This is a genomic window from Planococcus halotolerans, from assembly GCF_003289955.1.
Classification (GTDB): domain Bacteria; phylum Bacillota; class Bacilli; order Bacillales_A; family Planococcaceae; genus Planococcus; species Planococcus halotolerans.
This window is the reverse complement of sequence record NZ_QLZR01000001.1, coordinates 1-57,671: the sequence shown is the minus strand read 5'-3', so window position 1 is coordinate 57,671 and position 57,671 is coordinate 1. Positions and strand designations below refer to the sequence as shown.

The following is a 57,671-nucleotide window of genomic DNA, read 5'->3' as shown; positions in this document are numbered from 1 at the left end:
CCTGCGGAAGAACAAGGCAACGGTTCGCTGTCGATGATCGAGCGGGGAGCGGCGGAAGGCGTCAGCCATCTGTTCGGCGTCCATCTTCGTCCGGCTGAAGAGTTGCCGCTCGGTAAAGTTTCGCCGGCTCTGCATCACGGCGCTGGAATTTTTCTGCGAGGGAAAATCACTGGGGACGATGCACATGGGGCCCGTCCGCACCAAGGCAGAAATGCGATGGACGTTATTGCGGCAATCCACCAGTTTGTGAAATCGGTTTATTTCTCGCCGTTCGAATCCTATTCGGCGAAGCTGACGAATGTCCAGATGGGTGGGGAAAGTTTAAACATCATTCCGGGCAGCGCGACATTTGCTCTGGATGTCCGTTCACAGTCGAACGACTTGATGGATGAACTGCGGAAACGCATCGATGAAGGTTTTGCATCTATAGCTAAACTTTATAATGTCGGCATCGATTGGGAATGGACTGATTATACGCCGGCTGCGGAAGTTTCGGACGAAGCGATGGAAATTGCGCGGACCGCTATCCAAAATGTGGTTGGTGACGATAACACAGCCGAACCGCTGCATACGCCAGGCGCAGATGATTTTCATTTCTACACAATCCGCAAGCCGGAACTGAAAGCGGCCATGATTGGCGTCGGCGCAGATTTGACGCCGGGGCTTCATCATCCGGATATGACGTTTAACCCCGATGCACTCGACATTGGCGCGCGTGTATTGGCGGAAACGCTGAAAAATGCCTAAAAACATTTCCCGGGAAATAGTTGCTGCAATTAATGCTTATGACACTAACGCAGTTAATTTCAATATGATAAAGTGGACAGTGCAGAAGGAAAGCCCTCTTGAAAAAGAGGGTTTTATTAATTTAACCGAAAAAAAGTTTGAATTTTTCATGATTTCCTTTTGCGGCAATGAACACGCGGTCCAGGTTTTCTGAATTGCGGTTAAGGGTATAGAAAATAAGTTTGTTTCAACTTAGAGGAGGATTTTTAGAATGGATGCAATTTTAGACGCGTTGACGTGGATTGTTGACGAGGGTAATAATTTATTATGGACATACATATTGATCGCTTTATTGATGGGATTAGGTATCTATTTCACAATACGCACCAAATTCGTACAGGTTCGTCTTTTCGGCGAAATGTTCCGTGTTATCAGTGAAAAGAAAGACGGCGAAAAAGGGGTTTCGGCTTTCCAGGCCTTCACCATTTCAACGGCTTCACGTGTAGGCACAGGAAACATTACCGGTGTAGCCCTGGCAGTTGCCATCGGTGGACCCGGAGCGGTGTTCTGGATGTGGATGGTCGCGCTAATCGGTATGGCGACAGCATTTATTGAAAGTACATTGGCACAGGTTTATAAAGTGCGGGACGGCGAGCAATTCCGCGGCGGACCGGCTTATTATATGGAGAAAGCGCTGGGCAACCGGAAACTCGGAATTGTATTTGCGGTCCTGTTGACGCTGGCTTTCGGCTTTATCTTCAACTCGGTACAGTCGAATACCATCGCGCAATCATTCGGTGATGTCTTCAATATCCCGGATTGGACGGTTGGTCTTGGTTTGGTAATATTGGCGGCTATCGTTATTTTCGGCGGCGTCAAACGGATCGCACAAGTTACACAGGTAGTCGTGCCGTTTATGGCGATCCTTTACCTGATTGTTGCAATCTATATTGTCATCACGAATATCACGGAAATTCCTGCAGTCTTCATGCTGATCATCGAGAATGCATTTGGTCTTGAAGAAGCAGTCGGCGGCGGTATTGGTGCTGCCATCATGCAAGGTGTGCGCCGCGGGCTGTTCTCGAACGAAGCTGGTATGGGTTCTGTTCCAAACGCAGCTGCATCAGCGAACGTGTCGCATCCTGCAAAACAAGGGCTTGTTCAGAGCCTCGGAGTATTCTTTGATACAATTATCATCTGTTCGGCAACAGCTTTCATCATCATTCTTGCCGGCCTTTACAGCACAGGCGAACAAGAAGGAATTCTGCTGACGCAGGCATCTCTTGGTGTTCATGTCGGTGATTGGGCTCCTTACTTCCTGGCGATTGCGATTCTGTTCTTTGCATTCAGCTCGATTATCGGTAATTACTATTACGGAGAAACGAATATCGAATTCATCAATGCTCACAAAGGCTGGTTGACAGCTTACCGTGTCGGCGTATTGGCAATGGTAATGTTCGGTGCGTTGGCGCAGGTCAGCCTGGTTTGGAATATGGCCGATCTGTTCATGGGCCTCATGGCTGTACTTAACCTCGTTGTTATAGCACTATTAGGCAGCACAGCATTTAAAGTGCTGGATGACTACACTAAACAGCGAAAAGCAGGAAAAAATCCCGAATTTTACGCAAAAGATATTCCAGGATTGAAAAACACGGAATGTTGGGGAGAAGACCGGGATTGAATTATAATAATATATAGTAAAAGCCCTTCAGACCAGTCTCTGAAGGGCTTTTTTACTGCAATAAAATCCGGATTAAATTAAGCTGATTTAGCTGCTAAACGTTAATAAATACCCTTCTTTTCCAATAATAAACATAGAAATAGCACTTGTTACATAACTGTAATACAACTGTAACCTACTTATGATGTTTATTCTGTTAGTATCTAATTATGCCACAAAGGTATTTCAAAAAAAGAAATTTGATTCGGTGTCTGATCAGCATCCAGAATCCACTAACTTATAGAGGTGACGATTTGAAGAAACGTATAATGCTTATGATGATTGCTGTACTATTAATTTCAGCAGCACCAATGATGACTAGTGAAGCCGACGCAGCCAGTGGAGCAACACCAGACCAAATTGCAGAATATGCTCTTAAATTTAAAGGCGTTCCATACCAATGGGGCGGGACAACACCTTCAGGATTCGATTGCTCAGGATATATCAGATACGTATACGGTAACTTCGGCATTAGCTTGCCAAGAACATCAGCAGAACAATTTGGCGTAGGAACAGCAGTTTCCAAGAGCAACCTTAAAAAAGGCGACTTAGTATTTTTCGCAAATACATATAAGCCGGGAATCTCACATACAGGAATCTACATCGGAAATGGCAATGTCATTTCAGCTGAAAGCCAAGGAATCTCGATCTCAAACATTAACACTAACCCATATTGGGCTCCTAAATATGCAGGCGCTAAGCGTTTGTCAAGCGTCAAAGAAGCAGTAGCAACAGTATCAGCACCAAAACCGGCGCCAGCTCCGGCACCAGCGCCAGCACCAAAACCTGATCTTCCAAAAGGCCAGTACTATGATGTTTCTAAAACATTCTGGGCTTATGCACCAATCACAGAATTGAGCACGAAAAACATCATCACTGGTTATGCACACAGCGAATTCAAACCGAACAACTCTGTAACAAGAGCAGAAGCGGCAATAATGATCGCTAAATCACTTGGAATCGCACCAGTCGCTGGAACATCATTTAAGGATGTTTCTACTGGACACTGGGCAGCAAGTTACATTAACGCGGTACACAAACAAGGCATCATCGGTGGACGCGGAGACGGCTACTATGCACCTGACGCTAAAATCACACGGGCTGAAATCAGTGCGTTACTTACAAGAGCTTATGCAATGAAAGCTTCTAACTCTTCAGTGTCATTCACTGACATCAATGGCCACTGGGCTGAATCTTCAATCCTCAAAGTTGCATCAAGCAACTTGGCAAAAGGCTACGATGATGGATCATTCAAACCAAACGCTAATGCTACAAGAGCTGAATTTGCTCAATTCATCTATAACTCAATCAACCAATAAAATAGCGAACCGCCTGTCCCTAATGGGGCAGGCGGTTTTTTTGTTGTGTGAGGTGAGTGTGATGAGTGTGTTGACGTATAACTGTGATTTAGTGTCGTATAGACTGTGTTTGTTGTCGTATGGCGAAGATTTGGTGACGTATAGATTCTACTTGTTATCGTATAACGGGTTTTACTTAACGTGCCGACTTTTCCACCGGCTCTCATCAAAAGAAAAGTGCATGTGAATGGAAAGCAGTCCGCCGCAAGCAGCGGACTGCCCAGTGGGCGGCGGTTGCCGCCCGATCTTGGGTATAAGTGAAGTGGGTTGACTCGCTTGGGTGGGAGCTATGTTGTCGTATAACTGTGATTTAGTGTCGTATAGACTGTGTTTGTTGTCGTATATCGAAGATATGGTGACGTATAGCGGGTTTTACTTAACAAGCCGGATTTTCCTCCGGCTCTCATCAAAAGAAAAGTGCATGTGAATGGAAAGCAGTCCGCCGCTGGCGGACTGCCCAGTGGGCGGCGGTTGCCGCCCGATCTTGGGTATAAGTGGGTTGACTCGCTTGGGTGGGAGCTATGTTGTCGTATAACTGTGATTTAGTGTCGTATAGACTCTGTTTGGTGTCGTATAACGAAGATATGGTGACGTATAGCGGATTTTACTTAACAAGCCGGATTTTCCACCGGCTCTCATCAAAAGAAAAGTGCATGTGAATGGAAAGCAGTCCGCCGCAAGCAGCGGACTGCCCAGTGGGCGGCGGTTGCCGCCCGATCTTGGGTAATAGTGGGTTTGACTCGCTTGGGCGGTGGTTATGTTGTCGTATAGCAGTGATTTAGTGACGTATAGACTCTGTATGGTGACGTATAGCGGATTTTACTTAACAAGCCGGCTTTTCCTCCGGCTCTCATCAAAAGAAAAGTGCATGTGAATGGAAAGCAGTCCGCTGCTGGCGGACTGCCCAGTGGGCGGCGGTTGCCGCCCAATCTTGGGTAATAGTGGGTTTGACTCGCTTGGGCGGTGGTTATGCTGTCGTATAGCTGGGATTTGGTGACGTATAGATTCTATTTGTTGTCGTATAAACTAGATTTGCTATCGTATAACGCCATCTACTTAACGCGCCCACACTCATCACATTCCTTATCCACATCCCTCTCCGCAAAAAAGAGAGCCGCGCAACCGCGCGGCTCTCTATCTAAGTTTCATATTTTATTGCAATTTCAATGACTTACTCAGCATCACAGCGTTTTCAGCTCTTGTAATGGAAGCTTCGGGTCGGAATATGTCACTGCTGTACCCTAGGACAATGCCGTTTTCATAAGCTGCCTGAATTGCTTCTGCATAGTATTTTGTTTGATTAACATCTGAAAATGAGTGAGCTCCTGATGAAGTGAGGCCAAATATTTTCTTTAATATTACAGCCATATCACCTCGTTTAATAGGGGCAGAAGGCTGAAAGCTGCCATCTGGCATGCCGGAAATGTAACCGAGTTCATAGGCTTTATTTATATAGCCAGCTGCATAAGAACTGGTACTGACGTCATGAAAATAATGGCGGGCGGCATTATTTTCCCACCCTTGAGCGCGTCCGATCATTGTTATGGCGTCGGCTCGCGTAATGGTTGCGCTAGGACGATATGTGCCATCGGGAAAACCGGCGACAATTCCTTGGTCGAAGATGAATTGTATTGATTCGCTATACCAAAAATTTGCAATCAAATCAGGGTAAAGAGCCGCTTGTTTTTGAAGGGATTGCACAAGTCCGTTGCCGTATAGCTGATCTTTTCCTGTTGCTCCAAGGTCAATCGTTGAACGTTTGACAGTTTCCCGCAGTTGACCGTTTGTTAAATGTGGGTAAGCTTCTTTATATTGTGCAAAGACTGCGGCGACGAATGGCGTAGAAACTGAAGTACCTTCGCTGTTTTGATATTCAGCAGGATTTATTAAAGCATCTTTGGAGAACGTACTGTAAATCCATTCTCCCGGAGCTACAAGCTCTACAGAGGGACCTGTATAGGAAAAACCGGATAGCCTATTATTTGTATTTGTTGAGCCAACCGCGATGACCGATTTATAGCGTGCAGGATATAAGACATCATCTTCAGTTTGAACATAATTCCCCTGTGTATCTACTATTTCATTATTACCGGCCGCTGCCACTACAATAATGCCTAAATCATTCGCTTTTTTTAGCATTGCCTGTAATTCAGATTTATGGGCATCGGTCGTTAGACTAAGATTGATAATGTCCATTTTATGGTCTATGGCCCACTGAATGCCATCCAACACATCTTCCAATGTTCCGGCGCCGTTGCTGGATAAAACTTTAACTGAATAGATTTCGGCATCAGGGGCAGCGCCAACAACGCCAATTGAATTATTTAAAGCTGCTATAACGCCTGCGACATGAGTTCCATGCCCATTTCTATCTATAAAGGCTGAAGAGTTGTCGATCATGGAGGCGCCGCCAACGACACTTAAGTCTGGATGCTTTGAATTGATGCCCGAATCAATGACAGCAATTTTAACGCCTTTGCCTGTATAGCCAGCTTTCAATGCGCTGGGCGCTTTGATTTGCTGATAGCCCCAAGAAGGCTGCTGAGCAGCAGCCTTAAATATCTGCTCATCTGAAATAGCTTTTACAGATATATCCGTGTCGGCTTTTGTGATTGTGGTTGAAGGAATAGTTGCAATGACAGATGATATGGCGTCCAGTTCGCTATGTATTTCTGCGCCCATGTCCTCAAGTACCTGATAATCAATGCCGTCTTCAAATGAGATGATCACTTTTTCAAGATCATTGTCGGAAGTTGCTGCGAGTGATGGTGTAAAGCATATGGATGTTAGCAATACCAATAAAATAAAAGTGACCATTACTTTCTTCAATTAATTTCCTCCTAAACTTTGTTTGTACGTACAGTATATAGTAATTCCCAAAAAAACGGACTTTAAAAGTCCGTTTTTTGAAAAAATAATATTTATTTATCAAACATTAAACTGATTGAAGTTTCTTTTTATCGTTCTTTCCACTCGTAATAGTCTTCGATACCTTCAGCGATCGCTGAAGCTGCACGTTCTTTATATGTCCAAGTCGCCAATTTTGCTGCATCTCCGGAGTTGGTAAGGAAACCTAATTCAACAAGAGCGGCTGGAAGCGGGTTGGCTGCAATAACGCGGTAATCGTATTCTTTTACGCCTCTGTTCGTATGTTCCATCGCTTTGTACAAACGGTTTTGGATGAAAGTTGCAAGTTGCTTGCTGTCGTTTGCAACGGAAGCGGAATAGAATGTTTCAGAACCGCTTACCCCTGCTGAAGCAGCGTTGGCGTGAATGCTGACGAATGCATCAGCGCCATTTTTAACGCCATAAGCAGCGCGGTAATCCAGGCTGTAGAATACGTCGGTTCTGCGAACCATCAAGACATTGATGCCTTTTGCTTTCAACATTCTTTCGACGCGAAGTGATACATCAAGGTTTACATCTTTTTCACGTAGGCCGTTTGCTACTGCACCCGGGTCGCTGCCGCCGTGGCCGGCATCAATCACCATTACTCTGGAAGGCTGTGCTGTAGCTTTTGCCAAGTAAGAAAGGCTGAAGTAGCCTGTAAGGCTTCCGGATTTACCGTAAACCCAGTTGCCGCTGTAGCCGTAAACTTGAACTTCATTGTTCGTATGAATCTTTCCCAAAATATTATAGCTGGTAGAAGGACCTGAGCGCACATTTAAATTATCAGTAGTTGAATATAATTTATCGATTGTTGCATTCTGGAATAAAACTCGGAACTTAGGTTCCAAAGCTCGTGCAAGAAACATTGCAAATTCTTGTCGGATCAAAGTTTTATCCGGTGTGTAGTATCCTCCACCTGTTCCCGCAGTAATTCCTGCAGTTGCAAGTTTATTTGTCGCACTATAAAGGCTGGTTGGATCGTTATCTACCTTAATATCTTTAAAGAAGACTGCACTTGTTTGCGTAAAATTAAATGCACGGCTTATCATGTGAGCCATTTCTCCGCGTGTCATTGGTTGTTTTGGCCTGAAGCTGCCGTCCGGATAACCGGAAATGAATCCTTTTTCTACAGCTGATTGAATATATCCTGAACTGTAACTTGAGGGACTGACATCTGGGAATTTGGTTGTTCTCTTAGTTCCGTTTAATTTTAATGAACGGCCAATCATGGTGGCTGCCTGTTCACGGGTTACGGAATAATCAGGTCCAAATTGAGTGGTGGAAATGCCGCTAATCAGATTTCTTTCATAAAGATATGTTATTTGCGCATCGTTTGCAGGTACATCCTTAAATGGTGTTGCGGCTGATGCGGGGCTTACCCCTATACTGGAAATCACTAAAACGGCAGCGACTAGAAATAACGTGACCTTGCTAAAAAAACTATTCATTTGTTTTTCATTTTCCCCTTCCGGTTCTTATATTTTTTCTCTCTATGATGACAATAGCATGTTTTTATGCTATTTTATGTATTTTTTCGTAAAATAAGCAATAAGACTAGTTTAAAAGTCAAATTTAAAAAACGAAGTCTGGTACGCAAGACTATTTAATCTGAAAATGTTCTGTTTCACTAGATTCTCTAAGATCAGTTTAAATTCCTTCTATATTAGAGGAAAAAAATTTCGTTTCTAACAAAGAAATTGATATTTTATCATCTTTTAGTGACTTTTAGATGTTATACTCTTTTTTAGGCATTGGTCATATCTATATGAATAATTGGTTATATTTAGATATAAAGAAGTATAGTTTGCCGCAGTAAAATGATATAAAGTGTAAACAGGCTATTAAGGGAACACTTGATATGCCGATTACTAGTTTCATACAAAAAAAGGGGGATTCATCAGAGAATGAAGAAAACAGTAATTTTTTTAATGGCAATGCTTCTGGTACTTTCGTCGCTGACGCCGCTGCAAACTAGTGCGGCAGATGATTTAACGGGTCACACATATGAAAAAGAGATAAGAGAATTGATGCAATTAGGGATTATTACCGGTTATGACGACGGTACCGTAAAACCGGAACGTGAAGTGACACGCGCCGAGTTTGCGAGAATGGTAGTAAAATCGTTCGAACTTGAAACGCAATTGGAAGCTGCGGAATTCACAAGCGCAGCAGCAGAAACGATCGATTTCAAAGATGTACAGGCAGGAGCATGGTTTACGCCGTCCATAATGGATGCTGTAAAAGCCGGCATTACAGTAGGTTACCCGGACAACACTTTCCGGCCGAATGAATTGATCAGCCGTGAACAAATGGCGAGTATGGTATCCCGGGCATTGACGGCAAAAGGTGTCTTAACGGATACAGAAACGATTCCGGCATTATCATTTGGAGATAGTGAATCCATTTCGGACTATTCCAAAAAAGATGTAAGAATCCTGACGCACCTTGGCATCATGCGAGGGAATACGGATAATACTTTCGCACCGAAACAAGAGTCGAAGAGATGGATGGTGGCGCTCGTAATGATCAAAGCCAGAGAAGTCGTTTTCCCGCCAAAGCCTTTGGAGTTCCAGGCTTCTTCCATTGATGCAGACAGCACAACTGTATTGAAGCATTTCGACACATTCGCTGAAGCGAAAGCATATGTGCAGAATAACGCGGATGCCGACGTTGTTGAGCGCTCGAAGCAGATTGTCTGGATGCAGAACGGACTGGCGGTTACAAACGCATATACCGAAGTTTATCCGACAGCTGATTTGAAATGGGGAACCGGAACTCGTGCTTCCCAGTTCAAACCTTATACGACCACAAATACGGAAATGAAATTCCTGGATTCCACAGCTGCATCCATTAAAGTGGAATTGGCCGGCAAAGTCGGTTATGTAAAACCGAGTGTAGTAAGATTGATTCCAACGCAAATGCTTGGAGGCCAATCTTATTATGAAAAGAATCAGTACGGCAGCCTGGTCCATAAAATCTATAACCATTCAACTGGTAATTACGCTTCATCGGGAGCAATCGGCAAAGCACCGGCTGCATTCCAGACTGGAGTGAGATATTACAGTTTTGACGGTGCAGTATTCACAGATAAAGCCGGCAAAGTGGTGACAGAAGCACATCAATATTTCAGCAAACTTCCGTTATCTACAAAAACAAGTTACACAGCGGAAGAACTGGATAAATTCCTGACTGACAACTTCCCTTATTACGGCAAAACAGTTGCCGGCAAACTATGGAATGTCAGCCCGCTTGCGGGAAGTGGCGCTTACTTCAAGCAAATCGAAGAAACATATAAAGTGAATGCTCTTTATCTGTTGGCGCATGCAATACACGAAAGCGGCTGGGGAACCAGCAAAATTGCCCAGGATAAAAACAACCTGTTCGGTTACGGCGCAGTGGATGGCAATGCATACGACGCTGCATATTCATATGCCACATTTAAAGAGTCGATTCAGGATGCTGCTGTCAGAATCAATAAAAACTATCATCAGGTAGGGGGAGCCTATTACAACGGCTCAATCCTTGGGAACAAAGCACTTGGCATGAACGTCCGTTACGCTTCCGACCCATTATGGGGCGAGAAAATCGGCGGACATATGTATCGCATCGATGTATATCTTGGCAAAAGAGATATGTACAATGAAAATCTTGGATTCGCCAGCTTCAATGATTCAGAATCCGGATTGAACTTCCGCTCTGGCGCAGGCGTAGAAAATACCGCTTTATACGCATTGCCGGAAGCAGGCATTCCGGTTGTCATCACTGGAGAAGCAAAAGATTCCAAAGGGGTAATCTGGTATAAAGTTCTGCCGGAACAAAAGCAATACACAGATGCATACGTGCACAGCGCATACATCAAACCATTGCCGTTGGCAGAATAATCAATCGAATAGGTCAGGCTGGGTGCTGTTTTAGGGTCTTTTCTCCTTAACACAGCACCCTTTTTTTATGTTATATTAAATGAGATATTTTGCCTCAAAACAAGGAGAATACATATGACCCCACAATTTGTAAAAATATTGGACGTGCCTTTCATCAACACGACCAGAGCAGCATTCATTCAGACCTTACAGAACAGAATAGAAAAGAAGGAAAAAACTTTTGTCGTAACGGCCAATCCTGAAATTGTCATGGCTACGCTTGATGATGAAGATTATAAAAGAACACTTGAAAAAGCGGACTTTATTACAGCCGACGGCATCGGCATCGTCAAAGCGGCACAGCTCGTCGGAGAGCCACTGCCGGAGCGTGTCAGTGGCTTCGATATGATGATGGATTTGCTGGAAGCCGCCAATCAGAAACAGTATCGCGTTTTTTTCCTGGGAGCGGCGGACCATGTGCTGCAGCAAACACTGGAGAAAGTGAAATCCGATTATCCGGGCATCCAAATTGCCGGAGCGCAGAACGGCTTTTTTGACTGGAATGATTCTGTGCTACCGCAAATGATCAAGGATTCCAAACCGGATCTTGTGTTTGTGGCGCTCGGTTTCCCGAGACAGGAAAACTGGATCGGCGGCCATATCGGCCAATTCAATCAAGGCGTCTTCATCGGCATCGGCGGCAGCTTTGACGTGTTCTCCGGAAACGTCAAACGGGCGCCGGAAGCGTGGCAGAAACTCAATTTGGAATGGTTCTACCGGCTTGTCAAACAGCCATCGCGCTGGAAACGCATGCTTGTGTTGCCGAAATTCGCTCTGACAGTCATTCAGAAGAAAGCTTTGAACAAACGATGAAAAGCACTTTACTGAAAAGCACCATCATTTTATCGGCAGCCGCATTGCTGTCGAAGATTCTGGGCAGCCTCTTCCGCATCCCGCTGCAGAACATAGCGGGGGACGAGGTGCTCGGAATTTTTACTTTAGTCTACCCGGTCTATATGGTCGCTTTGATCCTGTCAGTCGCGGGCATTCCGATTGCAATTTCGAAATTGATCGCCGAATCGAGAACGCGCGGCGATGAGCAGGAAGTCAAAGATATTTTCATGACTTCCGGGATTCTCGCGGCTGCGTTCGGCCTCGGCAGTTTCTTGCTGCTGTATCTGTTTTCTTACCAGATTGCTGAAATCCTGGGTGGGAGCTCTACGCGTCCCGCGCTGATCATCGTTTCCGCAACTCTCTTGATCGCTCCATATATGGCGGTTTACCGCGGTTATTTCCAGGGCCATGAAAATATGACTCCGACTGCTGTATCGCAGGTAATCGAACAATTCATACGGGTCGGCCTGATTCTTCTGATCGCTGCCTATCTGGTCCAGAATTTTTATTCGGACAGTGAAGTAGCGGGCGGAATCATGATCGGCTCCATCTTCGGAGCACTGGCTTCATTGATCTATCTCCGTATTCTGTACACGCGTTCGGAAGTGCGCGTGAAAAAATCTCTTCCATATAACTTCAGCCATTTTAAAAAGACCGCGGGTCGGATTCTTACTATATCCATACCGATTGCTTTTGGTGCCATAACCATGGCATTATTGAATCTCGTGGATTCCATTACGATCCCAAGTGCTTTAAAGGCTTATGAAAATACATCGGATAATGTCAATTATCTCTATGGAATCTATGGGCGCGGCTTGGCAATCGTGCAAATCGTTACGGTTTTCGCAAGCTCCGTCATTCTGCCGCTGATTCCGAATATCTCGGCGAAACTGGCGCAGAACGACAGTCTCGGAACGCAGAAAGTCATCGAAAAGACATTTTTCCTGACCTATCTTCTGACTGTTCCTGCGGCGATAGGACTCTTTGCACTGACTTACCCGATCAACCTCGGCCTGTTCACGGACCTGGCCGGCAGCAGTGTGCTTGCAATCATTTCACTAAGCTCGCTGTTCACATCGCTGACGATCCTCAGCACCGGAGTTTTGCAGGGGATCAATAAAGCGCGGCTTGCCGCTTGGATCATCGTTGCGGGAGTAGGAGTGAAACTGGTCCTCAATATCGTATTGGTGAAAGGGTTCGGTCTGGACGGAGCGGCGATTTCGACAGCTCTTGTGTATTTACTGCTGTTTGTGACCAATCTTTACTTTATCCAGAAACATGCGAAATTCGTTTCATTCAATAAAAGAACGGTCGTTATCATATGTGCTTCATTGATGATGGGAGCAGTAATAGGAATTCCGACGCTGTTTATTGATTTTGAATTGGCGTCACGCGGATTTGCGCTGCTTTACCTGACTGCCGCAATTGCAATTGGCGCTGCAGTGTATGCCGTATTGTTGTTTGCCGGAAAAGCGGTCGACAAAGAATTATTGAGCGGATTGCCTTTAGTAAATAAAATTTTTAAATAATACAGTTATGTTAATTTTTCGCAAATCAAAGATTTACATAGGCTTTTGTCTATATAATAGAAGGAAGTTAATTGAGATTTTGATTTATACCCAACTAGATATCCCAATAGCGTCGCCACTGGAAGAAAGAATTCAAAGTAATTGTAAGGGTGTGTAGGCAAGTGCAGAAAGTGTTAATCGGAATAATCCTGGCCGCGATGATTTTAACGATTCCTTCTATATATAACCGTGTGCAGGTAGAGGAATCGAACAAGACAGTCGAAACAATCGTGCCTTATAAATATATAATGGACTGGACAATACAGGATCCGGAATTGGACGAGGAACGTATTCTCAGTCAGTTGCAGGAATCTGGCATAGATACCATCAGTTTGACACCTGATACACTCAGAACTCTTCAACAAAAAGGCAATGTAACAATACTCGACGTTGCTACGATGAATGAATTGCTGATTTTCAATAAAATGGAACCTTTAATGCATCCTTTCGATAAAGAAGGTGTATTCATCTATTCCAACCAAAATTCCTCTTTTAATGATTTAACAAGAAATGTTTTTGAAGATACCCGGCAAATTACGGTCGGAGAAGTTGACTATACGTATGTTCCGGGAAAAACAGGAGATATTTTCGGTACTCCTTTTGGTTATGACCAGGATGTTATCGACGCTGTGTTGGGCACTGGTATGGAAATAGTGCTCAGAATTGGGGATTCACCTAATACCGAAGACACAGAAAGACTGGCAAATGAATTAATCGAATTAAAGCAGCCCGGGATTGAAAAAGTTTTATTCAGTGGCCAGCAATTGCCATTTTATACGGAACCAGGAAAACTGAAGGAGTTCAGCACACGCCTTGCTGAAGCCGGTTATTCGATATTCAGCATAGAATTCACAGATATGAAAGGCTTCCAGACTGCAGCTTATACAATGGATATGGATGTTATCCGACTGCACAGCCAAATATTGTCGAAAGACAATGTCTTTGACATTGCTGATAAATTTACTCGGGGAGCAAAAGAGCGTAATATTCGGGCATTCTTTGTCAATGCTCCGATATCAGAATATGAAGAAGCCCATGCCGCATTTAGGGATTTGAATAATGAAATCAATACACAGTTGCCGGCATCATTTGAGCGTGGACCTTCCAAATTATTTGCAGCATTTACAATTCCGCTTTGGCAGATTGCAGTCGGCCTGATTGGATCGATAGCATTTCTTGCCTGGGCCGCGCAAACAATTTTTGGGAACCGAAAATTAACGATTGCTGCAATCATCGGTTTGTCATTAGTAGCAATAGCTTATCTCGTCACTGAAATGACGCTGATTTTAAAATTCATGGCTCTGGGACTTGCGGTAACAACACCTGTGTTTGCTGTATTGCTCAAAAAGAATACGGAATCGAAATATTATTTGTTCGCAGCTTATTTCAAGGCGGTCGGCATTACGCTCATCGGCATCTGGCTGATTGTGGTTCTGCTCAACGGCAGCCCGTTTATCTTGGGCCTCGATATGTTCAGAGGCGTAACACTGGTTTACGTTCTGCCAATCACGTTCATGGTGCTGTATGCGTTGTGGGGCAACCTAAAACATCTATTGAAATCGCATGTCATTTACTGGCAGGTAGTATTAATCGTAGCCATTACTGGAGTAGGTATGTTTTATCTGGGCCGCACCGGCAATGACGGCATCCCGATCCCTTACGAACTCGAATTCCGCGTGTTCCTGGAAGACCTTCTGTATGTCCGTCCGCGTACAAAAGAATTTTTGATTGGCTTGCCGCTGTTTGTGCTCGCGCTTCATATTGCGAAAACGCATAAAGCGATCAGCTATTTCTTATTGATTCCGGCAGTCATCGGTTTCCTTTCGATGGTCAATACATTTACACATTTCCATATTCCATTGTCCATTTCCCTATTGCGGACAGGATACAGTGTCGTCTTCGGTTTATTAATCGGACTGGTTCTGGTATTCTTGTACAAGTGGATAGGCAAGAAAATAATTGAAAAGCTTAATCGGAGGTGGCAGGGATGAGAATCGTTTTATCCGGCTATTATGGTTTTGATAACGTAGGAGACGAGGCAATCCTGTTTGCCATCATTCAGTCATTAAAAGAATATCAACCAGGAGTGGAACTCACGGTTCTGTCTAACGATCCTGAAAAGACGGCATCAACCTATCAAGTAGATGCAGTCAACCGCTGGAATATCAATGAGGTCAGAAAAGCATTGCAAAAATCAGACGGTCTGATCAGCGGCGGCGGCAGCCTGCTGCAGGATGAAACGGGCATGAAAAGCATCTCCTATTATTCAGGTGTCATGAAAATTGCTCAATTCCTGAAAAAGCCCGTATTCATATACGCGCAGGGAATGGGCCCCGTCAGCAGCGGATTCAATCGAAGCATAATGAAACACATAGTGCAGCGGGCCGAGATAATAACGGTGCGCGACAAGCAGTCCAAAAAATTGCTGGAATCAATCGGAGTTTCGAAACCAATTCAATTGGTGCCGGATCCGGTCATGGGAATCGATGCAAGCAGTTTTAGCAGCGGCTTGTCTAAAGCGGCTGATTCCGGAAAGCGCGTTATTTCCGTTTCCATCAGAGACTGGAAAGAAGATTTGTCTTATATGGAAAAGGCAGCAAAAGGTCTTGACCAATTAGCTGCCAATGGCCATGACATTCTAATGGTGCCAATGCACGGCAAGTCCGATTATGAAACATCTGAAAAAGTTGCATCAATGATGGAACATAAAGTGGACATCTTTCCTTACGACTCTTCAATAGAACAAAAAATGGCTGCAGTGGCAGAATCCGATGTCCTGCTGGGCATGCGTCTTCATGCATTGATATTTGCAAGTGTCGGCTATACGCCGTTCGTGGCTTTATCGTATGATCCGAAAATCGATTCTTTTGCGGAAATCGTCAATCAGCAAGTGATCGGCAATGTCGGTTCGGACGACTGGAGCGCAGAGGATATTGCAGTTTCAATCGAATCAATTCTTGCAGACTACCCGAATGAAATCAAAAAACTTGAAGCGAATGTCATCCCGCTGCAGAAAAAAGCGAATGACACTGCAAAACAGGTAATTGATTTCATCCTCACGGATGCGGCGTTTGAAAAGAATCACGAATACGTAACTCCATCTCAAAAAAAATAAAAATAAACAAAAACCGGCAGACGATTTTCCGTCTGCCGGTTTTTTTGAGCTTGAATTGAAGAACAAATATTGCGCGACGGTTTCCTGCAATGGATATTCATTGCGTTTCAAAAAATTATTGAGCTTGTGTTTTTCCATAGCCGAATATTTTATTGCCTTTGCCGAATACAATCCAGCTGTGCGGGACGAATTCGAAGAACAGGCGGACAATTATCCAGCTGGCGAAGAATGTAATAATCATTGTCGCGAGCTGCCACATATGGAAGATCAATGGGTCTCCGCCTGGCAGCAATTGTCTAAGTATGAGCAGGAACAATGGATGAATAAGATAGAACCCGAAAGAAACGGTGCCGATTTCTGTCAGGAATTTTTTGGTTTCGGGCAATTTCCACAGACGCATCAGATGTACGAAAATGAACAGCGACGCCGCGGCTGTGAATGCGTGGGTGCTCCAGGCGAATTCATACAGCATGCTGGAAAAACTGGCTTGTCCGGTCAAGGTTAAATAATTGATGCGCACATAGAAGAATATCATGGACAGGTAGGCCAGGAAAATCACAGTGAGACCTGGCCAGCTTTTGCGCCAATTCAGAATCCATCCGGCAATTTTGTCATAGTAGACACCCAGAAACGCACCAAAGAAATAGAACATGAAATAAGACAGTGAAATGGATCCTTTATTGATGATCTGGAAAATTTCAGAATTGGCTGTCACCCATGTCCATTGAATCACGATACCGATCGGAATGGCAAATCTCCGTATAAACGCGAATCGCTTGAACAGATACAGGATCAACGGAAACATAAGATACAACTGCACACTGACAAATACGAAATAAAGATGTGGATAAGCATTGCCGGTTAATAAATCTTTCAGGAAATTCACCAATGCTTCAGATGGAACGAAAGGTACGCCGACCGCTGTGTTTAGATAACTGCGGATGCCAAAGTAGAATACAGAAAAGACAAAATAAGGCACAAGAATAAACAGCAGACGCTTTTTATAGAATTTCCTGAATAAATCGATTGTTAATTCGCGGTGGTAGTAAGTATAAAAAAGAATGAAACTGCTCAGAAAAATGAAAGTCGGAGTGCCCAATTTTCCAGCGTAATTGAAAAACGTGTAAATGAGGAATGCTGGAGATGAATGATCGGTAAAGCCGACTCCGGTTGATGTGGAATGGACGGCAAGCACGGCAAAAATTGCAATGGCGCGTGCAAACTGAATTTCTTCTAAATGTCTATTATTGACTTGCAATGAACTTCACCTGGCTTTCTACTATATTTATTCACAAATACCCGGTTCGTTAAACTCTAACATAGTAAAAATTACAAAACACGTAAAATGGGCAATCGGATTTTAGCAGAGCAAGGCCTTGCGGTCAGGCCGGCATGGATAAAAGGGCTCACAAAGTACTTTAGTTTGTAAAAACTTTGTTAATTTGTTAATTTTCCGAACAATATATTGTTCAAATATTCCATACATGCTAAACTAAAAACGTATGATTGCGCTTTCACAAATGGGAATTGAGAACCACTACACAATATAAGATTACATAATTTATTCCCAGAAACTGAAAAGGCAATCTAACCAAAAAACAAAGGATGGTGCCGAATGAAGGGTAATAAGATGTTTAAAGCCTCAATTGCCGCTGCAATGACAGTGAGCATGGTAGGTTTACAAGCGCCGCTGGCTGCAGAAGCAGCTGAAGGGGACTTCGATTTAACGATCATGCACACGAATGACACGCATGCGAACTTGGAAAATGCTCCAAAACGTGCGACTCTCGTGAAACAGATCCGCGCTGAAAAACCGAATAGCCTATTGCTGGATGCTGGTGACGTTTTCTCAGGAAGTCTTTACTTCAACTTATTTGAAGGTATGGCTGACTTGGAACTTATGAATTATATGGGTTACGACGCTATGACTTTCGGAAACCATGAGTTTGACCTTGGAAGCAGTGAGTTTGGACATCAGGCACTGGCTGATTTCGTTCAAACTGCTGCATTCCCATTCGTATCTTCAAACGTTGACTTTTCTGGTGATCCATTGTTTGATGGTTTGCAGAACAACGTCTACACAGCTGACTTCGGAGACGGCGAAATCTATGACGGCATCATTAAAGATGTTAACGGCGAAAAAGTTGGTATTTTCGGTTTGACGACTGAAGAAACAGCATCGATTTCAAGCCCGGATGCAATTGAATTCTCTAACTACATTACTGCTGCAAAAGAAGCGGTTGCTGCTTTTGAAGCTGAAGGCGTAAACAAAATCGTTGCGTTGACACATATCGGCTACAACGATTCTGCACAATTCGATAACGATCTTTTGTTGGCTGAAAATGTTGCCGGCATTGACGTAATTGTTGGTGGACATACGCATACAGCATTAACTGAAGGCCAAGTTATCGATAACGAAGGCGAGCCGGTTGTTATCGTACAAACAGGCCAATACAACAGCAACCTGGGTCAAATCGATGTAACTTTTAACTCTGAAGGTATCATCACTTCAACTGAAGGCGAAACGCATCCTGTAACATTGCATAAAGTTTCTGACGCAGCAGTTGACGCTGACGCAGCAGCTTTGCTTGCACCTTATAAAGCGGAAGTGGATCAGTTCAAAAACGTATCCACTGGCGCATACACAGAAGTATTCCTTAATGGTGGACGCAACGAAGGCGGAGTCCGCTCTTCAGAAACAAACCTTGGAAACATCATCACTGACGGTATGCTGCACACTGCAAAACAAATCGATCCTGAAACTGTAATCGCGCTTCAAAACGGCGGTGGTATCCGTGCGTCAATCGACGTAGGTGACATCACTTTCGGTGAAGTATTGACGGTTATGCCTTTCGGCAACTCATTGGCAATCATGGACTTGACAGGTGCCGAGCTGAAAAGAGCTTTGGAACACAGTGTCAAAGAATTCCCTGCAGAAAGCGGCGGTTTCCTGCACGTGGCTGGCATGGAATTCTCGTTTGATCCATCACAGCCAGTCGGCAGCCGTGTCACTTCAGCAAATGTAATTTCTGAAGACGGTGTCCGCACGAAGATCGAAAACACTGAAAGCTATAAAGTTGCTACAAACACATTCACTGCAGCTGGCGGCGACGGCTATGAGGTATTCGCAGAAGCGTATGCTGATGGACGTGTAAGTGAGCCAGGATTCATCGACTACGAAATGTTCGTTGACTATATCTCTGAATTGGAAGTCATTTCACCGATGCTTGAAAACCGCATCAATCCGACAGTTCCATTCAAAGATATCAGCATGAAAGATTGGGAATTTCCTTATGTGAAAGATTTGTATTACCGCGGAATCATGAGCGGAACACAGTTGGATACATTCTCACCTGATCAGAACCTGACTCGCTGGCAGGCGGTTACAATTCTGACGCGTATTCTGGGATTGAATGAAGTGGATGCACCACAATCACCGTTCACTGACATTTCCGACTTGCCGCAAAAACGCCAAAATGAAATTAATGCAGCTTATGCAGCTGGGTTGATCCAGGGTACAGATGCTGCGGGAACCAAATTCAACCCGAAAGCCAATATCTCACGCGCACATTTTGCATTGTTGTTGAACCGGGTATTCGAAAACATCAATGGCGATTTCGAATATGATGAAAATGCTCCATACACAGATACAGCTAAATTGACTGCTGCAGAGCAGGAAGCTGTTACAATGCTTTACTACCACAGCATTGCAGTTGGCTACAATGGAAAATTCATGCCTAGCCAAAACGCTACACGCGCTGAAGCGGCTAAAATGTTCTCGATGTTCATGCCTTACACAGCTCAATAAGGTGACAGTCACACAAACAATTCAGACACAATTTAAAGCGAGGCGCCGTGGAACACGGGGCCTCGCTTTTTTTTGTGTGCTGGAATAGTGTGTGGGTGACTGTCACCCAAAAAATTATTTTGAAGCCAATTTTGGCTCTATATACTCCAAATCACGTTGAAAAATCATTTTTGGCCTCTATAGAGTACATAAATATCCGTTATCGAATTGTGTGTGCAATTGACTCTATTTCCCGAAAAATATAAGGTCAGAAAAAAGGGCAGGAGTTGGTTAAAGTGGCAAGAAAAAGGCGAGTTTGGAACCCAAGCTTATTTGAACATGCGACAACCAGAGGCAATAACCGGAAGACAATCTTTCACGAACCTTCTGATTATCGCGCATTCTTTCGCGTTCTGGACTATACCTATGAACAGTATCCTTTTACGATCATCAGTTATTGCATAATGACCAACCACTATCATTTGTTGATCCGGTCTCCTGAAGTTCCACTCGGAAAAGTGATGGGACTGATCAATAAAAGGTACGGCGATTACTACCGGGCAAAATACGGGGTTACCGGCTATTTATATGAAGGAAGGTATTATGCAGAAAAAGTGGATGGACCAGCCGGTATTCTTGCCGTCAGCCGCTATATACACCGAAATCCCATTGCGGCTTCAAAGCCATTGGCAGATAAAATGGCAACTTATCCTTACAGTTCTTACTATTATTATGTGAGTGGCGTTAAGCCTGCATATCGCTATTTGGAATTGAATCATATCCTTCCATTATTGACGCACCCCTATGACCCAACGCCGGAATCTTACAGTAAATACTGCGAAGAAACACTTTCAGAGTGAATTGTGAGGGAGTTGTGTGGGTGACTGTCACCCAGAATATTCACCCAGAATATTCACACTTGAAAAGCGCCGAATATTCAATAAAATATTAAGAATACGTTTGCAATATTGATAATTTATGGTAAATTTAATAGTGTTGTGCAATTAGGAATAATTGCACAATTAACAACCAATAAAAGGGGGAAAAACATTGAAGAAGTTTAAAACGGCGTTAGTTACGATGTTAGTCGTAATGATGACGCTCAGCTCTGCTGTCTTCGGTTTAACCGGCGTATCTGCGGCGACGACCAAGTCCTTATCGGACCTTCCGACTTTAAATGCTGAAAAACCAGCTGTAAAAGTTCCGGAAAAGTTCGTGAATCCGGAAGACCCATCTAAAACAGTCCGTGTGATTGTGGAACTTGAAAAAGCGCCAACAATTGAAACGGCGACTCAACAAGGAGTTCTTTACAAAGATCTTCCTGAGTCACAAAAAGCAAGTCTGGAAGCGGCTGTAGAAACTGATCAGGCGACTGTCCAGTCGGCTGTGAAAATGGCTGCACCAAGTGTTACATATCTTGAAAACTTCACGACTGTTTTCAACGGTTTCTCTGCTAATGTAGCAGCTGGACAAGTTGAAGAAATCGCGAATACTGCAGGCGTTAAGAAAGTATACGAAGCGACTGAATACACGCGTCCTTCTGTACAGCCTGAAATGAAATACTCTAAAGCATTGGTTCAAGCTCAACAGGCTTGGGGCGATTATGGATACAAAGGTGAAGGAATGGTTGTCGGTGTTATCGACACAGGAATCGATCCTTCGCATAAAGACATGGTTTTGACTGATGACTCTACTGGAGACATCACGAAAGATGAATTGCAGGCTTTGCTTGCTGATGGTTCTATCGAAAACGGTGAATATTTCACTGCAAAAGTTCCTTTCGGCTGGAACTATATGGACGATAACAACCAAATTCTTGACCTTGGACCAGATGCTTCTATGCACGGTATGCACGTTGCCGGCACAGTAGGCGCAAATGGTGACGAAGAAGCTGAAAACCCAGGCCTTAAAGGTGTAGCTCCTGAAACACAATTACTGGCTTTGAAAGTATTCGGCAACGATCCACAATTCGCTTCAACTTACGGCGATATCTACGTTAAAGCAATTGATGATTCCATCAAACTTGGCGCAGATGTCATCAACATGTCTCTGGGATCCACTGCTGGTTATGTTGATTCAACTAACCCTGAGCAAATGGCAGTTGCACGCTCAACTGAAAACGGAATCCTTGTAGCAATCTCTGCCGGTAACTCAGATATGTTCGGATCTGGTACTTGGTATCCGTACGCTGAGAACCAGGATTACGGTTTGACTGGTTCACCAAGTGTTTCTAAAGAATCATTCGGTGTAGCATCATTCGAAAACTCTGTTGTTACTGGCTTCGGCTTTGATTACCATGTAAATGGTGTAGAAGCTGGACAAGCAATGTACCTTCTTGCAAATGACGCTGATCCAATCGAATTGCCAAACGCTTCATATGAAGTTGAATTTGCAGGCTTCGGTCACGCAGCTGATTTTGAAGGAAAAGATTTCACTGGTAAATTCGCGCTTATTTCACGCGGCGAAATTGCTTTTGTTACCAAAGGTCTGAACGCACAAGCGGCTGGCGCTGCTGGTGTTATTGTTTACAACAACACAACAGGCACGATCAATATGGCTTCTGATGCTGCCATCAAAATTCCATACATGTCTACATTGCAGGCTGATGGATTGGCGATGAAAGCTGAAATCGATGCAGGCAACACAGTTACTGTATCTTTCGAAGGCGATAACGTTGAAACACCAAGCCCGACAGCTGGTGAAATGAGTAATTTCACTTCATGGGGTCCAACTCCGAACCTTGATTTCAAACCAGAAATCACGGCTCCGGGCGGAAACATCTTCTCCACTTTGAACAATGATGAGTACGGCCTAATGAGCGGAACGTCTATGGCGGCTCCACACGTATCGGGTGGTACGACACTAGTTTACCAACGAGTTGACGCAGAATTCGGATTGACGGGCGCTGACCGCGTTCAGTTTGCGAAAAACTTGATGATGAACACAGCTAACCCTGTTGAACTTGCTGATGGAGAATTCGTATCTCCACGCCGCCAAGGTGCTGGTTTGATGCAATTGCACGATGCCCTTTCAACTGACGTTGTAGTAACAAATGAAGCGACTGGCGAAGCGAAAGTTGCTTTGAAAGAAATCAAAAACGATCAATACACATTCACTTTGACAGCAGAGAACTTCTCTGATGAAGCGGCTGAATATGCTGTTGACGTAAATGTACAAGTTGATACTCCAGTTAACGCTGGCAATTACTTTGTAACAATCCCGAATAATCCTGCTTACGGTTCAACTGTAATCACGGAAGATGCTTCAATTGCAGCTCCAGAAACTGTAACAGTTCCTGCTAACGGTTCTGTTGAAATCCCGGTTACTGTTGATATCTCTGCTGTCAGCGCTGAACTTGATGCATTCTACAAAAACGGATTCTTTGTTGACGGTTTTGTCACTTTGACTGACGTAAATGAAGAAGTCACTGGCAACACTTCTCTAGTAGTTCCTTACTTCGGCTTTAACGGCGAGTGGGACGATGCAAGAATCTTTGATTACTTTGCATGGGACGAAGTTATGACTTATTACGGCATGACACTTCTTGCTGATGGCGATGGCAACATCCTTAACGGCGGAACGCACCTAGGCGAAGACGTATATGACCCAGAGAAATTCGCATTCTCACCAAATGGTGACGGATCGGTTGACTCTGTAATCCCTGTTTATTCATTGATCCGTAACGCGAAGGAATTCGAAGTGAATATCCTGAACGAAGCGGGCACAGTAATCCGCACGATCCGTACAGCTGAAAACTTGACGAAGCATTACTCAGGTACATCTTCTTACACGTACAACCCTGATTTTGCTTGGGATGGTAAAGCCCGCGGTAAAGTGGTTGCAGATGGCGACTATCAAATCCAGCTTCGCGCTGTAATTGATTACCCGGATGCTGAATGGCAATCAATCGAATTCCCTATCACAGTGGATACGGTTGCTCCTGAAGCAGAAGCGACTTACAACGCTGCTACGAAAACTGTAGAAGTTTCATCGTTCACTGACAACACTGGCGCTGACCGCTGGGAAGTTTACTTGAACGGCGAAGAAATCACTGAAGATGCAACAACAGAAGACGAAGACGAGTCACTTGCTCCTTCGACTACTCAATTTGCAGTAACTGCAGATGTTAAGAAAACTGATAAATTGGTTGCTAAGTTCTACGACGTAGCAGGCAACGCAACAGAAGTTGAATTACAAGTTACAGCTGAAGAATCAACACATCCAGTAATCTTCATCGAAACTCCTGAAGTTATGGAATACCTTGATTCGAATGAAGTAACGGTTGCTGGTACAGTTGAAGACGATTCAAACGTCGTTTCTGTAACAGTTAACGGTGTAGAAGTTGACACATTTGATGGCGTGAACTTCGAACACACAGTAACATTGGAAGACGGCGTCCACAATCTTAAAGTTAAAGCCGTAGACGAGTTTAACAATGAAATGGAAATCCGCCGTCAGGTTCTGGTTGACACAACTGCTCCAACAGTAGAAGTTGTAGACGCTCCTGAAAGGGTAGATTTGGCAACAGAAGAAGCGGAAGTAACAGTAAACGTACAAGATAACTTCGACGAAATCGCAGTTTATGTTGACGGTTCTGAAGTATTCCGCAAAGCAATCACTGAGCCATACGGTATGTATGCGTTCAACAAAGACATCACATTCAATGTACCTGTTCTTGATGAAGGCCAAAATGACTATGTAGTATCAGTAGTTGATGTAGCTGGAAACGAAGCAGAAGTTGGATTCTCGATCTTCAAAGGCGATGTAGAAGTTGTAACATTTGCTGATATCCAAGAACACTGGGCTCAAGAACAAATTGAAGCTCTTGCAACACTTGGAATCATCCAAGGTAAAACAGCTGACTTGTTCGCACCTGAAGCTGACATTACTCGCGCTGAGTATGCAACGCTTCTGGTTCGTACACTTGACCTTCCGGTTGAGGACTTCGAAGGAACATTCAATGATGTATCAGCTAAACATTGGGCTGCGAAATACATCGAAGCGGCTGCCCGTGCTGGTATTGTAATAGGCAATCCGGATGGCACGTTCAGCCCGAACGCTGACATCTCACGCCAGGATACTGCAGTTATGATGATCCGAACTGTGAAATATGAAGATCCTTCACTTCTTGAAGGCCTTGATCTTTCGCACGAATATGCAGATCAAAGCAAAGTTTCAAATTACGCTAAAGAAGCAGTTTCACAAGCTTATGCACTTGGCTTGATGACAGGACGCAATAACAATGTCTTTGCTCCGAAAGATGACATCAAGCGTGGAGAGACTGCGTCAGTCCTTTACCGTGCTCTTGTATTGATGTACGGGCAACTGGAATAGAATAAAATGAAGAAAGCCGGGAGCGGATGCTCTCGGCTTTTTTCTTTATGTAATAATTAATAATCGACGTCTTCTGAAATCATTTCGCTCTAGCCGGAAGCTTTCCGCGGGGAGCGGCCTAAGCCTCCTCATCCGCTTCGCTCCTTGTGGGGTCTCAGGACACGCTTTAGATCCCGCAGGAAAGACATTGGCCGTAGCATGCGAGGTCATGTCTTTGCGACGAAGCAGCGCAGCGATGCAGGAGCACATCTTTGCACTTCACCGGCTGTCGCTACATTTTAGCTTGCTATAGATAGAAGGCATGCTGTTCTTGATTAGTACTTAAGGCTTCTTAAATTACAGAAAACATTCTAAGATATGGAGCAAAACAGCGAAGACTCCCAGGCGACCAAGTGAAGTGCTGAGATCCACTCGGGCGAAGTGTAACGAGCACGAGTTAGCTCAGCGCAAGCAGCCAGGAAAGCGAAGCTGTTTTGCGGAATATCGGTTTTAGCATATCTAAAATATCTGTCAAAGGTAAGACGCGTAATATTTCTGCAATCTTAATGAAACTATACATAGGGTTCATCCGTCTATATAATGAGTGATGCAATGAATCAAAAAAAGTGAGCTGATTTTATTGAACAGACGAGTAGATATGAGAAATAGCAATACACCCAAGAAAAAGAATTGGCTGATTACGCTTGTCACCATTCTGTTTTTGGCAGCAGTCGGAGCGGGCGTCTATTTGATGATCGCCAGTCCGGAAGAACAATCGACCACCGAATCACTGGAAAAAACCTCTTTCTCAGAGCGTGAGTACCAAGGTGGAGGCGGCGTCAACGTCGTCATAGAAGACGAACCGGAGACGATTGAGCCGGGCACTGTCAACGACCAGACCCAGCAGCCGGGAGAAGATGGTTCTGCAGAAGAAGCCACGGATACAGAAGAAAGCAGCGATGCGATCCAGAACGAAACGGTGGAAGAAGTGGACCAGCCGGATGACAGTTTGGTAGTTGTCCCGGAACCGGATCTATCATCAATGATCGCGAACGCGAAAACATACGTTTACACAATCTATACCGACCTTGACCAGGGATCCGGTTTTCTATTCAACAATAAAGGCGATATCCTCACCAACGCACATGTCGTCAAAGACTCACAATACGTAACAGTTAAAAACAGCAACGGCCAGGAATTCAATGGCCAGGTCGTCGGCTTTTCCAGAACAACGGACATCGCTTTGATTCGCGTGCCGGAGATTGCAGGCAAAGCGGCGATGGACGTGGAAATGCAGGAGGTGTCAGCGGGCACGAAAGTGTTTGCGCTCGGCAGTCCTGAAAACATCAATAATACATCGACAGAAGGCGAAATCACCGCTACAGGGATGGACTTCTTCGATGGTTATAAATACGAAGACCTTTACGAAATGACTGCGAAGATCAAACAGGGATCGAGCGGTGGACCATTAATCTCAGCAGAATCCGGCAGAATCCTCGGCATCAACTCAATCGTTCTGACAGATAATCCGGACATCGGCTACTCGATTCCGATTTACACAGTCAACGACCAGTTGCAGGAATGGGCGGAAAATCCGCTTCCAGCCGAGAGCGATGCATGGCAGCCTGAAGTTCCGGATGCCAGCTTCGAAGAAGAAGCGCTACGCGGATTCATCTCGGATTTCTATGAGCTGGTTCCATATTCACTCAATGACGACGAAGTCACCTTTTATCAATTCTTCCTGCTGTCAGGCAGCCAGGGAGAAATGGCCGGCAACGAAATGGTTGAAGGGCTGAAAGGCGAGCAGCGCGTATTCCAGGCGGTAGAGCCCGTCATCACGGACATCGAAATCGGTGACAACGAAGCCTACATCACTGCGAATGCGACATTCACATTCCATGACCAGGAAGACGATAAACTCGTCTCCATCAGCCACGCGGTCATCTACACCATCGTCATTGACCGCTTCGGCGATTACCAGATCTCAGCGATAACGAATCAGGATCAATAAAACAAGCGCCGGGGCATTATGCCAGCCGGCGCTTCTTTTTATGTGGAGTTTCAGGTATTATTGCTGAGGGAATATTGCAATAAACTCGAATGAAAATATTAATCCCTCAGAAGGAGTCACTTATGGCAAAACGATACGATTATATGGACTGGCTGCGGGTACTGGCGATTTTTACAGTAGTCGGCGTCCATGTTGTTTCAAAAATCATCAATACCGGCCACGCCGGCGAGTGGGAGTGGCAATTCGCCAATTGGATCGATTCCGGCTTGCGCTGGTGTGTGCCTGTCTTCTTCATGCTCAGCGGCGCCTTGCTGCTTAATCTGAAGAGGGAAGACCCCATCGGCGAATTCCTCAAGCGGCGGCTGACTAAAGTCATCATTCCGCTGATTTTCTGGAGCGGCGTCTACATAGCTTATAAAGTGTTCGAGCAGGGCGAGTCTTATACTTTGTGGGAAATTATCGTCCTGTTTCTCACTGACGACGTCTATTATCACCTATGGTTTATGTACGTCATCATCGGCCTCTACATAATGGCACCGTTTCTAAAAATTCTCGTCAAGAATATGGACCAGAAAACATTTCTCTATTTTCTGGGTATCTGGTTCTTTTTCTCAGGGTTATTGCCGTTTGTGCAAAAAATGTACGGCTTCGAACCAGCACTCGTCGCAGGCCTGTTCCATCCCTATATCGGCTACTTCCTGTTAGGAGCCTATCTCGTGCGTTATCCGCTGCCGAAGAAAGCGATATGGCCTCTTTTTGGCCTATCGTTCATCGCTTATCTGGCGACCATCTACGGCACACATAACCTGACAGTCAAAAACGGCGCACTCGACGAATTCTACTATGAGCATTACCGCCCGACACAAATAGTCATCAGCATTTTTGTTTTCTCTTTATTCCAGCAGCTCGGGCCACACATCAAACCAAACCCGATCATCACGCAAATCAGCCTGGCCACACTCGGCATCTACGTGATCCACCCATTGGTGCAATTCTATCTCAATAAATTCTTTGATATCAATGAAACCATGGTCAACGCAGCGGTAGGCGTCCCGTTTGTGTGGATTCTCATATTTACGCTCTCATTTTTGATCGTCTGGGTGCTGAAGAAAGTACCAGGTGCAAAGCATATCATTCCGTAGGGGGTGATATGCTTTTTTTTGTGGGTTAGGGGAGAGGAAGTGGGTGTTCGTGAGATAAGAGTCGGAAATCGTAAGATAAAACTTGGAAAACGTAAGATACAACACGAAAAACGTAAGATAGAAATGCGAAATCGTAAGATAGAAGGCCAAAATCATAAGATAGAACTTCATCCATAAGAATCAACCCACTATTAGAATGGATCGGGCGGCAACTGCCGCCCCTGGGCAGTCCGCTGGCGGACTGCTTTCCATTCGAATGCACTTTTCTTATGGTGAGAGCCGGAGGAGAGGTGCGTTCGTAAGATAAGAAGCGAAAACCGTAAGATACAACACGAAAAACGTAAGATAGAAATGCTAAATCATAAGATAGAAAGCCAAAACCATAAGATAGAACTTCACCCATAAGAGCCAACCCACTATTAGAATGGATCGGGCGGCAACCGCCGTCCCCTGGGCAGTCCGCTGGCGGACTGCTTTCCATTACACATGCACTTTTCTTTCGGTGAGAGCTGGAGGAAAAGTCTATTCGTAAGATAAGAGTCGCAAACCATAAGATACAACTCGAAAACCGTAAGATAGAAATGCGTAATCATAAGGTAGCCGGCCAAAATCATCAGATAGAATTTCACCCATGAGAGCCAACCCACTCTTAGAATGGATCGGGCGGCAACCGCCGCCCCCTGGGCAGTCCGCTGGCGGACTGCTTTCCATTACACATGCACTTTTCTTTCGATGAGAGCTGGAGGAAAAGTCTATTCGTAAGATAAGAGTCGCAAACCGTAAGATACAACTCGAAAAACGTAAGATAGAAATGCTAAATCATAAGATAGCCGTCCAAAATCAACAGATAGAACTTCACCCATGAGAGTCAACCTACTATTAGAATGGATCGGGCGGCAACCGCCGCCCCCTGGGCAGTCCGCGGGCGGACTGCTTTCCATTCACATGTGCTTTTTTTACGGGGAAACCCCCATCAAAAATCGACCCGTTAAGTAAAACGCGCTATACGACAACAAAAACACTTTATACGTCACCAACTCATATCTATACGACACTATCTCAAATCTATACGTCAACTAAACCTGCATCCAAGCGAGTTAATTATCACTTGCCATATTCAAATGACGGCTACTTAAAAGCAAACATAAAAAAGGCACCCAATTATATGGATGCCTCACCGTACAGATAAACTTTATGAACTTAGCGTCTGAAGCTGTGGAATTTAGGGCCCCAGTAAGAATCGCTCAAGCTTCTGACTTCAGCTTTCGCTCCGCCGGAGTGTACGAACTGGTTGTTGCCGATGTAGATTCCAACGTGTGAGATGCCTGGACGGTATGTGTTTGCGAAGAAGACAAGGTCGCCGACTTTAGGAGTCGTAACTTTATCCGTCTCAGCAAATTGCGTCAACGTCGTGCGTGTAAGGTTCTTGCCGTTTTTCTTGAATACGTATTGTGTGAATCCGCTGCAGTCAAAGCCGGCTGTTGTCGTGCCGCCGAATTTGTAAGGAATGCCGCGTAACGCCATTGCAGTTGAAACGATGCTTGAACTTGAAACTGATGTTGAAGCAGCTGATACCTTAGAAGTTGAAGGTGACAGCAATGTGCTCAAGATCCAGCCTGTTTTGCCGTTTACATTCACTTTGTACCAAACTTGGCTGCCGTATTTCTTTTGGTGAGTGGCAGTCACTTTCGTGCCTTTTTTAGCTGTAAGGATTCGTTTATTATGAATACCCGCATCTACGCGGACATTTGAGTTGTATTTAGTGACAAATGTTCCGGATTTAGCAGTCGCTTTTGCGGCCGATACCTGTTGGACCAACTCGCTTGATGGTGCAGTAACTGGTGTAGTAGTTTGTGCGCCTGCTGCTGAAATAGTTCCTGAAAAGATCATCGTGCTCGCGAATAAAGTAAAAATAAGTTTTCTCATTATTATTCCCCAATCATATGTTTGATAGCCGTGTCTGGTTGCTGATAAAGGTTTAATATCAATTTCTACTTGCTGTTATATTTTTGATCTGCTCTTACTATAAGGAGTATAGCTTTGTAATACAAGGTCAATTCTATTGCAATAACATTACAGTTATATATCAAAATAATATGAAAGGTTTAAAACAAATGGACTATTCAAAACATATCCTAGTCATATAGGCGACTCTTGCAGCTACTTTAGACTCGAAATATTATACAATCGATAATTTCAATATATAGATATAAAAACTTGCTATAACGGCAAAACACAAGGGCCACCAGTACACTAGACAACCCCCACACAATCCAACCCAACAAAAAAGGAGAACCCTCTCAGGTTCTCCTTCAGCGAAACTATTTAACAAAACCAACTATACTTTAAACCCGGTCCAGCTCACCTTCAACCACATCCACAACCCGTTCACCATCAAGCAAGCCGCGCACACTCTCATAAATACGTCGGCAATTATCCTGGTCCTGATACTTGATAATACCCGAGATGTCGATATTGAAATTCGCAAAGTCATGCAGGATCCGGTCCTCGATGATGCTCACCAGTTCTTCTTCGTGGCTCGCGATCCCGCCGACGAATGTCTCATCGATCGGCCGCAGGATGCCGCGGCGGAAAAAACGCTCCGCATCGAAATGATAGAACACGACCGGCTTATCGAGCAGCGTAAAGTCGAAACTCACCGTACTGTAATCCGTTATGAGCAATGCGTGCCGGATCAGCAGCCGCTGAACGGTCACAGATCCGAGGGGGATAAACTTGATCCTTTCATGCATATCGTGGATGCCGTTCTGGAAATAGTTCTGCGCCCGGTAATGCGGATAGAAATTCAAATTGATATTATGCTCATCCAGCAGCCGCAGCAACTTCTCGTTCTGAATCAAATTCGTATATGTTAAATAATACTCACTGGCCAAAAATGCTTCATCCGTATTGATCCAATCGCGCCACGTTGGCATCAGCAAAATATCACGCGGCTTTTTATTCTGCACGAGGCGGTCAAAACGCGCCAGTCCCGTAACAGCCACTTCCTCGTCGGAATAACCCATCTCTTCCATTACAACGGCTTCTTTTTCGGGTTCCGAGCTGACGATGAACAAATCGAACGGCAGCTCATAATTGCGCTTGTGGTACTCGACATTCTTGCGGCCGAGGACGCCGTGCTGCAGGAAGATCTTCTTGGTATTCTCGTAGCCGAAGAAGCCAAGCGCCGGTTTATACGGCAGGATATTTTCAATATCATGCGTACACAGCAGAACACCCGCACGGAACGCCACTTCGAAATGCTCCGGCGAACCGAAAACCAGTACATTCTTCATGTGCTGGATCGGCTCGTAATCGAGGCTGTCGCCTTCGATGACGTAATAAGCCTCGATGTCTGTGTTTTCACGAAGCCAGTGGAACAGCACTATGCCATTGTCCTGTGCGGTATTGCTGCGCTCGCCGACCAGCCAAACATTCGGATCCTTGACGGACACATCTGCCGGAATCCGGATATCTGCCGGCACCGTGAACGTCTCGATCTTCAAATTATTGAAAGGCGTCGTCGTGAACATGAAATGATGTTCGTTATATTCTTCGTCCCGCAACACCCTGTAACTATAGAAGGCATCTTTCTTATAATCGGCTTTCCGATATTTAATTTTCTCTTTTCGGATTACTTCACCGGAATCCGTTTCAACAACAACAAAAAAGTCGAAAATCGTCTTGTCCTTGCTCTTCAGGCCGATTAAATTCCAGTCTTCCACATCGATCCTGAAATTATCGTGGATCGGCACTTGCCGCGATTCGAGCGAAAAGCGGTCTTCGAGCAGGAGGTAGGCCGTCGCATTGATGAATTCGTCCGTCGACCCGATGGAACCATCCACACGGAAGCCGTCAATATCGTTGATCGCTTTCCGCAGCTTCGGACGCGTAATCTTCAGGCCAAGCGATTTATCCTTCCGTTTATAGAAACGCAATTTTACGTGTTGTGAATCTGCAATCACTCCAAACCGCAAAGTACTTTGGCTGAGCTGTTCCGTATCCAGCAGGAACTGTGACACTTTCGGCTCCTCGCTTTGCCGCAGCAGGAAGAAGCGCTTCGCGAATAAAGTCCCGATCAAGCCCTCCAAAGGAACTTCCGTCCGCAAGGCACCGGCCTGCTTAACAAATGGGTATGTCTCGTGGCGTCCACTTTTCTGGTCATCCAGCAGCAACGCGTATTCAGCGCCTGCTGCCTCGTCTTCAGGCAACAGGCCAACCGAAATTCGGAAACGTCCATTCTCCAGATTCTCGATCTGCATCCTTTCCGGCCGCACGGCATTCGGCCGTACTTCCAAATAGAAGGAATGGCCTCGGCGAATCGGCCGGATTCTATGCCGGAGGGAAGTGAACGCCTCCATATCATGTCCGTCTATACGGAGCGGATGCAGCGTGTCATTCATATGGACGAACAACCGCCAGATGCCCATACTGAGCTCCGAGAAATCCTGGAGGCGGATATGCCCCGATACTCTATCCCGCACACCGTGAAGAATGATAAACTGCCGGTTCTTAAATGCATAAATTTCAACAGGTTTGCCGGATTCAACGGCAGATACATCCAGACCAAATTCCAGTCTGTCATAGCCAGCCCCTTCAATTTCGGCAAACACTTCGTCGTTTGAAAACCGGAACTCTGAAAACCGGTTGCTGATTTGCAGGTTCTTTTTCACCCGCGTCGTCAAATAACGCTCGTTGATCAGCAGACTCTCATTAAAATCGCCTTCCTTATAAGAAGGATGTGCCGTCAGCCAAGCCGCTTTATTATTGATGAACACCTTCACCGTGGCGCCGGTTTCAATCGTTTCCAGCAGCATCAGTGGAATATAGACCTTCAATTTATCTTTTTCCGTCAATTCACTGTCAATCGGATGACGCTCTTCGTTATTCCAGAACTCTGCATGGATCTCGTTGAAAAACAGGAAATTCGTCAAGCTGAACTCGAACACCAGATGTTCATCTGTAAGATAATGGCGTTCAGCTTCCGCTTTCTTGATCAGATAATTCCGTACCCTTTTCAATGTCCTTGAACCGATCATTGCCTCATCTCCCCGCAAATTGAGTTTTTTATCCAAAACACCACTATCTTAGTCAGTGAACTTTCCAAGAGCGGTCAAATAATTTCCAATTATGAATAAAACAATTTCCAATTGATAAAATACTTGTTAAAACCAGTATAAAGTAGCGTTACATCAATATCCAATTAATACATCAAAAATTTACGTAATATTTATGATAAAAAGACTAGTCGTTTAGTCTATAAGGCGTTATACTTAATTCAAGATATCGAAAAAGGACCTAATGCCTATACTATAAAATAACTAGAAAGCGGGATGAGGACTATGCACCCTTACCAAGAATACATAGAAAAACTGGAAAATGAGTACAGTAAACAGATTGAAGAAATAATCCATGACTATTACATCGTCCAGGATGAAGGGCCGTCTGTCACAGCCAGAGAGCTGGACATCCCACGCCGAGCCGTGCTGCATTTTATCTACGAATACAACCTTCGCCCGCTCAAGCACCAGAATATCAAAAAAAAAGTAGCGATCACTTATAACAACCTGCGCGCGGCGCAATAGAATCCTAGAACTGTCCAAAGTCACGAAAGATGACTGGGGCAGTTTTTTTCTTACACAATGAAATAGGTCTACAGGCTGCCTTAAAAATGGTAGGGTTAAACTAGTCGGAATTATAAGTGAATAATACCAAGGAGAGTTTGAAGGGAAAAACTATAAAGAGTGGAGAGGGTTACAGAAAAATGGATTACGCAGGAATACTTATCCCATTAGCCATCGTACTCATTTTTATAGCAGTCATGAGTTTCATCTATAAAGACAAAGAAAAAGTCGACAAGGGCTTTAAGGTGAACTTTTTTCGTTTGAGTTACCGAAGAAGAATGATTCAGAGCCTGTTCAGCATACTCTTTGTAATAGCGGCATTTATACTGGCTTACATCATGGAACTTTTTACACTGCAGATTTTAATGGCTTTAGTAGTGATTTCAGTAGTAGGAGGAGCTATCGAGTTAGCTTATAACTATCGGATGTGGAAGAAGCATGGGGGAAGCGGCAGTATTTTCTCGGAGAATGGAAATTAGATAAATTTACCTGCTAAAGAGTGACTCTTAAAGAGGCTGCTTTTGTTACGACTAGTCATTCTGCTAAAATATACTAAAAAGGCGATGCAGATAAAATTCTGTATCGCTTTTTTGTTTTGACTAACTAAGAAGTAATCATGGAAGACGGCGACTCCTGCGGGAATAGCGCGAGCTGAAGACCCCGCAGGAGCACTAGCGACGAGGAGGTTGAAGCCGTGCTGCGGAAAGCGTCCGTAAGGAATGATTTCTTCGTTATCAACATACAAAAAACCACAGGAGCTCTAGCGAGCTTCCTGCAGTTCTATAAAAATCACATATTCAAATGATCCTTCAAAGTCGTCTTAATCTCAGCCAGCTCACTCTCATCCATCATATAATACCAAATACCATCGATCGTTTCCCCGTAACCTTCATCTACAATGATCTGGTCAACCTGTCCGACAGCATCGCGGTAATTCTTCTGGACTTCAACCATTTCGCTGAACTTCATATTTGTACGCACATTATCGCCAAGTGCCGTAAAAATATCTTTATAGTTCATCAGGCTGTTAATAGATGCGCCTTCACGCATAATCCCTTGAATAACTTGCTTCTGGCGATCCTGGCGGCCGAAATCTCCGCGCGGATCCTGTTTGCGCATACGCACGTAACCCAAAGCTTCGTCACCGTTCATATGGATCTCGCCAGCCGAATAACTGTCAAAAGCCATTGGGCTGTTTACTGTAACACCGTCAACGGCATCAACGATATCTTTAAAGCCTTCCATATTGACCTGGACAACATAGTCAATCGGAATATCCAGTAAGTTTTCAACCGTTGCCATCGACATTTCAATTCCGCCAAATGCATAAGCGTGATTAATCTTATCCATTATGCCGCGTCCGACAATCTCCGTATACGTATCACGCGGGATAGACACCATCTTCGTCGTCTTGTCATCAGGATTCACCGTCAGCACGACCATTGTATCCGAACGTCCACGGTCACCTTCGCGTTCATCCACTCCAAGGAGCAGGACAGAGAAAGGATCTTTCTCATTCAATTTCACTTCATCAACACGCATATCCGAAACCGGTCGGTCGATTGGTTCATGGATTTCGTCCATCGTACTTGTAAAGCTGTTATAAACACTAAATAGGTAAATTCCAACTCCGATAACGATCAGTCCCAAAATCCCGACGATCCACGGCCATTTTTTCTTCTTAGCCTTTTGTCGGCTTCTTTTCATGTTGTCTGTCCTCCGTTAGCTGCCGGTGAAATAAGCGATTAATGCATCTGCCCATACTGCGGCACCTGTGTTATTAGGATTGCTGTCTTCCGTCAAATATTCCTTGAGTGCCAAATCTTCTGTAGAAGGCCACTGTTCCCAATGGTTAATATACGCATAATCACGCATTTCTGCAAATTGTTCCAAAGCACTTACCTGTGTTTGGTAGAACTGCGCTCCGTAAATCGGCTGCGGCGGATGCAGGACCAGCTCTGCATCACTTTCAGCACTTAATATCTCTCCGAACACGTTTTGGATATGTACATGTTCCGTCTCGATTTCCACACGTCCATTATTCTTTAACGTAAAAGGTTCCATCAATACGACGTCATATCCTGTCGAGAGTTCCGGCCCGCTCATTAAAAATTCTTCTGAAGTCCCTTCGAACGACATGACTTCCGTCTCTACGAACCCCTCGTAAGAACTTTCCAAAGCATCAGTTAATAATTCAGCGTATCCCGGTTCACCATCATTCATCGCTTCAGACCCGATGATCAGAAATTGAACCTTTTCGCCTTGTCCTTTCCTATTAAAGAAGACCTCCTGAACTTGCGAATCCATCGAAGCAGTCAACTCGTTCAAGTCGATATCAGCCGTTTCTTCGGACACCGCTTCCATTTCTTCTTCGGTTTCTTCCGCTGGAGCGGCTGCGGTTGCCTGTTCGGCAGGTTTCCCGGCAGAAGCGAGTTTCTCTTTCCAGGAAGCATAACTAAAAATCAAAATTATTCCACATAACAGTATAGATAGTAATATACTAAGTTTTTTCAAAACAATAAATGCTCCTTTCCCAATACACTATATATAAAACTAAAGATAGCATAAATCCGTCTATTAGCCTAGAAATCTTTTATAAATTTGAAGTTAATATAGTAACAGATTATGCTATACTAGCATAAGTTGTTCAAAAAAGACCTTAAAGGAGCTACCACTTAAATGGAAGAAACTATCAGTTTACAGGATCTCTTCAAGACGATCCGCAAGCGTCTTGGCCTTATTGCATTACTTACGATTCTGGCTATTACAATCGCCGGTGTCATCTCATTCCTTGTTCTGACACCTGTCTACCAGACATCGACAGAAATCCTGGTCAACCAGAGCCCCACTGAAACAGGCCAATTGACGAACCAGAACATCCAAACCGATTTACAATTGATCAATACATATTCCGGCATCATCAAGAGCCCGGTAATTTTGGGGCCTGTTGTGGAAGAATTAAATTTGGATTTATCAACAGAGCAGTTAAATAGTAAAATTACTGTCAGCAATGCAGATCAATCACAGATTGTTAATATTAGCGTGCAGGACGAAGATCCGGCAGTCGCAGTGGAAATAGCCAATACGACGGCAACCATTTTCGAAAGCAATATACAGGAATTGATGAATGTTGACAACGTCACTATTCTATCTCCAGCTGTATTAAAAGAAGATCCTTCACCAGTCGCGCCGAACCCGATGCTGAATATGGCAATCGCGGCAGTAGTCGGATTGATGCTTGGAGTCGGAATTGCATTCCTTCTCGAATATTTGGATACATCAATGAAAGACCAGCAGGATATTGAAGATGTTCTTGGACTTCCGTTACTCGGCATCGTTTCACCGATTGTCGAAAAAGCGGAACTCGGACCGGAAAGCAAAACGACATCAAGAAGAAGGGCGGGGTAAGGAATGGCTAGGAAGAAAAAAGTTCTCCAACAGACAGCACGCAAACTTATCGCACATACAACGCCCCGTTCGTATGTAGCAGAACAGTTCCGTACACTTCGTACGAATATAACTTTCTCATCACCGGATGCAGACATCCGCACCATGGTTGTAACTTCAGCAGCGCCATCAGAAGGAAAGTCGACAACTTCGGCAAACCTGGCAGTGGTATTTGCACAGGAAGGCAAGCGAGTTCTTCTTGTTGACGGCGATATGCGAAAACCGACAACCCATTACACATTCCACACAGGAAATACAACCGGCTTATCCAGTGTACTAACTAGACAGACGACAGCAGAAGAAGCAATCCGCCAGACAGCGGTGGAACGCTTAGATCTTCTGACATGTGGACCGATTCCACCAAACCCGGCAGAATTATTATCTTCTAAATCGATGGATGCGCTAATACGTCAATTGACAGGTATGTATGATTTAGTCATCTTCGATGCTCCACCAGTTCTATCTGTAACAGATGGACAAATTCTTTCCAATAAATGCGAAGGCACGATCCTCGTCATTAACTCCGGGCATACCGAGAAGGAAATGGCGTTAAAAGCAAAAGAAGCGATTGAATCTTCGAACAGCCGGATAATCGGCGCTGTTTTGAACAATTTTGAACTTCCAAAAGACAGCAGCTATTATCAATATTACGGCGCTACGGAGTAAAAAGAGGCGACTCTTTTTACTTTTTCTTTTGAAATGATTAGGAAAAAGTTGGTAAATTTATTTTGTGATAAAAATTCGAAAAAATAAAATAACAGTATATATAGAAGAAACTCAAATATACTTCTCTATTTACGGCCGAATAAGGAGGAACACCGAGTGATCGATACACACGCACACATACTTTCTGGTCTTGATGATGGCGCGCAGAACATGGACGAAACAAAAGCTTTGCTGCAAAAAGCAGTAGACGAACAGCTTACTGGTATTATAGCAACTCCTCATGCTTACCATCCTAATTTCAAAACAGATTTGGATAAGCTGAAAACACAAATCGAAACAACACGCAATTACATTGCCGAACAAAACCTTCCGCTAAAAATTTACAGCGGCCAGGAATGCCGTCTCACAGAAAAGCTGCCTGACCTTTTAGATGAAGGAAAAGCGTTAACTATGGCGGAATCCCGCTATGTATTGCTGGAATTACCTTCTTCTGGGGTACCGGGATATACCGTACCGATTATCCAGCAATTGATTACCCGCAATTACATCCCTGTCATTGCACATGTCGAACGCAACCAAGGCATTATTGAAAAACCAGAGCGCCTGAATCGTCTATTGCTTCACGGGGCAATGGCGCAGGTGACGGCCGGCTCAGTATCGGGGCATTTCGGTAAAGCTATCCAAAAAACGGCATTCGATCTGATTGAAGCAAACTTAATCCATGTATATGGATCAGATGTGCACAGTATCGATAAACGTCCATTCCATTTTAACGCTGGATTGGATCTGTTGGAGAAAAAGAATTTGCATGAATTTGTCGATATTTTCCTGGAGAACAATGACCGCATCCTGCTCAATGAAAACCTTCACGTGCTGGAGCCACAAACTGTACAAAAGGGAAAATGGTGGAAAATATTCTCTTAATATAACTTGGAATAAAATAATAGTCTTTATGACTATATTCTGTGGATTTTTTATTGTGGGCTGAAAATGTCTGGCTTTTTCAGCTCATTTTAGGATTTTCCAACACAATCGACCTAATTCGACAGTGACTTAGGAGAAAAGTCGTGTTACGATAAACTAAGTTTTTGTAAGATATAAACTGTTTATGCAAAAAAATATTATTTCATAACAGAAAAGAGCGATTGTATGACATTGAAAAATCGAACTTCATTACTCGCTGTGGTGGACTCATTAATTGTCTTTTTTTCTATATTTATTGGCTATTTCCTCCTCCACCCGTGGGTGAACCCCTTCGAAAGCAACTACCTGATTGCCAGTGCCATTACTATCTTCACAGCCCATCATGCATTTGCCACTTATTTTGGCCTTTACCGTAAAGTTTGGGAATACGCTTCAATCGGTGAATTAAAGCTGATTTTTAAAGCAGTAGGCTTTTCAATTCTAGCAGTGGGCGTAGTCCAGTTTATTTATAGAGGAGATGTGCTTTGGCGGGCACTTGCGATTACATGGATGCTGCATCTTTTATTGATTGGTGGATCACGATTGTCCTGGCGGATTTTCAGGGACTCTAAGTTCCGGGTGAAAACAGGCGATTTAAAACCGACCATGATAATCGGAGCCGGTCAGGCTGGCCAGATGGTAGCAAGGCAACTTTTGACAAATCCTGAAAATGGTCTTGTTCCTGTCCTTTACCTGGATGATGATGTGAAAAAGCATGGTTACGAGATCCATGGTATCCGAGTAGCGAACTCAGGAACCGATTCAATCGAAGAAATTATTAAAGACAATGAAATCGAACGGATCATCGTAGCGATTCCATCTATGAGCAGACAGGAAAGTGCAGAACTCATGAAACGCTGCGTCGATACAGGCATCCACACACAGACAATTCCAATGATTGAAGACATTATGACTGGCAAAGTCTCTGTAACGGATATGCACGATGTAAAAATTGAAGATCTTCTCGGGCGAGATGAAGTCCAGCTTGATATGAATAAAATTGCCAATCAATTGACTGGTAAAACGATTCTCGTAACTGGAGCTGGCGGTTCGATTGGTTCTGAAATTTCCAGACAGATTATGCGTTTTGGTCCAAAGAAGCTTCTTCTTCTGGGACATGGCGAAAACTCGATTTACTTGATTGATATGGAGTTGAGGAAAAGTCTAACACCTGACACTGAGATTATTCCGATTATCGCGGATGTACAGGATAGAGACCGAATATTTAACGTTATGGAGCAATATAAGCCGGATGTAGTGTATCATGCGGCTGCACATAAACATGTTCCTTTAATGGAAGGAAACCCGATGGAAGCGGTCAAGAACAATATCTTCGGAACGAAGAATGTTGCAGATGCTGCACATATCAGTGGAGTGAAAAACTTCGTAATGGTTTCAACTGACAAAGCCGTTAACCCACCGAATGTCATGGGAGCAACAAAACGTTTTGCTGAAATGCTTGTACAGAATCTGGCGAAGCGCAGCGATACGAAGTTCGCGGCAGTTCGATTTGGTAATGTACTTGGATCCCGGGGGAGTGTTATTCCTTTGTTCAAGAAACAGATTGCAGCTGGCGGTCCTGTTACAATCACCGACAGCAAAATGACACGTTATTTCATGACGATTCCAGAAGCTTCTCGCTTAGTGATTCAAGCGGGCACCTTAGCAGAAGGCGGAGAAGTTTTCGTTCTGGATATGGGTGAACCTGTTAAGATTGTTGATCTTGCTCGCAACTTAATTCGATTATCCGGATATACGGAGTTGGATATACCAATCAAAGAAACGGGGATTCGTCCTGGTGAAAAACTATTTGAAGAGCTTTTGAATGAAGACGAGATTCAGAGCGAGATGGTGTTTCCGAAGATTTATGTCGGTAGGGCAAATCCGGCTGCGGAGCTTGAGTTGACGTTGTTGATGGAGAAGTTGCATGAGATGAGTAATGAGGAAGTTAAGGAAGTGCTAATTGGGTTGGCTAATAGGAAGAATGTTTCTGCCGAATTAGTACCAATGGCAAAGTAAATTTTATGCGAATGGAATGAAGTAATGTGTACAAAAATTACATCAAAAGGATATCTGATTTTTTTATTTCTCTAATCTTCATGCCATTTTTATTATTAGTAATTTTGTGTGTAGGAATAATTATAAAGTTGGAAGATAAGGGACCTATCTTTTATAATGCCGAACGGTTAGGTAAAAACGGAGCCACTTATCGAATGTTTAAATTTAGGACTATGAAAGTAAATGCTCCTGATCTAAGGAATGAAGATGGGTCAACATTTAGTGCAGAAAACGATTCCCGCCTCTTAAAATCAGGAAGTTTTTTTAGGAAAACAAGTATTGATGAGTTACCACAAATAATCAATGTTTTTTTAGGGAGTATGAGTATAGTTGGTCCAAGACCCGACCTTCCTGAGCATATTAATCAATATACAGAAGAAGAAAAAGAAAAACTTTCGGTTTTACCAGGAGTAACAGGTTATAACCAAGCATATTTTAGGAATTCTATTGATTGGTCGGAAAGAAAAAAGAACGATGTATTTTACTCACGTAACGTATCAATTTTGTTCGATGTAAAAATCATTTTAAAAACTATACAGACTGTAATTTTCAGGAAAAATGTTTTCACTACTAAAGAGGATGTTAAAAATGAATTTTGAATTTGAGGAATTAGCGTGGGATACAAATTACTTTGGAGTTAAAACAGCGAAAATTACTATATATAATCCATTAAACAAAATAGAGTTTGAAGAATTGGTTGCGTCCACTCAAGATTATGAATTCGTTGTGATAAATAACACAAATAATCATCCGGCAAATAACGTCTTAATAGGTTCTCATAGTGATGCTTTTTTAGTAGATATAAATATTCAGTTCGAAATGGAAGTTAGCTTAAACAATGCTGAACTTTATTATTGTGCAAAAAACAATTTTCAAGTTAATAAAGCAATTTCAGAAATAAGTAATAAATCTTTTAATTACTCGAGATTTTTTAACGATCCAAATCTTGACCCAAGTTTTAGTGGGAAAATCTATTTTAATTGGGTTAATAACTCATTCAATAATCCTGATAAATTTTTTGTAGTTGCTAAAGAAGATGAAGAAACACTTGGTTTTTTATTGTTCTCCATCAAAGAGAATAAAAATGTGGTTATTGAATTAATTTCACTTAATGAGAAAGCTCAGGGTAAAGGTATTGGAACAAAATTATTAAAATCTCTCCATTATTATTGCCTTGAGGAAAAACTTGAAAAAATTTATGTAGGTACTCAAATAGATAATCTGCAAGCAATTAATTTTTATCAAAAAAAGGGTTTTAACTTAATTTCTAAAACGTCAATATATCATTATTGGCCAAGAAGGGGATAACTTTATGACTGAAAAATTTATACCTTACTACTTACCGGATATTACAGAGGCTGAAATAAAAGAAGTGGTAGATACATTAGAGTCAGGTTGGTTGGCAAAAGGACCGAAAACAATTGAGTTTGAAGAGAAGTTTGCAGAATACGTCGGGGCAAAATATGCTGTAGCGATGAATTCGTGTACAGCCGCACTTCATATAGCTCTTATTGCAGCCGGTGTAGGACCTGGTGATGAAGTTATTACAACTTCTATGACATTTGCTGCTTCAGTCAATACAATTTTGCATGTTGGAGCAACTCCGGTTTTTGTTGATATTGATCCTGAAACAGGCTTAATCGACGCAAATAAAATTGAAGAAAAGGTTAATGCCAATACAAAAGCTATTGTACCCGTCCATTACGCTGGTCAAGCATGTGACTTAGATAAAATTTATGAAATAGCAAATAAGCACGGCTTATTTGTCTCAGAGGATGCAGCGCACGCAATCTATACAGAATATAAAGGGAATCGCATAGGTCATAAACCTCAGGGAGCGGTTTCTTATAGTTTTTATGCTACTAAAAACCTTGCTACCGGTGAAGGTGGCATGCTCGTTACAGATAGTAAAGAGATTGCAGATCGCGCAAGAGTACTCATAACCCATGGTATGAGTAAAAATGCTTGGAATCGTTATGGCAAAGGCGGTTCGTGGATGTATGATATTGAAGAGCCGGGTTATAAATATAATATGTTTGATTTGCAAGCAGCACTTGGGTTAGTTCAATTAGATCGATTAAATATTATGCAAAATAAGCGGGAAAAACTTGTAAAAACTTATATCGAAGAACTGTCTCAAATTAAAGGTTTAGAGCTTCAACGAGTGAATTCCCATACTACCAAACATGCATGGCACCTACTTATTGTAAGGGTTACAAATGAATTCAGTTTAACTAGAGATCAGTTAATTGAATATTTAGCAGAACATAAAATTGGAACCAGTGTGCACTTTATACCTGTTCATATGATGACAGCCTATAGCTCGTACAAAAATAATGTTGAGCTAAATAACACCGAATCATGGTTTAATGAAATTCTTTCTTTGCCACTTTATTCAACTTTAAATTCGGTCGATGTAAAAAGAGTTGTGGATACAATTAAAGTGGCAGCCGATATAAAGATGAGGGTTTAAAAATGAAAATACTTTATATTTCTACGTCTTTTCCAAAAGCTCAGGAAAGTTCTACAATCTATACAGATTTAGCAGAAGAACTCACTAATCAAAATCATCAGGTAACCGTTGTAGTCTCAGAAGAGAAGAAGAAAACTAATGAAACTTCTATATCAATTGAAAGAGGTATGAAAGTTCTCCGAGTAGTTACAGGAAACCTCTATGACGTTGGTATTTTGGAAAAGGGGATAACCATTTTTCTAATGCAATACCAGATGAAAAAAGCTATAAAAGACCATTTGAATCATAAAGAATATGATTTGATATTATTTGAGTCTCCCCCAGTAACCATCGCTTCAATTGTGAAGTGGGCAATGAAATATTATGATTGCCCCTCGTATTTAATGCTAAAAGATATTTTTCCGCAGAATGCATTGGACATAGGAATTCTTTCAAAGAAACATCCTGCTTATTATTATTTCAAATCTAAGGAAAGAGATTTGTACAGTACTGCTTCTGTGATAGGAGTCATGTCAGAGGCAAACAAAGCATATCTACTAAAACAAAATAAAGATATTAGTTCAGATAAAATAAGGATTTTCCCTAATACAAAAAAAATTAATGAACATTTTGAAACACCGGCTTTGAATTTTAGAGATAAGTACCACATCCCTTTATCAGCAAAACTGGCTGTATACGGGGGGAACATGGGGAAGCCTCAAGGTATTGATTTTCTTTGTGAGATACTTGGCTCACATAAAAGTTCGACAGATATCTTCTTTTTGTTGGTTGGTCGGGGAACAGAAAAAGAAAAAATTAATGACTATATTTCAAAAAAAGATTTAAAAAATGTATTACTCTTAGATTCACTTCCTCGTGATGAATATGAAAGTATGTTGTTGGAAGCTGACATTGGTTTAGTTTTTCTTGATAAACGATTCACTATACCCAACTTCCCTTCTAGAGTATTGTCATATTTCGAGAAGCAACTTCCTGTATTAGCAGCTATTGATCAGAACACTGATTTTGGTGATATGATTATTAATTCAAAAAGCGGTAAAACAGCTTTAGCAGGAGACTTAAATGATTTTAATAACAAATTATCTTATATGATTAATAATCCTAAAGATTTAAAAAAAATGGGGTTAAATGGATCAAGGTATATGAAAGAAAATTATAATGTAAAAAAATCAGTCGATTTAATTGAAGATCATATTTCTTCAATTACATAAGACCTGGGGGTTAATTTCATTGTTTAAAGATAAGACCTTATTAATAACTGGCGGGACAGGATCATTCGGAAATGCTGTATTAACCAGATTTTTAGATACAGATATAAAAGAAATTCGCTTATTTTCGAGAGATGAAAAAAAGCAAGAAGATATTAGAAAGAGACTAAATAATCCTAAAGTCAAATATTATATTGGTGATGTAAGAGATATCAACAGTATTAATGTAGCAATGAACAATGTAGATTATGTTTTCCACGCCGCTGCCCTAAAACAGGTTCCCTCATGTGAATTCTTCCCTATGGAAGCAGTTAAAACGAACGTACTGGGAACTGAAAATGTACTAAATGCTGCAATACAAAATAATGTAAAAAAAGTTATATGTCTTTCAACCGATAAAGCTGTTTATCCAATAAATGCTATGGGGATTTCAAAAGCGATGATGGAGAAAGTTACTGTCGCAAAATCGAGAACTGTAAGTGTTGACGATACCAATATTAGTGGTACACGTTATGGTAATGTTATGGCTTCACGAGGATCAGTTATTCCTCTTTTCATTGATCAGATTAAAGCCGACAAACCATTAACAATTACAGATCCAGAAATGACAAGGTATCTAATGTCGTTGGAGGATGCAGTTGAACTAGTCCTCTTTGCTTTCTTAAACTCGAATCAAGGTGACATCTTTGTTCAAAAAGCTCCAGCTTCCACGATTGGAGAACTCGCTCAGGCACTAAAAGAACTATTTAAAGTCGATAACCCGATTGAAGTTATCGGTACTCGCCATGGTGAAAAACTATATGAAACTCTTCTCACGCGAGAAGAAATGGCTGTAGCTACGGATATGGGCGGCTATTATCGCATACCGGCTGATAACCGTGACTTGAACTACAATAAGTACTTCACTGAAGGCGAAGAAGAGATTTCAGAAGGATGGGAGTACAACTCTCACAACACGCATCGTTTATCAATGCAGGAAATTAAAGAATTACTACTCACACTAGATGTTGTTAAGGAAGAACTGGCAAAAATGGGTGTTACTCAATGACGAAAATTTTAGTGACAGGTGCGAACGGATTTGTCGGTAAGAATTTGGTGGCAGAATTAAGAAATCATGGGCATGAGGAGTTATATCTATATAATAGAGATAACTCTTTAGAAGACCTTGAAAAATTCACTACAAATTGTGATTTTGTATTTCATCTAGCAGGCGTTAACCGTCCTCAAAATGAAAGTGAATTTATGGAAGGGAATCAAGGCTTAACTTCTCAGCTTCTCCAGTTTCTAATGAAAAATAAAAATAAAGCTCCCGTATTAATCACTTCTTCAATTCAAGCGGAAAAAGATAATCCGTATGGCTTGAGCAAAAAAGCTGGGGAAGATGAATTATTTGCCTATTCAAAAGAAACAGGTGCAAAGGTATTTGTATACAGGCTGCCAAATTTGTTTGGTAAATGGAGCAAACCAAATTACAATACAGTAGTTGCTACGTTCTGTCATAATGTCTCGAGAGATATAGATATCCAAGTAAACAATCCTGCAGCTGTTCTGGAGTTGGCTTACATTGATGATGTCATGGTAGAGTTTCTGAGAGCTTTGGAAGGAAATCCAACCATCAATCGAACATTTGGCGTTGTACCAGTTACTCATAAGATTAAGTTAGGCGATTTAGCTGACCGCATTCGAAGCTTTAAAGAAAGCAGAACCTCTCTGGCTGTTCCAAAAATGAGCGATGACTTAACGAAGAAGTTGTACAGTACATATTTAAGTTTCTTGCCTGAAGATAAATTCTCTTATGATTTAAAGATGAATGTTGATAATCGCGGTTCCTTTACTGAGTTCCTCCGCACACCAGACCGTGGCCAGGTATCGGTTAATATATCTAAGCCCGGTATTACTAAAGGGAATCATTGGCATCATACTAAAAATGAAAAGTTCCTAGTGGTAAGTGGCAACGGTTTAATAAGATTCAGAAATATTGAATCAGAAGAGATTATCGAATACTACGTAAATGGCGACAAACTCCAGGTCTTAGATATTCCGACAGGCTATACACATTCAATCGTAAATGTAGGAGAAACAGATTTGGTCACAGTTATGTGGGTAAATGAAAGCTTTGATCTCAAAAAGCCAGACACTCATTATTTGGAGGTATAAGGATGAAAAAGTTAAAGGTAATGACTGTTGTAGGTACTAGGCCAGAAATCATCAGGCTTTCAGCAGTTATTAATAAATTGGAAGAGTCAAATGCAATTGAACATATTCTTGTACATACGGGACAAAATTATGATTATGAATTGAATGAAGTTTTCTTCGAGGATTTTAACTTAAGAAAACCGGATTATTTCTTAAATGCAGCGAACGGAACGGCTGTTGAAACAATCGGTAACATTCTTGTGAAAATTGATCCGATTTTAGAAGAAGTCAAACCTGAAGCGTTGTTAGTACTTGGTGACACAAACAGCTGTCTGTGTGCAATTGCCGCAAAGAGAAGACAGATTCCAATCTTCCATATGGAAGCTGGAAACAGATGCTTCGATCAACGTGTTCCTGAAGAAACGAATCGTAAAATTGTGGATCACACAGCTGATATTAACTTAACGTACAGTGATATTGCCAGAGAATATCTCTTAAGAGAAGGTTTGCCGGCAGACCGAATTATTAAAACAGGGAGTCCTATGTTTGAAGTTCTTTATACAAGAAAAAAAGATATTGAGAAATCGAATATAATCGAGAAATTGAATCTTAAAGAAGATAATTATTTTATAGTATCTGCTCATCGAGAAGAAAATATCAGTTCCAAAAAGAACTTTATGGATTTGTGTGAGAGTCTAAATGCGATTGCAGATCAATATGGTATGCCTATAATTATTAGTACTCATCCTAGAACTCAGAAAATGATTAATTCTACAGGAATTAAATTTAATTCATTGATCAAAACGATGAAACCCCTTGGGTTCAATGATTATGTAAAACTTCAAATGAAGGCGAAAGCTGTTCTTAGTGACAGTGGAACAATAAGTGAAGAATCTTCTATTCTTGGATTTAAGGCCCTTAACATTAGGGAGGCACATGAACGTCCAGAAGCGATGGAAGAAGCTGCAGTTATGATGGTTGGATTAGAGAAATTGAGAATACTGCAGGGTCTAGAAGTTTTACAAACACAAAGTGAGAATACTTTAAGAAAAGTACAAGATTATAGTATGCCGAATGTTTCAGAAAAAGTTTTGAGAATTATACTCTCATATACTGAATATATAAATAAAAAAGTGTGGAATAAATAATAAAAGAGGTAAATAATGAATGAAAAAAAAATACTCAATCTTACTACTCTTTCATCTATAGACTTATTATTTAAAACTATTTTTGAAATGTTGGTTTTGGTAGTAGTTACAAATCTTTTTGGTACAGAAGTTGTTGGCAAAATAGGGATAGCTACAGGAGTATTTGTTTTTATAGCGTACTTAGCTTTTTCACCTGAAACATATTTGTTAAAAGAAATAAATAAAATCCAAAAAAATCTTGCGATGTACTACCAAGTTTTTTCCTTATTTTGGATTTTTCGCTTCATTGTTTTGTTACTTTTAATTATCATAATCAGCACTTATTTTTTTATGGAGAAAGGAAATGAACTAGCATTAATTTTTTTGGTGATTTCTTTAATCCAACTTATAAAAATATATCAACAAAGTATATACGAATTTTATTATGTTACATACCAACAAAAAATTGTAGTTATACAGGGAATAGCATTTAAAATATTTTTTACTTTGCTTTTAGGGGTAATTTATTTAAAACCCTCACTCAATATATTTTTGTTAATATATTTCTTAAGTTATTTTGTTCCTTTAATTTATTGGCTCTACGATAGTAAAAAGAGATTTGCAAAAAAAGATATCTCAATAACTTTAGTTGATGTTAAAGGGATGTTCTTAGAATTAAAAGATTTTTCAATATGGGATCATTTAATAAAATCCTCGTTAAATGCCATGTATCGTATCGATACTTTCATTCTATTCTTGTTTTTATCACCATTGCAAATAGGATATTATACCCTTGCTTTAAGTATTTCTAATTACTTTCAAATAATACCTCAATTTTTCCAAAAAGCTTTAGTTTTATTCTTCGATAAAGAGGTTAGCAATGGAGCATTACTTAAAAAGTCATTAAAAGCAAACTTAATAGTTAATGTCATTCAAGTATTAGCGTTCCTTATACTAGGAAAAATTGCCATCGAAATGATTTTTAACACTAATACTGATGAAGTGTATAGAATATCTTTGATTCTAATAGTTGCCGTTTCAATATTTAATATAGTAAGACCTTATCAGTCTTTACTAATAAATCTAACTACAATGAAAAACCTCTTTATAAAAATATATCTTCCTATCTTAGGATGGTCTGTTGTATCATTGCTAACTTTTGTTTATATGTGGGGGATTGATGGAGCATTAATTTCGAAATTACTTACCTTCGTGTTTCTTTCTTTATTATTAATAAAAATGTCGAATAATATTAAAGTGGGTATAAAATGATTATTTTACTTTACTTTTTATCAGTAATTACCGTTTCATATTTCCTTTTTTATGTTTTAAAAAAATCAAAATTAAACTGGGTTAATCCATTAAGTTTATTCACTATAAATTTTCTGCTTTATTTTCTAGTAATGCCTTTTCTAATTTTGTTTACAGAATCTTTCACTGTATATATGGTAGATAATCCCGACTCTTTGTTTTTTAGATTACATTTAACTATTTTTATATTTTTTATTTCAGTTATTGTAGGGTACAAGCTATTAGAAGGCACAGTAATAAATAAAAAGTTGATAAATCGGGAAAAACAAATATTTGAAGGTGAAAATAATTATTTGTTAATCGATATATTAATTTTTAACTTTTTTCTTATAATTTTTATAATCAGTTTTTACAACTTTTTTAGTAGCGGTTACTTATTTTATATCGAAAACATGTCAAATAGAATTTTCCTTACTCAAGGTAAGGGATACTACCAATGGGGATTAACGCTTTTTGCGCCATTAAGTGTTTATTATTTAGATAAATATCTTGTGAATAAGAATAAATTAATCTTGATTCTTTTTTTATTGAGTTTTGTAATATCCAATCTCATGTACATTTCCCTTGGATTTAGAGGCCGGAGCTTAATTTTAATTGTGACTCTTATACTCTTATATTCAATTAGAAATAAAAGCTCAATAAAAAATGTAGTGATAGCTACAGGTCTGCTTGTTCCACTGTACCTGCTTTTAGGTGTATTAAGGGAATATATTGCGGGAAGTGGATTAGAGAGATTTAGTTATAAATTTGATCTGATAGATTTTGTAGAAAAAGCAAAAATGACATTAGGTGTTTCAGAATATCTAGCGATTTTACTGGAAAGATATTCAGAAATAAATACCTTCGTACTTGGAAAAACATTCTTCTCTTTATTAACATTTCCGATTCCCAGTAGTATATTCCCTTCTAAGCCATACGGATCTGGACCTATAGTTTCAAATGTAATATCTCCAGGAGTATATACAATAGGTGGAGAATATAACACAAGCTTTACAATATCCTTAATAGGTGAAGGATATATTAATTTCGGTTATTTTGGTGTATTAATAGTAGGTTTTATTTTTGGGTGTGCTTTGAAGTTTTTAGATGTTCTAATAAAAAAAGAAAACGATTATCTTCCGATTTATTTAGTACTGTTAGTAGGTTTAGTTAATAAAGTACTGGTCGGTGAGTTTTTAGGTGCTATGAGCGGAATTCTTTTTGAAATTATTCCATTGATTTTCGTGATAAAAATTAGTAGAAAGATAAGGAGAAAAAATGCAAAAAAAAGTAAACAATTTATATAACTATTTGAAGAGTTGGGAAAGTAATGGTTCTTATAAAAGTATGATTGTACATCGAGGTAACTTAAAAAGAGTGTCAAACTTACATGACACTCCTTGGTTACAAGGTCCAATGATAGAATCACTTTTAGAAATTTATATGGGCATGAAAACTGAAGAAAATTTAAAAGATTTAATTAAAGCAGTTGAAGTGCAACTGGGAAATTTAACAGAAATAGGTAGTTATAAGAATGCTGGTCATGAAGATGATAGATTTTCTTCTTTGATTCATAATGGCTTAGCTTCAATCGCATTAGCAAAAGTTTTAATTAATATAGATAGTGAAGTTACAGAAGAGTTCCAAGGGTCTATTAAAGCAACTATTAATAGAAATATGGAATATCTAACAGAAAAACTTTTCTCAGAAGAAGAAAAATCATTTAAATTTGATTTGTTAGATTTTTACACTCACGATAACAATCATTTCGTGTTAAATATGAATGCCATTATTCTAGAGTTTATAGTTCTTTATGAATTAATATTTGATAAAAATATGGATTACTATGCTTTTTCTATAATTGACTTTTTAGATAAACATATTGTTTCTGAATTCATACCATATTCCAATTTGCGTAAAGATATTCAGATTACAATATATTCTGCAATTATTGGAAGAGGATTAGTAGAATATATAATACATAAAGAAGGAAAAATTCCGGAAAGCAAAAAAGTAATTGTAATAAACCTTTTAAATAAAGTTAACGCATCTATTGAAGACTCTTTATATAAAAATATGTATTTTATCCATGGTAAAAAAGTATCTAATACTGAAGTATATGATGAACAGTTTCCTGTTTTTATCTCAGGTAGTGGAATAATCCTTGATTACTTATGGAGGTTTCAATCCTATCAACCTGGGAAAGGCCTTAATATAAAAGAGTTAGCTGAAAATGTATTGAAACATCAAAATAAGAACGGAGGAGTAAAGAATTATAAAGGATATTATACTAAAGATAATTATAGGAAAATTAATGTAAAATCAGTATGGGAAGACAACGTGCCAACACCAGGATGGAATGGTTTTTTATTGTTATCATTACTAAAAATATTTAAAAATGATCTCGATTTTGCTGAAATAAAAAAAGAGTCTTTAAAGAAAACCGTGATTTTAAATTACAAATTTTTATGTTTTGAGGGAGAAAAAATTTTCATATTACTATCTTGGTTTCCGTTATTAAGTATGGCATTCTACATTTTTGAGAAGAAAAAAGATAAACCTATTTTTTGTTGGGATTTTAGATATGTCATAAAGCTATTTAAAAAAGGATACTATATTAACTAAAGGAGTGTAAAAGTGACTAAGTTCCTTGTATTTAACACAACGTTTTTACCTCATCAAGGCGGAATTGATAATTATATTAATAACTTAATAAAATATACAGATCACAATGTTAAGGTTATATGTTTCATCAAAGAAAATAATGATGAGGATGGAATTATCTCTATCTTTGAGTATTTTAAAATACCAACAAAGTTAGGGGGAATTTTACTAAGATTCGATTTAATCACATCAATTATAGTATTAGTATATTTTTACTTAAATAAAAATAAATTAAATTCAGATATATTATTAGTAAGGCACCCTGTCTTTTATCCCTTGGTTTACTTTAATAAAAAAATTGCTTTCGTTATTGCTACCATTTTACCGGACTATATGGCAACAGCATTAAAAGATGCGAGTTTTATTCGAAAAATATATTTATCGTTAAGAATACTGTTTTTTAAATATGCGGAGAAAAAGCTCGTGAAGCATTCGAATGTTTTTACCTTAAGTAACAACATGAAAAATGAAGTATTAAAAAATTATAAAGAAGTTCTAAAGAATGAAGTAATAGTGAGTTATCCCGGCATCAATAGAGATAGATTTACCTATAGTTTAAAAGAAATAAACAGAAAGCAAATAGATCTTGTAACAGTATGTAGACTTTCGAAAGAAAAAAATATCGAATTAATTTTAAAAGCTATATCGGAAAATCCAAACCTATTTCTTACTATCGTAGGCGATGGCCCTAACAAAAAAAAATTAGTTAATATGGTAGATGAGTTAAAGATACAAAAAAAAGTGAAATTTGAAGGCTTTAGTAATAAAGTGGAAGTTTTTTTGAAAAATGCTGATATTTTTGTTTTGCCATCTACTTATGAAGGATTCGGACATGTTTATTTAGAAGCAATGGCTACAGGTAAACCATGCATAGCATTAGATGCCTCTTTCGGTTATAAAGTTGCCTCAAATGAAATAATTAAACCCCTTTATAATGGGGAGTTAATTAACAATAATTCAAACTCTCTCTCTAACGCTATCAACAAGATTACTTGTAGTGATGAAATTTATGCTGAATATTCTTTAAATGCTTTAAATTTTTCTGAAAAGTTTAATTGGAACAATCATCTAGAGAAAATAGAGAAAAGCATATCTAAAGAAAGGGAGTAAAATGAAAAAAATACTAATGGTAGTACCTGCTATTGATATAAGAATTGTAAAATTTGCAGAAGTATTTTCTAGTAAAAATTATGCAATCACAATAGTTACTGATAAAAAATATACTAGTACGTATCAAGAAAGATTAAATAAAATTAATAACTTGAAAGTTATAGTTATTTATAAAAAGGACTATATACCAACTCAAATTATATTTGATCCATATCGTTTCTTAATATATAAAAAAATCTTTAGGGAAGAATATGAATTTATATATTCAAGAGATGCATATATTTCTTACGTGGTCTTAAAGCTGTCGAAAAAGAAAGATAATGTTTATGTGGATATAGCAGATGATTTGCTTTCTGTGGCCAATCAAACTAATAGTATCTCGAAGAAATTATATAATTTTATAATTAACACCAAAAAAGTAGAAAAGTTTGTGATAACAAATGCAGGAAAAGTCATGTTTGTTTGTCATGCTGCTAAAACACATTTTCTTAAGAGACACAATCTAGATAGAGAAAATACATATATAGTTTCTAATGCACCTTTTTTTCATAAACAAATAATAAAAGAAAGTGTGTATATTGGGAGTGAAATCAAAATACTGTATACTGGCACAATAGATAAAGGGATTAGAGACTTTGAAACCATATTAAGTACAGATTCATATTTAACAAATAAAATCATTGTAGACTGCTACGTTTTTAATCATGACAAAAGTCAATACGTTAAAGAGATTAAAGAAAAAGCCAGTTTTTTAAAAAATATCGAAATTAATTTTAACGCGCCTGTAAAAAACTTAAATTATAAAAATTTACTTGCAGAATATCAAATAGGGATTATCCCACATGCAAGAAATGAAGTTACAGACTTTACGATTCCAAATAAAATATATGACTATTGGGAAAATAACATGTTAATAATTTCTAGTGATAACCCATCTATAGTAGGAGAGTTAAATGAATTGAAACAAATCCTTTTTTATGAAGGGGAAAATCCCGTTAGTTTAGCGGGAATTTTGAATGATTTAAACAATAAGAATTTTAGTATCACTACCTTTACAAGCGAAAATTCTTTCTTGCAAGAGGCAAAAAATATTTTTTAGGGGTTTTTTTATGCGAGGTTTACTTTTATATTCTGAAGAAGCAAAAAATGCGAAAGAATTAAGTTTCATTAAAGAACTACAAAATGCGGGAATCGATACTGTTGTGTTAATAATTAAAGATTATAATGGTTCATGGATGACTTTAGAAGAGGTAAAAGAGATTAAATTATTTTTAAAAAAACAAGATATTAAGTTATTTGGATGGATATGTACACTAACAGAAGGCTATGAGGGAGAATTAACTAAAAAAAACAGATCACCATTTTTTGAAGAAAGAAAATGGTCTGTTATAGATATGGATGGGAACAATACAATAGATAAACCAATCTACTGTGATTTAGGATATGAACAATACGCATGTCCGAATAATAATGATCATACCGATTTTGTCATTAGTACTCTGCTTGAATATAAAGAATGTTTAGAGGGAGTTCTTTTTGATTTTGTTAGGTTTCCATTAGAAGAGGAATATTGCTTTTGTGAGGAATGCAATAAACTATCAAGAAAAATTTATAATAAAGATATTAAAAAACTCTCTACTTTTGAAAGATTTTTATTTAAAAAAGAGTCCATTACAAGGTTTGTAAACAAATTAAATTCTTCTACCGATTTAGAAAGTACATTTCTTGTATGGCCTGAATTTTACACCAAAGACTTGATGAGAAGTCAAGATTATAAGAACTGGAAAGTAGATAATATATCACCAATGATGTATAAAACATTATGGCCAAGTGAAAAGTTTTTAAAAAATATTGCGTTAAATAAAACTATTGCTAAATCCCTACCTCTATATATTTTAGACGAATCTTTAAAGACGAAAGTAAAATCACTAAAAACCTTTAATGATGACTTTATAATTACCCATTATAAATTAAAGAGTCCGAGTAACTTAAATGGATTCAAAATAAAAAGGATATTCTATATGGTGTATAGACATATAGAATATTACGATAGAAAACTAAATTGGAGATGGTTTTAAATTGGATATAAAAATAGCTGTTGTTGGATTAGGATATGTAGGATTACCATTAGCGGTAGAATTTGCAAAAAAATACAAAGTAATTGGTTTTGATATAAGTGAAAATAGAATAAATGAACTAAAAAAAGGAAAAGATAGAACTAATGAAATAAACCCTTCAGAGTTAAAAAATGAAAATATTTTATTTACAGAAAATGCCAAGTATTTAAAAGAGTGTAATTTCATCATTGTAACTGTTCCGACCCCTATAACAAGTGATAAGTTACCAGATTTAAATCCTTTATTAAAAGCCTCAGCAATAATTGGTGAAAACTTAAGTATAGGAACAACTATAGTTTATGAATCTACTGTTTATCCTGGGGTTACTGAAGAAGAATGCGTTCCGGTACTTTTAGAATCTTCTTCTTTAATATATGGTAAGGACTTCTTTGTAGGTTACTCTCCTGAACGAATAAATCCAGGTGATAAAAAAAATAAAATAAGTAATATAGTAAAAGTAGTATCAGGACAGAATAATGAAACGCTAGAAAAGATTGCTACTTTATATGGAAGCATTATAACAGCTGGTGTCTATAAAGCTACTTCAATTAAAGTTGCGGAGGCAGCCAAAGTAATTGAGAATACTCAAAGAGATTTGAATATTTCTCTAATGAATGAGCTAGCTACTATTTTTGATATACTTGACATAGATACTAATGATGTAATAGAAGCAGCTTCAACGAAGTGGAATTTTTTGAAGTTTAAACCTGGTTTAGTAGGTGGTCACTGTATAGCAGTAGATCCATATTATTTAACTTATAAAGCAGAAAAAGCAGGATATATTCCTCAAGTTATTTTAGCTGGTAGAAGAGTAAATGACAATGTAAGCAAACTAATATCTACCTCTATAGTAAAAAAAATGATTGAAGAAGACATGAAAATAAAAGAAAGTGTTATAACAGTACTTGGCTTAACTTTTAAAGAGAATGTTTCTGACATTAGAAATACAAAAGTAATTGACCTAATAAAAGAATTAAAAGAATATGGGTTCAGAGTTAACGTAGCAGATCCTCATGCAAATATTGAAGAAGTGAAAAGAGAATTCAATATAGACTTACAGAATGTAAATGATATAAAAGATTCTAATTGCGTAATTTTAGCAGTTTCACATCAAGAGTTTATTGATGAAGGATGGAAACTTGTTGAGTCGCTGTTGCAGGTCGATAAAGGAATTGTTTATGATATAAAAGGTTCATTGAACAGGGAAGATAAACCTGAAAAAGTTATTCTATGTAGACTATAAAATCATTTTTAAAATTATAAATAAAAGGCAAGGTGACTTAAGTGAGTCGCCTTGCCTTTCGAAATCGCGCCACTGTGTCAGACACAACTCAGTTTATTCATGACAATTGCATCCCCAACAAGCTGCCTCCAGAAACCATAAAGGTTTTCAGTGGCAGCTTATTTATATTTAGCCAGAAAATTAACTAGTCATTATTGTACCGGAGTCAGGTGTTATTGACGCCTGATTTTGTTCAGAAATTGACGGTTCTTTTTGTCACAAATCTGACGGATTTGTTGTCCGATAAATGGAGAAAAACGAGGGAGAACTTGGCCAGTTGTAAACGCTAAACTAGAGAGAGCAATTTATCACAAACGAGATAAAGCGAGTTTAGAAAGGTTTTAAAAAACCTATTTTTTACAGTTGCGGTTAGTAGTTACTTTCGTTTATCATCCGCAAAGACACCAATTATTTTTTGTAACGTCTCCCAAAATACTGAATTCAATCCCCCTTGCTCTTTTACATAGATACTCAATCTATAGGCTATATATATGCCCGCCATATCGATCAATACATCTGAGAATCTTCCACTTCGTTCAAAGAATAATTGGAGTAATTCCGTAAAAAAGGCAAAGAGACTGCATAGAATTATAGCTTTTCGATTAGCGGAGATGCTTTTAGCAAGTAATATGAAAAGGATACCAAACGAAATCACATGTCCAATTTTTTGGAATACATAGGATTTACTGTCTAAATGAATGTCATTGATTATAAATAGTTCGGAAAGGTTTGGAAATAGACGAATGTTTAATCCAATTTCTCTGGAGAATAATAATGACTGGAAACTGTGAGTGTTAGTGGCCAAAAGAATGCATAAGGCCCAGAAAATAACTGGTAGGTATTTAACTTTCAAACGAAACTTCCCTTCAGACTTATTATTGAGAATATCGTTTCTTCATCTTTTAGATTTAAATTAAGCTTTGAAAACTGGCTTGGAATGAGAAGAAAATGAAATTCAGATGTCCTATTGATCTTCTTTTTTTATTATAAGTTCATTGATTAGGAATGACTAGTAAACATAATTATTTTTAGAAAGTTGAGCCCCTTGTCAACGCCGGTTTAATTTTCCCCATTATAGCCGGAATAAAATTCCCCACTTGAGCTAGTTTGCAGGTGGGGCAGC

At 40.4% G+C, this 57,671-nt stretch carries 41 protein-coding genes (1 of these 41 running past the window's edge); 33 read left to right on the top strand and 8 right to left on the bottom strand.

The genetic code is table 11. The annotated features are described in order from the left end of the window. The 3 genes from DP120_RS00210 to DP120_RS00195 all read left to right on the top strand — a co-directional run. Positions 1 to 747: the 3' portion of an amidohydrolase gene (locus DP120_RS00210; RefSeq protein ID WP_112221181.1), read on the top strand. The gene continues 345 nt to the left of window position 1, outside the view; only the last 747 of its 1,092 coding nucleotides appear in the window; the start codon falls outside the window, past its left edge; the stop codon is at positions 745 to 747. Between the two features lie 250 nt (positions 748 to 997). After that, a complete protein-coding gene (locus DP120_RS00200) occupies positions 998 to 2,407 on the top strand; it encodes an alanine/glycine:cation symporter family protein (protein WP_112221179.1) in 1,410 nt (469 codons plus the stop codon). Positions 2,408 to 2,700: 293 nt separating this feature from the next. After that, entirely contained in the window at positions 2,701 to 3,765 is a 1,065-nt protein-coding gene (locus DP120_RS00195; protein ID WP_233786136.1) for a C40 family peptidase, read from the top strand. A gap of 1,191 nt (positions 3,766 to 4,956) precedes the next feature. Here the strand turns inward: DP120_RS00195 and DP120_RS00190 are convergent. After that, entirely contained in the window at positions 4,957 to 6,633 is a 1,677-nt protein-coding gene (locus tag DP120_RS00190) for a S8 family peptidase (protein WP_112221178.1), read from the bottom strand. Positions 6,634 to 6,761: 128 nt separating this feature from the next. Next, positions 6,762 to 8,141 carry an N-acetylmuramoyl-L-alanine amidase gene (locus DP120_RS00185; protein ID WP_112221177.1) on the bottom strand — a complete coding sequence of 460 codons (1,380 nt, stop codon included), beginning with the start codon at positions 8,139 to 8,141 and terminating at the stop codon, positions 6,762 to 6,764. A gap of 456 nt (positions 8,142 to 8,597) precedes the next feature. On the opposite strand from DP120_RS00185, the gene DP120_RS00180 reads away from it, so the two are divergent. The 5 genes from DP120_RS00180 to csaB all read left to right on the top strand — a co-directional run bounded on the left by DP120_RS00180 (position 8,598) and on the right by csaB (position 16,130). Further along, positions 8,598 to 10,574, top strand: coding sequence for an S-layer homology domain-containing protein (locus DP120_RS00180; protein WP_112221176.1), 1,977 nt, complete (start codon positions 8,598 to 8,600; stop codon positions 10,572 to 10,574). A gap of 114 nt (positions 10,575 to 10,688) precedes the next feature. Continuing rightward, complete coding sequence (locus DP120_RS00175) at positions 10,689 to 11,426, top strand: WecB/TagA/CpsF family glycosyltransferase (RefSeq protein WP_112221175.1); 738 nt, start codon at positions 10,689 to 10,691, stop codon at positions 11,424 to 11,426. After that, entirely contained in the window at positions 11,423 to 12,976 is a 1,554-nt protein-coding gene (locus DP120_RS00170; RefSeq protein WP_112221174.1) for a putative polysaccharide biosynthesis protein, read from the top strand. The genes DP120_RS00175 and DP120_RS00170 overlap by 4 nt, the downstream gene beginning before the upstream one ends. A 161-nt stretch (positions 12,977 to 13,137) precedes the next feature. Continuing rightward, complete coding sequence (locus tag DP120_RS00165) at positions 13,138 to 15,006, top strand: DUF5693 family protein (protein WP_112221173.1); 1,869 nt, start codon at positions 13,138 to 13,140, stop codon at positions 15,004 to 15,006. After that, positions 15,003 to 16,130, top strand: coding sequence for a polysaccharide pyruvyl transferase CsaB (csaB, locus tag DP120_RS00160; protein WP_112221172.1), 1,128 nt, complete (start codon positions 15,003 to 15,005; stop codon positions 16,128 to 16,130). The genes DP120_RS00165 and csaB overlap by 4 nt, the downstream gene beginning before the upstream one ends. A gap of 115 nt (positions 16,131 to 16,245) precedes the next feature. Here csaB and DP120_RS00155 read toward each other — a convergent pair whose 3' ends face one another. Then, the gene (locus DP120_RS00155; protein WP_112221171.1) at positions 16,246 to 17,388 is read right to left on the bottom strand and encodes an acyltransferase; all 1,143 of its coding nucleotides are present in this window, start codon (positions 17,386 to 17,388) and stop codon (positions 16,246 to 16,248) included. Between the two features lie 357 nt (positions 17,389 to 17,745). Here DP120_RS00155 and DP120_RS00150 point away from each other — a divergent pair, with 357 nt between their 5' ends. The 5 genes from DP120_RS00150 (at position 17,746) to DP120_RS00130 (ending at position 28,383) form a co-directional block, all read left to right on the top strand. Continuing rightward, entirely contained in the window at positions 17,746 to 19,938 is a 2,193-nt protein-coding gene (locus tag DP120_RS00150; RefSeq protein ID WP_112221170.1) for a 5'-nucleotidase C-terminal domain-containing protein, read from the top strand. A 275-nt stretch (positions 19,939 to 20,213) separates the two neighbouring features. Next, the gene (locus DP120_RS00145; protein WP_165843679.1) at positions 20,214 to 20,777 is read left to right on the top strand and encodes a transposase; all 564 of its coding nucleotides are present in this window, start codon (positions 20,214 to 20,216) and stop codon (positions 20,775 to 20,777) included. Between the two features lie 190 nt (positions 20,778 to 20,967). After that, entirely contained in the window at positions 20,968 to 25,251 is a 4,284-nt protein-coding gene (locus DP120_RS00140) for a S8 family serine peptidase (RefSeq protein WP_338066458.1), read from the top strand. Positions 25,252 to 25,888: 637 nt separating this feature from the next. Beyond that, the gene (locus DP120_RS00135) at positions 25,889 to 27,241 is read left to right on the top strand and encodes a S1C family serine protease (protein WP_112221168.1); all 1,353 of its coding nucleotides are present in this window, start codon (positions 25,889 to 25,891) and stop codon (positions 27,239 to 27,241) included. A gap of 122 nt (positions 27,242 to 27,363) precedes the next feature. Beyond that, a complete protein-coding gene (locus tag DP120_RS00130; RefSeq protein WP_112221167.1) occupies positions 27,364 to 28,383 on the top strand; it encodes an acyltransferase in 1,020 nt (339 codons plus the stop codon). 1,200 nt (positions 28,384 to 29,583) lie between these two features. On the opposite strand, the gene DP120_RS00125 is transcribed toward DP120_RS00130, so the two are convergent. Both DP120_RS00125 and DP120_RS00120 read right to left on the bottom strand, forming a co-directional pair. Further along, complete coding sequence (locus tag DP120_RS00125; RefSeq protein ID WP_112221166.1) at positions 29,584 to 30,309, bottom strand: C40 family peptidase; 726 nt, start codon at positions 30,307 to 30,309, stop codon at positions 29,584 to 29,586. Between the two features lie 419 nt (positions 30,310 to 30,728). Continuing rightward, a complete protein-coding gene (locus DP120_RS00120) occupies positions 30,729 to 33,422 on the bottom strand; it encodes a CDP-glycerol glycerophosphotransferase family protein (protein WP_112221165.1) in 2,694 nt (897 codons plus the stop codon). A gap of 303 nt (positions 33,423 to 33,725) precedes the next feature. On the opposite strand from DP120_RS00120, the gene DP120_RS00115 reads away from it, so the two are divergent. Both DP120_RS00115 and DP120_RS00110 read left to right on the top strand, forming a co-directional pair. Then, entirely contained in the window at positions 33,726 to 33,968 is a 243-nt protein-coding gene (locus tag DP120_RS00115) for a hypothetical protein (protein WP_112221164.1), read from the top strand. 116 nt (positions 33,969 to 34,084) lie between these two features. After that, positions 34,085 to 34,486, top strand: coding sequence for a hypothetical protein (locus DP120_RS00110; protein ID WP_165843678.1), 402 nt, complete (start codon positions 34,085 to 34,087; stop codon positions 34,484 to 34,486). 310 nt (positions 34,487 to 34,796) lie between these two features. Here the strand turns inward: DP120_RS00110 and DP120_RS00105 are convergent, their stop codons facing one another. Together DP120_RS00105 and DP120_RS00100 are read right to left on the bottom strand one after the other, a co-directional pair. Then, positions 34,797 to 35,714 (bottom strand): LCP family glycopolymer transferase, encoded by a 918-nt coding sequence (locus DP120_RS00105; protein WP_112221162.1) that lies wholly within the window; start codon positions 35,712 to 35,714, stop codon positions 34,797 to 34,799. Positions 35,715 to 35,729: 15 nt separating this feature from the next. Then, positions 35,730 to 36,473: an SGNH/GDSL hydrolase family protein gene (locus tag DP120_RS00100; protein ID WP_112221161.1), complete on the bottom strand. Its 744-nt coding sequence runs from the start codon at positions 36,471 to 36,473 to the stop codon at positions 35,730 to 35,732. A gap of 213 nt (positions 36,474 to 36,686) precedes the next feature. Here DP120_RS00100 and DP120_RS00095 point away from each other — a divergent pair, with 213 nt between their 5' ends. The 18 genes from DP120_RS00095 to DP120_RS00010 all read left to right on the top strand — a co-directional run bounded on the left by DP120_RS00095 (position 36,687) and on the right by DP120_RS00010 (position 56,509). Next, positions 36,687 to 37,415 carry a YveK family protein gene (locus DP120_RS00095; protein WP_112221160.1) on the top strand — a complete coding sequence of 243 codons (729 nt, stop codon included), beginning with the start codon at positions 36,687 to 36,689 and terminating at the stop codon, positions 37,413 to 37,415. Between the two features lie 3 nt (positions 37,416 to 37,418). Continuing rightward, entirely contained in the window at positions 37,419 to 38,120 is a 702-nt protein-coding gene (locus tag DP120_RS00090) for a CpsD/CapB family tyrosine-protein kinase (protein ID WP_112221159.1), read from the top strand. 156 nt (positions 38,121 to 38,276) lie between these two features. After that, the gene (locus tag DP120_RS00085; RefSeq protein WP_112221158.1) at positions 38,277 to 39,044 is read left to right on the top strand and encodes a tyrosine-protein phosphatase; all 768 of its coding nucleotides are present in this window, start codon (positions 38,277 to 38,279) and stop codon (positions 39,042 to 39,044) included. 225 nt (positions 39,045 to 39,269) lie between these two features. Then, positions 39,270 to 41,102 (top strand): polysaccharide biosynthesis protein, encoded by a 1,833-nt coding sequence (locus DP120_RS00080; RefSeq protein ID WP_112221157.1) that lies wholly within the window; start codon positions 39,270 to 39,272, stop codon positions 41,100 to 41,102. A 26-nt stretch (positions 41,103 to 41,128) separates the two neighbouring features. Continuing rightward, entirely contained in the window at positions 41,129 to 41,740 is a 612-nt protein-coding gene (locus DP120_RS00075; RefSeq protein ID WP_112221156.1) for a sugar transferase, read from the top strand. Then, entirely contained in the window at positions 41,730 to 42,449 is a 720-nt protein-coding gene (locus DP120_RS00070) for a GNAT family N-acetyltransferase (protein WP_165843677.1), read from the top strand. Before DP120_RS00075 ends, DP120_RS00070 begins: the two co-directional genes overlap by 11 nt. Positions 42,450 to 42,453: 4 nt before the next feature. Further along, positions 42,454 to 43,614, top strand: a complete 1,161-nt coding sequence (locus DP120_RS00065; protein ID WP_112221154.1) for a DegT/DnrJ/EryC1/StrS family aminotransferase — start codon at positions 42,454 to 42,456, stop codon at positions 43,612 to 43,614. Between the two features lie 2 nt (positions 43,615 to 43,616). Next, positions 43,617 to 44,825, top strand: a complete 1,209-nt coding sequence (locus DP120_RS00060) for a glycosyltransferase family 4 protein (RefSeq protein WP_112221153.1) — start codon at positions 43,617 to 43,619, stop codon at positions 44,823 to 44,825. A gap of 19 nt (positions 44,826 to 44,844) precedes the next feature. Further along, on the top strand, positions 44,845 to 45,870 hold the full coding sequence (locus DP120_RS00055) for a nucleoside-diphosphate sugar epimerase/dehydratase (protein ID WP_112221152.1): 1,026 nt from the start codon (positions 44,845 to 44,847) through the stop codon (positions 45,868 to 45,870). Next, positions 45,867 to 46,979, top strand: coding sequence for a polysaccharide biosynthesis C-terminal domain-containing protein (locus DP120_RS00050; RefSeq protein WP_112221151.1), 1,113 nt, complete (start codon positions 45,867 to 45,869; stop codon positions 46,977 to 46,979). The genes DP120_RS00055 and DP120_RS00050 overlap by 4 nt, the downstream gene beginning before the upstream one ends. Positions 46,980 to 46,981: 2 nt before the next feature. After that, entirely contained in the window at positions 46,982 to 48,106 is a 1,125-nt protein-coding gene (gene wecB, locus DP120_RS00045; RefSeq protein WP_112221150.1) for a non-hydrolyzing UDP-N-acetylglucosamine 2-epimerase, read from the top strand. Positions 48,107 to 48,121: 15 nt separating this feature from the next. Further along, entirely contained in the window at positions 48,122 to 49,357 is a 1,236-nt protein-coding gene (locus DP120_RS00040; protein ID WP_112221149.1) for an MATE family efflux transporter, read from the top strand. After that, complete coding sequence (locus tag DP120_RS00035; protein WP_112221148.1) at positions 49,354 to 50,682, top strand: O-antigen polymerase; 1,329 nt, start codon at positions 49,354 to 49,356, stop codon at positions 50,680 to 50,682. The genes DP120_RS00040 and DP120_RS00035 overlap by 4 nt, the downstream gene beginning before the upstream one ends. After that, entirely contained in the window at positions 50,654 to 52,000 is a 1,347-nt protein-coding gene (locus DP120_RS00030) for a hypothetical protein (protein WP_112221147.1), read from the top strand. The genes DP120_RS00035 and DP120_RS00030 overlap by 29 nt, the downstream gene beginning before the upstream one ends. 12 nt (positions 52,001 to 52,012) lie before the next feature. Continuing rightward, entirely contained in the window at positions 52,013 to 53,149 is a 1,137-nt protein-coding gene (locus DP120_RS00025; protein ID WP_112221146.1) for a glycosyltransferase family 4 protein, read from the top strand. A 1-nt stretch (position 53,150) separates the two neighbouring features. After that, positions 53,151 to 54,248, top strand: a complete 1,098-nt coding sequence (locus DP120_RS00020; protein ID WP_112221145.1) for a glycosyltransferase family protein — start codon at positions 53,151 to 53,153, stop codon at positions 54,246 to 54,248. 10 nt (positions 54,249 to 54,258) lie between these two features. After that, a complete protein-coding gene (locus DP120_RS00015; protein ID WP_112221144.1) occupies positions 54,259 to 55,227 on the top strand; it encodes a hypothetical protein in 969 nt (322 codons plus the stop codon). A 1-nt stretch (position 55,228) separates the two neighbouring features. Continuing rightward, on the top strand, positions 55,229 to 56,509 hold the full coding sequence (locus tag DP120_RS00010; RefSeq protein WP_112221143.1) for a nucleotide sugar dehydrogenase: 1,281 nt from the start codon (positions 55,229 to 55,231) through the stop codon (positions 56,507 to 56,509). A 415-nt stretch (positions 56,510 to 56,924) separates the two neighbouring features. Here the strand turns inward: DP120_RS00010 and DP120_RS00005 are convergent, their stop codons facing one another. Beyond that, the gene (locus tag DP120_RS00005; RefSeq protein WP_112221142.1) at positions 56,925 to 57,401 is read right to left on the bottom strand and encodes a VanZ family protein; all 477 of its coding nucleotides are present in this window, start codon (positions 57,399 to 57,401) and stop codon (positions 56,925 to 56,927) included. Positions 57,402 to 57,671 lie beyond the last annotated feature (270 nt).

Coding starts and splice junctions, on each gene's coding strand:
- DP120_RS00120 (WP_112221165.1), bottom strand. CDS start 33,422: ATGATCGGTTCAAGGACATTGAAAAGGGTACGGAATTATCTGATCAAG.
- wecB (WP_112221150.1), top strand. CDS start 46,982: ATGAAAAAGTTAAAGGTAATGACTGTTGTAGGTACTAGGCCAGAAATC.
- DP120_RS00130 (WP_112221167.1), top strand. CDS start 27,364: ATGGCAAAACGATACGATTATATGGACTGGCTGCGGGTACTGGCGATT.
- DP120_RS00105 (WP_112221162.1), bottom strand. CDS start 35,714: ATGAAAAGAAGCCGACAAAAGGCTAAGAAGAAAAAATGGCCGTGGATC.
- DP120_RS00050 (WP_112221151.1), top strand. CDS start 45,867: ATGACGAAAATTTTAGTGACAGGTGCGAACGGATTTGTCGGTAAGAAT.
- DP120_RS00095 (WP_112221160.1), top strand. CDS start 36,687: ATGGAAGAAACTATCAGTTTACAGGATCTCTTCAAGACGATCCGCAAG.
- DP120_RS00135 (WP_112221168.1), top strand. CDS start 25,889: ATGAGAAATAGCAATACACCCAAGAAAAAGAATTGGCTGATTACGCTT.
- DP120_RS00185 (WP_112221177.1), bottom strand. CDS start 8,141: ATGAATAGTTTTTTTAGCAAGGTCACGTTATTTCTAGTCGCTGCCGTT.
- DP120_RS00150 (WP_112221170.1), top strand. CDS start 17,746: ATGAAGGGTAATAAGATGTTTAAAGCCTCAATTGCCGCTGCAATGACA.
- DP120_RS00125 (WP_112221166.1), bottom strand. CDS start 30,309: ATGAGAAAACTTATTTTTACTTTATTCGCGAGCACGATGATCTTTTCA.
- DP120_RS00170 (WP_112221174.1), top strand. CDS start 11,423: ATGAAAAGCACTTTACTGAAAAGCACCATCATTTTATCGGCAGCCGCA.
- DP120_RS00080 (WP_112221157.1), top strand. CDS start 39,270: ATGACATTGAAAAATCGAACTTCATTACTCGCTGTGGTGGACTCATTA.
- csaB (WP_112221172.1), top strand. CDS start 15,003: ATGAGAATCGTTTTATCCGGCTATTATGGTTTTGATAACGTAGGAGAC.
- DP120_RS00070 (WP_165843677.1), top strand. CDS start 41,730: ATGAATTTTGAATTTGAGGAATTAGCGTGGGATACAAATTACTTTGGA.
- DP120_RS00020 (WP_112221145.1), top strand. CDS start 53,151: ATGAAAAAAATACTAATGGTAGTACCTGCTATTGATATAAGAATTGTA.
- DP120_RS00180 (WP_112221176.1), top strand. CDS start 8,598: ATGAAGAAAACAGTAATTTTTTTAATGGCAATGCTTCTGGTACTTTCG.
- DP120_RS00115 (WP_112221164.1), top strand. CDS start 33,726: ATGCACCCTTACCAAGAATACATAGAAAAACTGGAAAATGAGTACAGT.
- DP120_RS00015 (WP_112221144.1), top strand. CDS start 54,259: ATGCGAGGTTTACTTTTATATTCTGAAGAAGCAAAAAATGCGAAAGAA.
- DP120_RS00060 (WP_112221153.1), top strand. CDS start 43,617: ATGAAAATACTTTATATTTCTACGTCTTTTCCAAAAGCTCAGGAAAGT.
- DP120_RS00065 (WP_112221154.1), top strand. CDS start 42,454: ATGACTGAAAAATTTATACCTTACTACTTACCGGATATTACAGAGGCT.
- DP120_RS00175 (WP_112221175.1), top strand. CDS start 10,689: ATGACCCCACAATTTGTAAAAATATTGGACGTGCCTTTCATCAACACG.
- DP120_RS00040 (WP_112221149.1), top strand. CDS start 48,122: ATGAATGAAAAAAAAATACTCAATCTTACTACTCTTTCATCTATAGAC.
- DP120_RS00035 (WP_112221148.1), top strand. CDS start 49,354: ATGATTATTTTACTTTACTTTTTATCAGTAATTACCGTTTCATATTTC.
- DP120_RS00030 (WP_112221147.1), top strand. CDS start 50,654: ATGCAAAAAAAAGTAAACAATTTATATAACTATTTGAAGAGTTGGGAA.
- DP120_RS00090 (WP_112221159.1), top strand. CDS start 37,419: ATGGCTAGGAAGAAAAAAGTTCTCCAACAGACAGCACGCAAACTTATC.
- DP120_RS00200 (WP_112221179.1), top strand. CDS start 998: ATGGATGCAATTTTAGACGCGTTGACGTGGATTGTTGACGAGGGTAAT.